Origin of the sequence: Erythrobacter sp. NE805, from assembly GCF_046452355.1 — a bacterium.
GTDB lineage: Bacteria > Pseudomonadota > Alphaproteobacteria > Sphingomonadales > Sphingomonadaceae > Erythrobacter.
In genome coordinates this window covers 1-52,938 of sequence record NZ_JBKFDI010000004.1, presented here as the reverse complement: position 1 = coordinate 52,938, position 52,938 = coordinate 1, and the positions used below count along the sequence as shown (strand labels likewise).

The 52,938-nt window shown below is 69.2% G+C and carries 60 protein-coding genes, 2 tRNA genes and 1 pseudogene (1 of these 63 only partly in view); 33 read left to right on the top strand and 30 right to left on the bottom strand.

Annotated elements, in window-relative coordinates; all coding sequences use genetic code 11:
• Positions 1–1,003, top strand: partial view of an alpha/beta hydrolase family protein gene (locus ACLBKU_RS14370; RefSeq protein WP_410180241.1) — the 3' portion only. 473 nt of this gene lie to the left of the window's left edge; the window shows 1,003 of its 1,476 coding nt (coding positions 474–1,476); its start codon lies off the left edge, out of view; its stop codon occupies positions 1,001–1,003.
• Positions 1,004–1,011: 8 nt separating this feature from the next.
• Here the strand turns inward: ACLBKU_RS14370 and ACLBKU_RS14365 are convergent, their stop codons facing one another.
• Genes ACLBKU_RS14365 through ACLBKU_RS14350 form a run of 4 tightly spaced genes read right to left on the bottom strand, consistent with a single transcriptional unit; the run spans position 1,012 to position 5,906 of the window.
• Complete coding sequence (locus ACLBKU_RS14365) at positions 1,012–1,524, bottom strand: hypothetical protein (protein WP_410180240.1); 513 nt, start codon at positions 1,522–1,524, stop codon at positions 1,012–1,014.
• Complete coding sequence (locus tag ACLBKU_RS14360) at positions 1,517–4,390, bottom strand: 2Fe-2S iron-sulfur cluster-binding protein (RefSeq protein ID WP_410180239.1); 2,874 nt, start codon at positions 4,388–4,390, stop codon at positions 1,517–1,519. The genes ACLBKU_RS14365 and ACLBKU_RS14360 overlap by 8 nt, the downstream gene beginning before the upstream one ends.
• The gene (locus ACLBKU_RS14355) at positions 4,387–4,662 is read right to left on the bottom strand and encodes a sarcosine oxidase subunit delta (protein ID WP_410180238.1); all 276 of its coding nucleotides are present in this window, start codon (positions 4,660–4,662) and stop codon (positions 4,387–4,389) included. The genes ACLBKU_RS14360 and ACLBKU_RS14355 overlap by 4 nt, the downstream gene beginning before the upstream one ends.
• Positions 4,662–5,906 carry a sarcosine oxidase subunit beta family protein gene (locus ACLBKU_RS14350; protein ID WP_410180557.1) on the bottom strand — a complete coding sequence of 415 codons (1,245 nt, stop codon included), beginning with the start codon at positions 5,904–5,906 and terminating at the stop codon, positions 4,662–4,664. Before ACLBKU_RS14350 ends, ACLBKU_RS14355 begins: the two co-directional genes overlap by 1 nt.
• Positions 5,907–6,030: 124 nt before the next feature.
• Here ACLBKU_RS14350 and ACLBKU_RS14345 point away from each other — a divergent pair, with 124 nt between their 5' ends.
• From ACLBKU_RS14345 to ACLBKU_RS14335, 3 genes are all read left to right on the top strand, one after another.
• Positions 6,031–6,627 (top strand): TetR/AcrR family transcriptional regulator, encoded by a 597-nt coding sequence (locus tag ACLBKU_RS14345; protein WP_410180237.1) that lies wholly within the window; start codon positions 6,031–6,033, stop codon positions 6,625–6,627.
• Positions 6,628–6,781: 154 nt separating this feature from the next.
• A complete protein-coding gene (locus ACLBKU_RS14340; protein WP_410180236.1) occupies positions 6,782–8,065 on the top strand; it encodes a spinster family MFS transporter in 1,284 nt (427 codons plus the stop codon).
• 64 nt (positions 8,066–8,129) lie between these two features.
• On the top strand, positions 8,130–9,371 hold the full coding sequence (locus tag ACLBKU_RS14335; protein WP_410180235.1) for an amidohydrolase family protein: 1,242 nt from the start codon (positions 8,130–8,132) through the stop codon (positions 9,369–9,371).
• Position 9,372: 1 nt separating this feature from the next.
• On the opposite strand, the gene ACLBKU_RS14330 is transcribed toward ACLBKU_RS14335, so the two are convergent.
• A tRNA-Ser gene (locus ACLBKU_RS14330) sits at positions 9,373–9,462 on the bottom strand.
• A gap of 178 nt (positions 9,463–9,640) precedes the next feature.
• On the opposite strand from ACLBKU_RS14330, the gene hspQ reads away from it, so the two are divergent.
• Together hspQ and ACLBKU_RS14320 are read left to right on the top strand one after the other, a co-directional pair.
• Entirely contained in the window at positions 9,641–10,021 is a 381-nt protein-coding gene (hspQ, locus tag ACLBKU_RS14325; RefSeq protein WP_410180234.1) for a heat shock protein HspQ, read from the top strand.
• 27 nt (positions 10,022–10,048) lie between these two features.
• A complete protein-coding gene (locus tag ACLBKU_RS14320) occupies positions 10,049–10,681 on the top strand; it encodes a hypothetical protein (protein ID WP_410180233.1) in 633 nt (210 codons plus the stop codon).
• On the opposite strand, the gene ACLBKU_RS14315 is transcribed toward ACLBKU_RS14320, so the two are convergent.
• The gene (locus ACLBKU_RS14315; RefSeq protein WP_410180556.1) at positions 10,671–11,546 is read right to left on the bottom strand and encodes an ABC transporter permease; all 876 of its coding nucleotides are present in this window, start codon (positions 11,544–11,546) and stop codon (positions 10,671–10,673) included. The genes ACLBKU_RS14320 and ACLBKU_RS14315 overlap by 11 nt on opposite strands.
• Before the next feature lie 111 nt (positions 11,547–11,657).
• Between ACLBKU_RS14315 and ACLBKU_RS14310 the strand changes: the two genes are divergently transcribed.
• Together ACLBKU_RS14310 and ACLBKU_RS14305 are read left to right on the top strand one after the other, a co-directional pair.
• Complete coding sequence (locus tag ACLBKU_RS14310) at positions 11,658–12,371, top strand: GcrA family cell cycle regulator (protein WP_410180232.1); 714 nt, start codon at positions 11,658–11,660, stop codon at positions 12,369–12,371.
• Positions 12,372–12,448: 77 nt separating this feature from the next.
• A complete protein-coding gene (locus ACLBKU_RS14305) occupies positions 12,449–13,411 on the top strand; it encodes a YdiY family protein (RefSeq protein WP_410180231.1) in 963 nt (320 codons plus the stop codon).
• A 115-nt stretch (positions 13,412–13,526) separates the two neighbouring features.
• Here ACLBKU_RS14305 and ACLBKU_RS14300 read toward each other — a convergent pair whose 3' ends face one another.
• The 6 genes from ACLBKU_RS14300 to ACLBKU_RS14275 form a co-directional block, all read right to left on the bottom strand.
• Positions 13,527–14,207, bottom strand: coding sequence for a spermidine synthase (locus ACLBKU_RS14300; RefSeq protein ID WP_410180230.1), 681 nt, complete (start codon positions 14,205–14,207; stop codon positions 13,527–13,529).
• Positions 14,208–14,277: 70 nt separating this feature from the next.
• Positions 14,278–16,575 (bottom strand): polyribonucleotide nucleotidyltransferase, encoded by a 2,298-nt coding sequence (gene pnp / locus ACLBKU_RS14295; RefSeq protein WP_410180229.1) that lies wholly within the window; start codon positions 16,573–16,575, stop codon positions 14,278–14,280.
• A gap of 178 nt (positions 16,576–16,753) precedes the next feature.
• Positions 16,754–17,023 (bottom strand): 30S ribosomal protein S15, encoded by a 270-nt coding sequence (gene rpsO / locus ACLBKU_RS14290; RefSeq protein WP_067403000.1) that lies wholly within the window; start codon positions 17,021–17,023, stop codon positions 16,754–16,756.
• Between the two features lie 12 nt (positions 17,024–17,035).
• Positions 17,036–17,980, bottom strand: coding sequence for a tRNA pseudouridine(55) synthase TruB (truB, locus tag ACLBKU_RS14285; RefSeq protein WP_410180555.1), 945 nt, complete (start codon positions 17,978–17,980; stop codon positions 17,036–17,038).
• A gap of 116 nt (positions 17,981–18,096) precedes the next feature.
• A complete protein-coding gene (locus ACLBKU_RS14280; protein WP_410180228.1) occupies positions 18,097–18,816 on the bottom strand; it encodes a site-2 protease family protein in 720 nt (239 codons plus the stop codon).
• Positions 18,817–18,848: 32 nt separating this feature from the next.
• Positions 18,849–19,433: a thymidine kinase gene (locus ACLBKU_RS14275; protein WP_410180227.1), complete on the bottom strand. Its 585-nt coding sequence runs from the start codon at positions 19,431–19,433 to the stop codon at positions 18,849–18,851.
• A gap of 81 nt (positions 19,434–19,514) precedes the next feature.
• Here ACLBKU_RS14275 and ACLBKU_RS14270 point away from each other — a divergent pair, with 81 nt between their 5' ends.
• Positions 19,515–20,099: a YceI family protein gene (locus ACLBKU_RS14270; protein ID WP_410180226.1), complete on the top strand. Its 585-nt coding sequence runs from the start codon at positions 19,515–19,517 to the stop codon at positions 20,097–20,099.
• On the opposite strand, the gene rbfA is transcribed toward ACLBKU_RS14270, so the two are convergent.
• From rbfA to pspF, 8 genes are all read right to left on the bottom strand, one after another.
• Positions 20,096–20,506: a 30S ribosome-binding factor RbfA gene (gene rbfA, locus ACLBKU_RS14265; protein WP_410180225.1), complete on the bottom strand. Its 411-nt coding sequence runs from the start codon at positions 20,504–20,506 to the stop codon at positions 20,096–20,098. The genes ACLBKU_RS14270 and rbfA overlap by 4 nt on opposite strands.
• A complete protein-coding gene (locus ACLBKU_RS14260; protein ID WP_410180224.1) occupies positions 20,506–20,949 on the bottom strand; it encodes a PaaI family thioesterase in 444 nt (147 codons plus the stop codon). Before ACLBKU_RS14260 ends, rbfA begins: the two co-directional genes overlap by 1 nt.
• Complete coding sequence (gene infB, locus ACLBKU_RS14255; RefSeq protein WP_410180223.1) at positions 20,946–23,486, bottom strand: translation initiation factor IF-2; 2,541 nt, start codon at positions 23,484–23,486, stop codon at positions 20,946–20,948. Before infB ends, ACLBKU_RS14260 begins: the two co-directional genes overlap by 4 nt.
• 9 nt (positions 23,487–23,495) lie before the next feature.
• The gene (locus ACLBKU_RS14250) at positions 23,496–24,275 is read right to left on the bottom strand and encodes a DUF448 domain-containing protein (RefSeq protein WP_410180222.1); all 780 of its coding nucleotides are present in this window, start codon (positions 24,273–24,275) and stop codon (positions 23,496–23,498) included.
• Positions 24,256–25,887, bottom strand: a complete 1,632-nt coding sequence (gene nusA / locus ACLBKU_RS14245) for a transcription termination factor NusA (RefSeq protein WP_410180554.1) — start codon at positions 25,885–25,887, stop codon at positions 24,256–24,258. Before nusA ends, ACLBKU_RS14250 begins: the two co-directional genes overlap by 20 nt.
• On the bottom strand, positions 25,884–26,447 hold the full coding sequence (gene rimP / locus ACLBKU_RS14240; protein ID WP_410180221.1) for a ribosome maturation protein RimP: 564 nt from the start codon (positions 26,445–26,447) through the stop codon (positions 25,884–25,886). Before rimP ends, nusA begins: the two co-directional genes overlap by 4 nt.
• 166 nt (positions 26,448–26,613) lie before the next feature.
• Positions 26,614–27,189, bottom strand: coding sequence for a hypothetical protein (locus ACLBKU_RS14235; RefSeq protein ID WP_410180220.1), 576 nt, complete (start codon positions 27,187–27,189; stop codon positions 26,614–26,616).
• 173 nt (positions 27,190–27,362) lie between these two features.
• Positions 27,363–28,403, bottom strand: a complete 1,041-nt coding sequence (pspF, locus tag ACLBKU_RS14230) for a phage shock protein operon transcriptional activator (RefSeq protein ID WP_410180219.1) — start codon at positions 28,401–28,403, stop codon at positions 27,363–27,365.
• 160 nt (positions 28,404–28,563) lie between these two features.
• Between pspF and ACLBKU_RS14225 the strand changes: the two genes are divergently transcribed.
• The 12 genes from ACLBKU_RS14225 to ACLBKU_RS14170 are packed head-to-tail and all read left to right on the top strand — an operon-like array spanning position 28,564 to position 32,852.
• On the top strand, positions 28,564–28,749 hold the full coding sequence (locus tag ACLBKU_RS14225; RefSeq protein ID WP_410180218.1) for a hypothetical protein: 186 nt from the start codon (positions 28,564–28,566) through the stop codon (positions 28,747–28,749).
• 1 nt (position 28,750) lies between these two features.
• Positions 28,751–29,716, top strand: coding sequence for a phage shock protein PspA (gene pspA, locus ACLBKU_RS14220; RefSeq protein WP_410180217.1), 966 nt, complete (start codon positions 28,751–28,753; stop codon positions 29,714–29,716).
• A gap of 4 nt (positions 29,717–29,720) precedes the next feature.
• Positions 29,721–30,026 (top strand): envelope stress response membrane protein PspB, encoded by a 306-nt coding sequence (gene pspB, locus ACLBKU_RS14215; RefSeq protein ID WP_410180216.1) that lies wholly within the window; start codon positions 29,721–29,723, stop codon positions 30,024–30,026.
• Complete coding sequence (gene pspC / locus ACLBKU_RS14210) at positions 30,023–30,403, top strand: envelope stress response membrane protein PspC (RefSeq protein ID WP_410180215.1); 381 nt, start codon at positions 30,023–30,025, stop codon at positions 30,401–30,403. Before pspB ends, pspC begins: the two co-directional genes overlap by 4 nt.
• Positions 30,404–30,436: 33 nt before the next feature.
• Positions 30,437–30,748, top strand: coding sequence for a hypothetical protein (locus ACLBKU_RS14205; protein WP_410180214.1), 312 nt, complete (start codon positions 30,437–30,439; stop codon positions 30,746–30,748).
• Positions 30,748–31,104, top strand: coding sequence for a hypothetical protein (locus tag ACLBKU_RS14200; RefSeq protein WP_410180213.1), 357 nt, complete (start codon positions 30,748–30,750; stop codon positions 31,102–31,104). The genes ACLBKU_RS14205 and ACLBKU_RS14200 overlap by 1 nt, the downstream gene beginning before the upstream one ends.
• Entirely contained in the window at positions 31,104–31,376 is a 273-nt protein-coding gene (locus tag ACLBKU_RS14195) for a hypothetical protein (protein WP_410180212.1), read from the top strand. Before ACLBKU_RS14200 ends, ACLBKU_RS14195 begins: the two co-directional genes overlap by 1 nt.
• Entirely contained in the window at positions 31,376–31,663 is a 288-nt protein-coding gene (locus tag ACLBKU_RS14190; protein ID WP_410180211.1) for a hypothetical protein, read from the top strand. Before ACLBKU_RS14195 ends, ACLBKU_RS14190 begins: the two co-directional genes overlap by 1 nt.
• A complete protein-coding gene (locus ACLBKU_RS14185) occupies positions 31,663–31,977 on the top strand; it encodes a hypothetical protein (protein ID WP_410180210.1) in 315 nt (104 codons plus the stop codon). Before ACLBKU_RS14190 ends, ACLBKU_RS14185 begins: the two co-directional genes overlap by 1 nt.
• Positions 31,974–32,225, top strand: a complete 252-nt coding sequence (locus tag ACLBKU_RS14180) for a hypothetical protein (protein WP_410180209.1) — start codon at positions 31,974–31,976, stop codon at positions 32,223–32,225. The genes ACLBKU_RS14185 and ACLBKU_RS14180 overlap by 4 nt, the downstream gene beginning before the upstream one ends.
• Entirely contained in the window at positions 32,222–32,398 is a 177-nt protein-coding gene (locus tag ACLBKU_RS14175) for a hypothetical protein (RefSeq protein ID WP_410180208.1), read from the top strand. The genes ACLBKU_RS14180 and ACLBKU_RS14175 overlap by 4 nt, the downstream gene beginning before the upstream one ends.
• 43 nt (positions 32,399–32,441) lie before the next feature.
• A complete protein-coding gene (locus tag ACLBKU_RS14170) occupies positions 32,442–32,852 on the top strand; it encodes a SufE family protein (RefSeq protein WP_410180207.1) in 411 nt (136 codons plus the stop codon).
• A gap of 40 nt (positions 32,853–32,892) precedes the next feature.
• Here ACLBKU_RS14170 and ACLBKU_RS14165 read toward each other — a convergent pair whose 3' ends face one another.
• Positions 32,893–33,429, bottom strand: coding sequence for a sterol desaturase family protein (locus ACLBKU_RS14165; protein ID WP_410180206.1), 537 nt, complete (start codon positions 33,427–33,429; stop codon positions 32,893–32,895).
• Positions 33,426–34,241, bottom strand: a complete 816-nt coding sequence (locus ACLBKU_RS14160) for a fatty acid desaturase (protein WP_410180205.1) — start codon at positions 34,239–34,241, stop codon at positions 33,426–33,428. Before ACLBKU_RS14160 ends, ACLBKU_RS14165 begins: the two co-directional genes overlap by 4 nt.
• Positions 34,242–34,456: 215 nt before the next feature.
• On the opposite strand from ACLBKU_RS14160, the gene ACLBKU_RS14155 reads away from it, so the two are divergent.
• Positions 34,457–35,458, top strand: a complete 1,002-nt coding sequence (locus tag ACLBKU_RS14155; protein ID WP_410180204.1) for an SDR family oxidoreductase — start codon at positions 34,457–34,459, stop codon at positions 35,456–35,458.
• A 52-nt stretch (positions 35,459–35,510) separates the two neighbouring features.
• Here the strand turns inward: ACLBKU_RS14155 and ACLBKU_RS14150 are convergent, their stop codons facing one another.
• A complete protein-coding gene (locus ACLBKU_RS14150; protein ID WP_410180203.1) occupies positions 35,511–37,886 on the bottom strand; it encodes a TonB-dependent receptor in 2,376 nt (791 codons plus the stop codon).
• 145 nt (positions 37,887–38,031) lie between these two features.
• Positions 38,032–38,448, bottom strand: coding sequence for an acyl-CoA thioesterase (locus tag ACLBKU_RS14145; RefSeq protein WP_410180202.1), 417 nt, complete (start codon positions 38,446–38,448; stop codon positions 38,032–38,034).
• 135 nt (positions 38,449–38,583) lie between these two features.
• On the opposite strand from ACLBKU_RS14145, the gene leuC reads away from it, so the two are divergent.
• The 10 genes and pseudogenes from leuC to ACLBKU_RS14095 all read left to right on the top strand — a co-directional run bounded on the left by leuC (position 38,584) and on the right by ACLBKU_RS14095 (position 45,426).
• Positions 38,584–40,014, top strand: coding sequence for a 3-isopropylmalate dehydratase large subunit (gene leuC / locus ACLBKU_RS14140; RefSeq protein WP_410180201.1), 1,431 nt, complete (start codon positions 38,584–38,586; stop codon positions 40,012–40,014).
• A gap of 45 nt (positions 40,015–40,059) precedes the next feature.
• The gene (locus ACLBKU_RS14135) at positions 40,060–40,239 is read left to right on the top strand and encodes an isopropylmalate isomerase (protein ID WP_410180200.1); all 180 of its coding nucleotides are present in this window, start codon (positions 40,060–40,062) and stop codon (positions 40,237–40,239) included.
• A gap of 13 nt (positions 40,240–40,252) precedes the next feature.
• Positions 40,253–40,855 carry a 3-isopropylmalate dehydratase small subunit gene (gene leuD, locus ACLBKU_RS14130; protein WP_410180199.1) on the top strand — a complete coding sequence of 201 codons (603 nt, stop codon included), beginning with the start codon at positions 40,253–40,255 and terminating at the stop codon, positions 40,853–40,855.
• 29 nt (positions 40,856–40,884) lie between these two features.
• A complete protein-coding gene (locus tag ACLBKU_RS14125; RefSeq protein ID WP_410180198.1) occupies positions 40,885–41,883 on the top strand; it encodes an NADPH:quinone oxidoreductase family protein in 999 nt (332 codons plus the stop codon).
• 88 nt (positions 41,884–41,971) lie between these two features.
• Positions 41,972–42,295: a DUF1476 domain-containing protein gene (locus ACLBKU_RS14120; protein ID WP_410180197.1), complete on the top strand. Its 324-nt coding sequence runs from the start codon at positions 41,972–41,974 to the stop codon at positions 42,293–42,295.
• A gap of 4 nt (positions 42,296–42,299) precedes the next feature.
• On the top strand, positions 42,300–42,533 hold the full coding sequence (locus tag ACLBKU_RS14115; protein ID WP_410180196.1) for a BolA/IbaG family iron-sulfur metabolism protein: 234 nt from the start codon (positions 42,300–42,302) through the stop codon (positions 42,531–42,533).
• 38 nt (positions 42,534–42,571) lie between these two features.
• Positions 42,572–42,898 carry a Grx4 family monothiol glutaredoxin gene (grxD, locus tag ACLBKU_RS14110; protein WP_410180195.1) on the top strand — a complete coding sequence of 109 codons (327 nt, stop codon included), beginning with the start codon at positions 42,572–42,574 and terminating at the stop codon, positions 42,896–42,898.
• Positions 42,899–43,555: 657 nt separating this feature from the next.
• Positions 43,556–44,353 (top strand): NUDIX hydrolase, encoded by a 798-nt coding sequence (locus ACLBKU_RS14105; protein ID WP_410180194.1) that lies wholly within the window; start codon positions 43,556–43,558, stop codon positions 44,351–44,353.
• 54 nt (positions 44,354–44,407) lie between these two features.
• A pseudogene (locus tag ACLBKU_RS14100) lies at positions 44,408–44,551 on the top strand (SDR family oxidoreductase); the annotation flags it as partial.
• Positions 44,548–45,426, top strand: coding sequence for an SMP-30/gluconolactonase/LRE family protein (locus ACLBKU_RS14095; RefSeq protein ID WP_410180193.1), 879 nt, complete (start codon positions 44,548–44,550; stop codon positions 45,424–45,426). The pseudogene ACLBKU_RS14100 and the gene ACLBKU_RS14095, both read left to right, overlap by 4 nt.
• A 535-nt stretch (positions 45,427–45,961) precedes the next feature.
• Here ACLBKU_RS14095 and ACLBKU_RS14090 read toward each other — a convergent pair.
• From ACLBKU_RS14090 to ACLBKU_RS14080, 3 genes are all read right to left on the bottom strand, one after another.
• Positions 45,962–46,729 carry a DUF1223 domain-containing protein gene (locus ACLBKU_RS14090; protein ID WP_410180192.1) on the bottom strand — a complete coding sequence of 256 codons (768 nt, stop codon included), beginning with the start codon at positions 46,727–46,729 and terminating at the stop codon, positions 45,962–45,964.
• A 61-nt stretch (positions 46,730–46,790) separates the two neighbouring features.
• Positions 46,791–47,603, bottom strand: coding sequence for a hypothetical protein (locus ACLBKU_RS14085; RefSeq protein WP_410180191.1), 813 nt, complete (start codon positions 47,601–47,603; stop codon positions 46,791–46,793).
• 23 nt (positions 47,604–47,626) lie between these two features.
• A tRNA-Arg gene (locus ACLBKU_RS14080) sits at positions 47,627–47,703 on the bottom strand.
• 74 nt (positions 47,704–47,777) lie between these two features.
• Here ACLBKU_RS14080 and ACLBKU_RS14075 point away from each other — a divergent pair.
• Positions 47,778–48,674, top strand: a complete 897-nt coding sequence (locus ACLBKU_RS14075) for a queuosine precursor transporter (RefSeq protein WP_410180190.1) — start codon at positions 47,778–47,780, stop codon at positions 48,672–48,674.
• A gap of 132 nt (positions 48,675–48,806) precedes the next feature.
• On the opposite strand, the gene ACLBKU_RS14070 is transcribed toward ACLBKU_RS14075, so the two are convergent.
• The 3 genes from ACLBKU_RS14070 to ACLBKU_RS14060 form a co-directional block, all read right to left on the bottom strand.
• Positions 48,807–50,336: a Ppx/GppA family phosphatase gene (locus ACLBKU_RS14070; protein ID WP_410180189.1), complete on the bottom strand. Its 1,530-nt coding sequence runs from the start codon at positions 50,334–50,336 to the stop codon at positions 48,807–48,809.
• Positions 50,333–52,534: an RNA degradosome polyphosphate kinase gene (locus tag ACLBKU_RS14065; protein ID WP_410180188.1), complete on the bottom strand. Its 2,202-nt coding sequence runs from the start codon at positions 52,532–52,534 to the stop codon at positions 50,333–50,335. Before ACLBKU_RS14065 ends, ACLBKU_RS14070 begins: the two co-directional genes overlap by 4 nt.
• Positions 52,535–52,667: 133 nt before the next feature.
• A partial coding sequence (locus ACLBKU_RS14060; RefSeq protein WP_410180187.1) for an ATPase, T2SS/T4P/T4SS family occupies positions 52,668–52,938 on the bottom strand: 271 nt, incomplete at its 5' end.

Sequence of the window (52,938 nt, the reverse complement as noted above, 5' to 3'; positions counted from 1 at the left end):
GCCCTATCAATCCGCGGCCTTCTCCCGCAACGTGATCTTCGGCCCGCTCAAGAGCTTCATGTTCGGGCACCTGCACCTCGTGGGCACGCAGGGGTATCGCGACGCGCCGGTGAACGGCACGAACCTGCCGGTCGTCGTCTTCGTGCACGGCTACAACGCCTTCATCTCGCAGAACACCGCGCTCGCGCAGGACCTTGCGAGCCACGGCTATGTCGTCCTGTCCGTCGGCATGCCCGGTGACGCGGTCGCGGTCGAGTTCCCCGACGGGCGGATCAAGGAGTTCAAGAACCCGCGCTTCCTCGCCAACACCGGCCCGCTCTACGAGGTCTATCCCGAGATGCACGCCAACCCGCCGCCGGAGCGCGTCCTGGAGCTCGTCCGGCAGGTTATGGCCAAGAGCCCGGTTGTCGACGAGGCGCTGCGGGTACAGGTCAAGGACGTGCGCCACCTGCTCGACCTGGTCGAGCGCGGCGGTCTGGGGAAGCTCGACGGGCACCTCGATGCGGGCCGGATCGCGCTTTCCGGGCAGTCCTTCGGCGGCTCGGTCAGCGGGCAGGCCTGCTTCGAGGACCCGCGCTGCAAGGCCGCCGTGAACCTCGACGGGATGCAGTTCGGCGACCTCGTGGCGACCGAGCTCGGCAAGCCTGTCCTGTTCATGGAGAACGGCGACCAGACGGGCCCGTGGCTCAACGACATGAGCTACCGCGCGCCGCGGCGACCGGCGAACGCGCCCGATGTGATCTACCTGCGGGTCCGGGGTGCCAAGCATGTCGACTACGCCGACTTCACGCTCGCCTCGCCATTCCTCAAGCGCCACGTGCCCAACCAGGTTCTCGGCACGATCGACGGCGGGCGGATGCTCGCGCTGACGAGCGACAGCGTGCTCGCCTTCCTCGACCAGCACCTGCGCGGCCAGCCCGCGAGGCTCGAGGGCGTGGTCGACAAGTGGCCCGAAGTGATCCGTCGCCGCCCCGAGGTGCCGGAGGGCTGGGATCCGAACTGACGCGCGGATCAGGCCGGGCCGATCGACCGCAGCAGGTCGCCGACATAGTCGGCGAGGCTGCGGTCCACGATCATCACGAGCGAGCCGCAGTCCTGCGCGAAGAAGGTCGCATCGGCATCGCCGAACAGGCTCGCGGCGGCGCGGCCCGGCGCGAGGTCGCGGGCGGGATCGAGCGGACAGAAGGCGGCGAGCGCCCGCGCGGCGAGGCCCGCCTCGAGCTCCAGCACCAGCCTGCCGTGGGTGCAATCGACACACAGGAAGCGCGCGGCGTTGCGGGCGGCGATCGCGGCGAGATCGGGGGTCGCCCCGAGCACGATCCAATCGCCCGGCGCGAGCGAGACCAGCGCAAGCCCGGCCGCCTGCGTGACGACGCCGCACGCGCCGGGGAGCGCGAGCGGAGCGACGTCGGGGGAGCAGGGTGCGCCCCGCGCGATCTGGCGCATGCTCAGCACGCCCTCGCCGCGCACCCGGGCTCCGGGGCAGTCGGGCAATTCCACCGCCTCGGCCGCAAGATCAGCCATGCATGCGCGCTCCTTCGGGATCATAGGCGCAAGGCGCGACGATCCGCGCCGGATAGCGCGTGCCCTCGTCCCAGACCGTGACCGCCTCGCCCATCCGCGCGGTGCCGGCCTCGATCATCGCGAGGGCATGCGGCCTGCCGAGCGTCGGCGAGGCAATCGACGAGGTCACCCAGCCCTGGCTCGCGGCGGGCGGCGCGGCGTCTGCCGCGACGATGTGCGCGCCGACCGGCAGCACCCGGCCATCGCAGCTTTCCAGCCCGACGAACTGGCGCCGGTCGGCGCGCTGGCCGTCAGGGCGCAGGCACGAGCGGCGACCGACGAAGTCGCTCGCCTTCGATTTCACCGGGCCGCCGAAGCCGATGTCCTGCGGCAGGGTCATGCCGTCGGTGTCGCTGCCGACGTGGAGGAAGCCTTTCTCGATGCGCAGGACCATCAGGCTCTCGACCCCGAAAGGCGCGAGGCCGAAAGGCGCGCCCGCGGCCATCAGCCGGTCGTGCAGCGCGCGTCCGAAGGAGGCGGGCACCGCGATCTCGAAGGACAGCTCGCCCGAGAAGCTGACCCGCTGGATCCGGCAGGGCACGCCCTCGATCCGGCCCTCGCGGCCGGCGAGATGCGGGAAGGCCTCAGCCGACAGGTCGATGTCGCAGGCGAGCCGCGCGAGAATGTCGCGCGCGGCAGGTCCGGCGATGTTCATCACCGCCCAGCAGGTCGTCACGTCCTCGACCGCGACGGCGAGATCGGTCCACTCGCATTGCAGCCATTCCCTGAGGCTGGCGGTGACCGCGGCGGCCTTGCCCGAGGTCGTGCCGACGAGAAAGCGATCCTCGGCGAGCCGGGCGACCACCCCGTCGTCGAAGACGATGCCGCCCTCGGTGAGCATCAGGCCATAGCGGCAGCGGCCGACCTTCAGGGTGGAGACGGTGCCCACATACATCCGGTCGAGCAGGGTCGCCGCGTCGGGCCCCGCGACCTCGATCTTGCCGAGCGGCGAGGCGTCGAACAGCCCCGCGGCCGAGCGCACCGCGCGGACCTCGCGGGCGACCGCCGCGCGCTCGTCCTCCCCGGCCTCGGGGTAGAAGGCGGGGCGCATCCAGCCGCCATATTCCTCGAAGGCCGCGCCCAGCGCCTGGTGCGCCTCGGCCGCGGGGAGGACGCGCCGCGGCGCGAGCGTCGCGCCGCGACGATGCCCGGCGAAGAGCCCCAGCGGGGTCGGGTCGAAGGGCGGGCGGAAGCGCGTGGTGCCGACGTCGGCGGGCGCCTTGCCGAGCAGTTCGCCCATGATCGCGAGCCCGTTGACGTTCGAGGTCTTGCCCTGGTCCGACGCCATGCCGAGCGTGGTGTAGCGCTTGAGGTGTTCGACCGAGCGGTAGGCCTCCCGCTCGGCGAGGGCGATGTCGGCGGCGGTGACGTCGTTCTGGAAGTCGACGAAGCTGCGGGGCGAAGCGCGTCCCGAAGGCGCGGTGACCTGCCACAGCGGCCGCACCGCTCCCGCGATCGTGCCCGCGGCGGCGCCGACGCTGCGGCAGTTCTGCGGCTGGGCGGCCGGAACGAAGCTCGCGAGGCGCTCGTCCCAGGCGAGGCTCCCGCCCGCCTGGCTGTGGAGGTGGACGACCGGGTTCCACCCGCCCGACACGAGCAGCGCGTCGCAGGCGATCGATTTGCCCCGGCCGGTGGCCCTCCCCCGCGCATCGAGCGATCGCGCGACGATCCCGCGCAGCCGCCTGCCCCCCTTGGCGTCCGCGACGGCGTGCCCGGCGAGCACCGCGATGCCGCAGGCCCCGGCCGCCTCGCGCAGCGCCGCCGGGATATCGGTCCGCGCGTCGAGGATCGCCGCGACCGCGACGCCGTCGCGCGCGAGGTCGAGCGCCGCCTGCCAGGCGCGGTCGTTGTTGGTCGCCAGCACCACCCGGCGGCCCGGCGCCACCGCGAAGCGTGCGTGGTAATGCGCCGCCGCGCCCGAGAGCATGACGCCCGGAAGGTCGTTGCCCGGAAAGACCAGCGGCCGCTCGAAGGCGCCCGTCGCGAGCACCACCTCCCCGGCGCGCACCTTCCACAGCCGCTGCCTCGGGCCCCGGCGGTCGGACAGAGGGAGGTGATCGCCCAGCCGCTCGGCGAGGGTCACGAAGTCGTGGTCCTGGTAGGCGATCGCCATCGTCCGCGAGAGCAGGGTGACATGCGGCATCGCCGCCAGTTCGGCGAGCGCGGCGGCGATCCAGTCCTGCGCCGGAAGGTCGCCGACCCGCTCGGAGACCCCCGCAAAGCCGCCGAACCACCCCTGCGCCTCGGCGAGCAGCACCGGGCGGCCGCTGCGCCCCGCTTCGAGCGCCGCCGCGAGCCCGGCGATCCCGCCCCCGACGACGAGCGTCGCGACATGGGCATGGCGGTGCTCGTAGCTGTCGGGATCGGTGCCCCCGGGTGCCTTGCCGAGCCCCGCAGTCCGCCGGATCAGCGGCTCGAACAGGTGCCAGTCGGGCCACATGAAGCTCTTGTAGTAGAACGCCGCCGGGATGAAGCGCTTGGCAAGGCCGAGCACCGCGAGGGCATCCACCTCGGCATTGGGCCAGGCGTTGACGGGCCGCGCCTCGAGCCCGTCGTGGACCTCGACCTCGGTCGCCTTGAGGTTGGGGATGGTGCGGTCGCCGGTGCCGACCTGAACGATCGCGTTGGGCTCGTCATAGCCGGCCGCGACCAGCCCGCGCGGGCGGTGATACTTGAAGCTGCGCCCGACGATGTCGATGCCGTTCGCGAGCAGCGCGGAGGCGAGCGTGTCGCCCGCGAAGGCCTCGAGCGGACGGCCGCACCAGCGCACCGCGACGGGACGCGACCGGTCGATCCGGCCCCCGGCACGAAGGCGCCACCCGCTCACTCGAGCCCCTCCGGCTTGGGATCGGTCATGGCGTAGGTCGCGAGGATCGCGTGGGTCACGGTCGAGCGGGCGAGGTTGAACCACCGCCCGCAGCCGTGCTGGTGCAGCCAGCGCTCGGTGTGGATGCCCTTGGGGTTGACGCGGTTGTAGAGGTAGTCCTGCCACGCCTCGTCCGAGCAGCCGAGCTCCGGGCGCTGGATGTGGCTCTGCCCGCCGCAGCGGAACTCGACCTCGGAGCGCTCGCCGCAATGGGGGCAGGTTATCCGCAGCATCAGTGCGCGATCCCGGCGCCCGCCGCCTCGTCGATCAGCGCGCCGCTGCGGAAGCGGTCGAAAGTGAAGCCGCGGGCGAGCGGATGCGCCTTGCCGGTGGCGATGTGGTGCGCGAGGCACAGGCCCCCGGCGGGGATCGCCTTGAAGCCGCCCGTTCCCCAACCGCAGCTGAAATGAAGGCCGTGGACCTCGCTCTCGTCGATGATCGGCGAGCTGTCCGCGACGACGTCGCAGATGCCGGCCCACTGGCGCAGGAAGCGCAGCCGCGCAAACTGCGGGAACAGCTCGACGACGCCCGCCGCCACCCGCTCCATCCACGGCAGACTGCCGCGCTGGGCGTAGGAGGGCCACAGGTCGAGCCCGCCGCCCATCACCAGCTCGCCCTTGTCGGACTGCGAGAGATAGGTGCCCGTCGCGCCCGAGAGCACCACCGTGTCGAGGCACGGCTTCACGGGTTCGGAGACGAAGGCCTGGAGTGCGTAGGAGGTGACCGGCAGGCGCAGCCCCGCCATCGCCGCGATGACGCTGCTGTGCCCTGCCACCGCCACGCCGATGCGCCCGGCGGCGATGTCGCCGCGCGAGGTCCTCACGCCCGTCGCCCGGCCGCCGGAGACGATGATCCCGGTCACCTCGGTGTTCTGGAGGATGTCCACTCCGGCGGCCGACGCGCTGCGGGCATAGGCCCAGGCGACCGCATCGTGCCGCGCCGTGCCGGCCTTGGGCTGGTTGAGCCCGCCGAGGATCGGGAAGCGCGAACCGGGATTGAGGCCGGGAATCGCGGCGCGCACGCCCGCCTCGTCGTGCAGTTCGACAGCGATCCCGTTCAGCCGCATCGCGTTCGCCGAGCGCCGCAGCATCTCCATCTGGTGCCGGTCATGCGCCAGCGACCACATGCCGCGCTGCGAAAACATGATGTTGTAGTTGAGCGCCTGCGACAGCCCCTCGTAAAGCCGCACCGACTCGTCGTAGAAGGCGGCGCTCTGGGGGAAGAAGTAGTTCGAGCGGATCACGGTGGTGTTCCGCCCGGTGTTGCCCCCGCCGATCCACCCGCGCTCGATCACCGCGACATTGGTGATGCCGTGCTCGGCGGCGAGGTAATGGGCCGTGGCGAGGCCGTGCCCGCCCCCGCCGATGATGACCACGTCATAGGCCTTGCGCGGCTCGGGCTCGCGCCACGCCGGCTGCCAGTGCGACTGCCCGTTGAGTCCCCCGCGCAGGAGTCCCATAGCGCTGTAGCGCGAGATTGCCGGCTTCGCCCCGAACATGAGAATAGACTACTCTATGGATTGCCGCCGTCAAGCCGTCCGCGCGCGCTTTGCGTGACCGGTTGACTGTGCCCGCCGCTTGCCCGACTGAACAGGCCAGATCATGCCCGCCAAGCCCGCCCCAGCCCGCCGCAAGCGCCAGCCACCCCCGCGCGAACCCCGCCTCGAGCGCGCCGCCTGGATCGCTGCGGCCCGCGCGGCGCTGATCGAGGGGGGGATCGAGCGGGTCCGGGTGCTGACCCTCGCCAAGGGTCTCGGCGTCACCACCGGGAGCTTCTACTGGCACTTCACCGACCGGCCGCAGCTGCTCTCGGCGCTGCTCACCGACTGGGAGGAGAGCAACACCCGGGCGTTCCGCGCCGCAGTCGCCTCGAGCGCCGATCCGCACGTCCAGTTCGACCGCATCGTCGACGTGTGGTTCCGCGAGCAGGAGTTCGACCCCGCCTATGACAGCGCGGTGCGCGACTGGGCGCGCGTCTCGCCCGCGGTCGAGGCGGCGGTCCAGCGGATCGACGATCAGCGCATCGAGCTGCTGCGCGGGGTGTTCTCCGCGATGGGCGAGGCCGAGCCCGAGGCGCTCGTGCGGGCGCGCATCGCCTATTACCACCAGGTCGGCTTCTACGCGATGCGGGTGCGGATCTCCCCGGCCGAGCGCGCCCGATTGCTGCCGGTCTACACGCGCCTCCTCAAGGGCCAGTAACCCGGACCTGCAGGCGCCCCGGAAGGGTTCCATGCACAGATCTATTGACATTTACCTGTCTATGGAAAAGTCTCCGCGCGGCGCATCGGGGCGCCCGGAGAGAAGCCTGCATGAGACCTGCGCGCGCCAGCATCCTCCGGCCCCCGGGTTGAGCATGGCCGCGACCTGCGACCTGCCCCCGGCCCACACGCTCTACACTCCGCGGCAGCGCTGGGGCTTCCTTGCGATCCTGTTCCTCGTCTCGACCTCGAGCTACATGGACCGGCAGATCATCACCATCGTGCTCGAGCCCATCAAGGACGAGTTCCGGGTGTCCGACGCCAGGCTGGGGCTGCTCACGGGGTTCAGCTTCGCGATCTTCTACGCGACGCTCGGCCTGCCGGTGGCGCGGCTCGCGGACCGGGCGAACCGGCGCGTCATCATCGGCGTCGCGCTCACCGTCTGGAGCACCTTCACGGTGCTCTGCGGCTTTGCGCAAGGGTTCTGGCAACTGGCCGCCGCGCGGATCGGCGTGGGCGCGGGCGAATCCGGCGCGATTCCGCCCTCGCAATCGCTGGTCGCCGATTACTTCCCGCCCGAACAGCGCGGGCGCGCGCTCGGCCTGCTCATGATGTCGGCGATGGCCGGCTATCTCGTCGCCTTCGTCGGCGGCTCGCAGGTGGCGGCCGCCTATGGCTGGCGTGCGGCGTTCATCTTCGTCGGCGTCCCCGGACTGGCGCTCGCGCTGCTCGTGTTCCTCGGCCTCAGCGAGCCGCGCACGCTGCCCGGCCGGGCTGTCCCGCGCCGCGGCGGCGAGAGCATCGCGGACAGCTGGCGCGCATTGAGGGCGAAGCCCGGTTTCACCAACCTCTCGGCGGCGATGATCCTCTATTTCTTCGTCTCCTACGGCGCGGTGATGTTCTTCCCCTCCTTCATGATGCGGGTCTACGGCGAGGAGCTGGCACGGGTCGGACTGGTGTTCGGGGCGATGTCGGCGGTCGCCTCGGTGGCCGGGTCGATCCTTGGCGGCTGGGCGGTCGACCGGCTGTGCGCACGTGACCGGCGCTGGATGTGCTGGCTGCCCGGGGCCTTGCTGCTCGCCACCGCCCCGCTCCAGATCATCGCCCTGCTGATGCCGAGCTTCCTCGCCTTCGTGCTCGTCTGCTTCCCGCCGAGCCTCGCGATCGCGGCCCTGACCCCGAGTCTCTTCACCCACCTCCACGCGATCTGCGGCTCGCCGCGCCGCGCGGCATCGGTGGCCTTCATGTTCTTTTTCGCGAACCTCATCGGCCTCGGCATCGGCCCGATCGTCGCCGGAGCCCTGAGCGACCATTTCACTGCGCTGCAGGGGCCTTCGGGCATCCGCTGGTCGCTGGTGATCGTGGTGCTGCTGTTCCTGCCCGCCGGCGGGCTGATGCTGCGCGCCGCGCGCAGTCTCGAGACCGATATCGAGCCATGAGGGCTCCGCACCAATCTATCCAGGCCGACAAGGTTCGGCGATAACCGTGCAGGGAGGGAGAGCCATGACGGCATTCATCAACGGCCGCATCTTCGACGGCGAGGGCAGCACGCTCATCGAGGGACGCAACGTCTTCACCGCAGGCGACCGGATCACCGAGGTCTCCGACCGGCCGCCCAGTCCCGACGACGGCGAGGTGGTCGACTGCGCGGGCCGCACCGTCATGCCCGGCCTCATCGATGCCCATGTCCACGCCTATGCGCTGAGCGTGCGGATCCACGATGTCGACCTTGCCCCGCCCAGCCTGCGAGCGGCCTGGGCGGCACGGATGCTCGGCAACATGCTTGCCCGCGGGTTCACCACCGTGCGCGATACCGGGGGCGCGGATTACGGCCTCTTCATGGCGCTCGAACGGGGCTACATCAAAGGGCCGAGGCTCTACTATTGCGGCCGCGCGATCAGCCCGACCGGCGGCCACGGCGACTTCCGCGACCCCTGCCACCATCACCCCAACGACGACCACATCCTGGTGTGCGGCTGCGGCTCGGTCCACGGTCTCGCGATCGTGGCGGACGGGGTGGACGCGGTCACCAAGGTGGTGCGCGAGAGCCTCTTCAGGGGCTCGAACTTCATCAAGTTCATGGGCTCGGGCGGGGTGAGCTCGAAGGGCGACAAGCTCGATTCCTTCCAGTTCTCCGAGGACGAGGTGCGCGCCATCGTCGGCGAGGTCGAGCGCCACGGCGCCTATTGCACCGCGCACATCCATCCCGACGCGGCCTTGCGCCGGGCGATCAGGCTGGGTGTCCACTGCATCGAGCACGGCACCCTGATCGAGCCCGAGACCGCGCGCATGGCGGCCGACGCGGGGACGATCATTGTCCCGACAATGGCGATCGTCGCCGCGCTCGCGGCGCGGGGGCGGGAGCTCGGCTACCCGGAGGAATCGCTCGAGAAGCTCGCGCTGATCAAGGACCAGGCGGTCGGACGGATGCAGCACATGAAGGATGCCGGCGTGCGGATCGGCTTCGGCACCGATCTCCTCGGCGATCTCGAGAACGATCAGCTGACCGAGTTCCACATCAGGAGCGCGGTGTTCTCGAACCACGAGATCCTCACGCAGGCGACCTCGGGCAATGCCGAGATCATCGGCGCGAAGGGTGAGCTCGGGGTAATCCGCGCCGGGGCGAAGGCGGACATCCTTGTCGTCGACGGCAATCCGCTCGAGGACCTTGCGGCAATCGCGACTCCCGGCGCCCCGCCTTGGCGCATCTATTCGCGCGGGGTCTGCCAGGCGGGAGCGGTGTAACTGGCGGAGAGGGTGGGATTCGAACCCACGTTACCGTTGCCGGTAAACCGCATTTCGAGTGCGGCGCATTCGACCACTCTGCCACCTCTCCGCGAGGCCCGTCGCGCCGGTCAGGCCGCTGGTCGAGGGCGGCAGGCGAAAGGGAGCGCGCCCGTTAGCCCAAGCCGTGCGGCTTGCCAAGAGGCGCTTAGGCACAAAAAGCGGGCATATCTCGCTCCGTCCCCGCGCTCCGGGTTGTTTTGCGGGCGCGACAGTCCATATTGCAAGCCATGGAAAGCGCAGAGTTCTTCTCGAGCCAGGCCGGACGCACCATCATCGCACCCCGCCAGACGCGCGCCCGCTTCGGCATCGGCGACGTCGTCCGTCACCGCCTGTTCGCCTTCCGCGGCGTGGTGTTCGACATCGATCCGGTCTTCGCCAACTCCGAGGAATGGTACGAATCGATCCCCGAGGACATCCGTCCGCCGCGCGACCAGCCCTTCTACCACCTGCTCGCCGAGAACGACGACAGCTCCTACGTCGCCTATGTGAGCCAGGGGAACCTCGTCGCCGATCCGCAGGGCGGGCCGGTCGACCACCCCACGGTGCGCCAGCTGTTCGAGGACTTCAAAGACGGCCGCTACCGCATGCGCCGCGCGCTTACGCATTGACAACCATGCCCTGCTAGACGGCAGGGCATGGACACGAGCGCGGCGCCCCGCCCCGACAACGCCAGCATGGCCCGCCTCAGGCAGGCGCTCGAGCGCGAGCTTGCGCCCGACGAGGCGGTGCAGTGGCACGGGTGGCAGCTCGGAAGGATCGATCCGCGCGCCTTCCTCCTCTACGTCTTCGCGGTGCCGTGGACCGCGTTCTCGCTGTTCTGGACGGTCATGGCCGCGGCCGGGATTGCCGCCTCGGGCCTCACCGGCCTCGGCCTTCTCGCCTGGGCCTTTCCGCTGTTCGGCCTGCCCTTCATCGCGGTCGGCGCGTGGATGCTCTCGCGCCCCTTCGTGCCGCTGTGGGAGCGTGGACGGGTGCTCTACGTGGTCACCGACAGGCGGGTGCTGAAGCTCGCCCTCGGGCGCGAGCTGGTGGTGAAGACCGTGCCGGCCGAGCGCATCGGCCTCGCCGAGCGGCGCGAGCGGGCGGGCGGCACGGGGACGCTCAGCCTGCCGGTCAGGATCGGCCGCGACAGCGACGGTGACCGGACCACCGAGACCTTCGACATCGGCCCCGTCGCCGACATCATGGGCGCGCAGGAGGCGATGAACCGGATCGCGGCAGGCGCCCGCCTCGCCCCCGGCGGCCCCGCCGGCGCGCTCAGCTCTTGAGCTTCCACCCGCTCCGCAGCAAGGCGTAGACCCCGGCGGCGAGCACGAGGTTGAGGGCCAGCAATCCCCCGGCCGAGGCAAGCACGTGGTGCGCCTCCCCGATGTCGCTCGATCCCAGGAACCCGTAGCGGAAGCCCGAGATCACGTAGAAGAAGGGGTTCCCGCGGCTGATCGCCTGGAACACGCCGTGGAGGTTGTCGATCACGTAGAAGGTGCCCGACAGCAGCGAGAGCGGCGCGATGATGAAGTTGGTGACGGCCGCGTTGTGATCGAACTTCTCGGCCCAGATCGAGGTCGCAAGGCCGACCGTCGACAGCATCAGCGATCCCATCAGGGCGAACCACAGGACCGCCCAGGGGTGCGCCACGGCGAGCGACACGCCCGGCCACAGCGCCATCGCGAGCGCAACCGCGAGGCCGACGAGGATCGCCCGCGTCACCGCCGCCGCGAGAATCCCCGCCATCACCTCGCCCGGCGAGAGGGGGGGCATCAGGTAATCGATGATCGTCCCTTGGATCTTGCCGCCGAGCAGCGAGAAGCTCGAATTGGCGAAGGCGTTCTGCATCATCGCCATCATGATGAGGCCGGGGGCCACGAAGGTCGCGAAAGGCACGCCGAGCACCATCCGCCCCTCGCGGCCCAATGCGACAGTGAAGATCGCCAGAAACAGCAGGGTGGTGAAGGCCGGGGCCCAGATCGTCTGCGTCTGGACCTTGAGAAACCGCCGCACCTCCTTCATATAGAGCGCGAGCAGCCCCACGCGATTGACCCCGGTAATCACCGGACGCCCGCGCGGGGCAAACCGGGTGCTCCCGCCGGTCTTGTCACGCAGCCTCGTTTCGGTCACGGGAGCGGCATCGATCATCGGGTGCACGGAAGGGTCTTCGGCCATGGCATGGGTGCCTAGGCTTCGGGCAGCCCGCTGACAAGCACTCGCCACCCGCAAGGGCGCCGGGCACAGGAACAGGTAGAACATATGAGCTGGACGGACGAGCGCATCGCGACGCTCAGGAAGATGTGGGAAGGCGGCGCGACTGCCAGCGAGATCGCCACCGAGCTGGGCGGCGTGAGCCGCAACGCGGTGATCGGCAAGGCGCACCGCCTCGGCCTCAAGGCGCGTCCCTCGCCGGTCAAGGCCAACGAGAAGAAGAAGCCCGCGGCTACCGTCGCCAAGAAGCCTGCCGCAGCGCCGCTGCGCCCGGCCGCCGCCGAGCCGCGCGCCGAGGCGCCCGAGCCGGTCGAGGCGCCCGAGCGCACCCCGGTCCGCGCCGCCGCGCCGGTGACCCCGCGCGCCGAGCCCGAGGTCGAAGGGGCGGCTTCCGCGAACGCCGCTCCTGCCCCTCAGGAGAATCTCCCGAAGATCGTCTCGGTCGGCCCCGGCGGCTTCCTCCGGCAGGGCCCGGGGGACCAGCAGGCGCCGATCCCGCCCGCCCCGCCGCGCCGCCTCGTGCCCGCCAAGCCGAGCCCCGAGATCGCCGGGAAGACCACCCTGCTCGACCTCTCGGACAAGGTGTGCCGCTGGCCGATGGGCCACCCGGGCGAGCCCGACTTCCACTTCTGCGGCGAGCAGGTGAACCCCGGCTTCCCCTATTGCGTCGAGCATTGCGGCCGCGCCTACCAGGCGCAGCTGCCGCGCGGCGTGCGCCGCCCGCCTCCGCCGCTGCCTTTCGGCGGTCCGCGGGTGCGGTAATCCCGCGCCAGGCGCGAGGCCTTGATCGGGCGCCGCGCTCGTCTTTATGCGGGGGCAGGCCTCAAGGGAGCGCTGACATGATCGCGATGTCCGGACTGCGGGTGGTGATGCTGGCCGTTCTGGCGGGATCGGCCCTGCCCGCCCCCGCCATCGCCGCCCTGCCCGAGCCGGTGCGCGCGATGGTCGATGCCGCGATCGCGACGGGCGACGAGGGCAAGGTGCGCACCGTCGTCGAGATCGCCCGGACCACCTATCCGGGCGACGCGGCGGAGCTCGACGGGATCCTCAAGAGCTTCGAGACGCGGCTCGCCGCCGCCAAAGCCGAGGAGGCGGCGAAGAAGGAAGCCGCGCTGCGCTCGGCGGGCATGTTCAGGAACTGGGACGGCCGCGGCGAATTCGGCGGCTTCCGCGCGACCGGCAACTCGGCGAACACCGGCATCACTGCGAGCGTCTCCGCCGAGCGCAAGGGGGTGGACTGGCGCCACAAGCTCTACGCGCGGGCGGACTACCAGCGCGCGAGCGGCGTCACCACGCGCGAGCAGTATCTCGGGCGCTACGAGCCCAACTTCAACGTCTCGCCCGACTTCTACGTCTACGCGCTCGCGCAGTTCGAGCGTGACCGCTTCCAGGGCTTCGACGCCCGCTATGCCGCTTCCGGAGGGATCGGCTACCAGGCGCTCAAAACCAAGGACATCCAGCTCTCGGTCAAGGCCGGCCCCGCCTACCGGGTGACCGAATTCACCGACGGGCGCAGCGAGAACCGGATCGCTGGACTGATCGGCCTCGACTTCGCGTGGAGCATCACCGACCGGCTGAAGCTTACCCAGGCGACCAATGCCGTCGCGGAGACCGGCGGGTCGGCGATCGCGATCGTGGATTCGCGCAACACCTCGATCGACCTGTTGACCGGCCTCAACGCCAAGATCAGCGACAAGCTCTCGGCGCGCTTCTCCTATTCGTGGGAGTACGACAGCAACCCGCCGGCGGGCGCGGTGGGCACCGACACCTTGACCCGGATGACGCTGACCTACGACTTTTGAACCGAGGTTCACTGGCGTGAACCGCAGACTCGCCCGGCCACCAGATCTACTACGTCTGTGGTGGCCGGGCGGGAGGCGGGGCGGGAGGTCTGCCCCAAGCTCAAGGAGCTTGGGCTCAGCTCTTGCGCGCGAACCAGATCGTGTGGTGCGCGCCCTTGTTGTTCGGGCGCGAGCGGATGGAGCGTTCCTCGACCTCGAGCCCGGCATCCTTGAGCCGCTTGCGGAACGCCGGATCGGGCGCGGCTGACCACACCGCGAGGATGCCACCGGACTTGAGCGCGTCTCTCGCCTTGGCAAGGCCGGTGCGCGAATAGAGACGGTTGTTGGCGTCGCGGACGAGGCCGTCGGGGCCGTTGTCGACATCGAGCAGGATCGCGTCGAACTTTTCGCAAGTGCCGTCGTTCGCGTCGTCAATGAGCGCGGCGACGTCGCAGATCCTGAGGTCGAGACGCGCGTCCGACAGGCTCTCGCCGGTGAGTTCGGCCATCGGGCCCCTCGCCCATTCGACGATCTTTTCCGAGATCTCGGCGACGACGATCTGCGCCTTGTCTGCCAGCCTTGCGGCAGCGACGCGGTAGGTGAAGCCCATGCCGTAGCCGCCGATCAGGATGCGCGGGGAAGGCTTGCCGAGCTTCGCCAGCGTGAGCTCGGCGAGCTGCTCCTCGGAGAAGCGCATCCGCGTGCTCATCAGCTCGTTGCGCCCGAGCACGATCATGAAATCGCGGCCGTGGCTGTACAGTTCGAGGAGCACGCCGTCCTCGATCTGGGTGGTGTCGATGAGTTGGCGCTGGAGCATTCGTGTCACCTCAACAACAAGGCCGCCCGGATCGCTCCGAGCGGCCACGTGTTCATGCCTCGGGAGGCGATCAGTCCTTCAGGAAGTCGGGCAGGCCCGCCGGACCGCTTTCGCGCTCGCGGCCGCCACGATCGCCGCCGCGGTCACGACCGCCCCGGTCGCCGCCGCGCCCGCCGCGATCGCCCTTGGGGCCGCGACGGTCGCCGCCGCGGTCACCGCGGCCACCCTCGCGGGGCTCGCGCGGTTCGCGGGGCGGACGGGTGTCCTCGAGCTCGGCGCCGGTTTCCTGGTCGACGACGCGCATCGACAGGCGAACCTTGCCGCGCTGGTCGATCTCGAGAACCTTGACCTTCACCTCCATGCCTTCGGAGACGACATCGGTGGGCTTTTCGACCCGCTCGTTCTTCATCTCGCTGACGTGAACGAGGCCGTCCTTGCCGCCCATGAAGTTCACGAAGGCGCCGAAATCGACGATGTTGACGACCTTGCCGGTGTAGATCTTGCCCACTTCCGGCTCCTCGACGATGCCGAGGATCCAGCGCTTGGCGGCTTCGATCTCGTCGAGGTTCGAGGACGAAATCTTGATCACGCCCTCGTCGTCGATGTCGACCTTGGCGCCCGTCTCGGCGACGATCTCGCGGATCACCTTGCCGCCGGTGCCGATGACGTCGCGGATCTTCGACTTGTCGATCTGGATCGTCTCGATGCGCGGTGCGTGCTTCGACACCTCGTTGCGCGCCGTGCCCAGCGCCTTGGCCATCTCGCCGAGGATGTGCTGACGGCCGGCCTTCGCCTGCTCGAGCGCCTTGGCCATGATCTCCTGCGTGATGCCGGCGACCTTGATGTCCATCTGCATCGTGGTGATGCCCTCGGCGGTCCCGGCGACCTTGAAGTCCATGTCGCCGAGGTGGTCCTCGTCACCGAGGATGTCCGAGAGGACGGCGAACTCGTCGCCTTCGAGGATCAGGCCCATCGCGATGCCCGAGACCGGCGCCTTGATCGGAACGCCCGCGTCCATCATCGAAAGGCACCCGCCGCACACCGTCGCCATGGAGGAGGAGCCGTTCGACTCGGTGATGTCCGAGAGAACGCGGATCGTGTAGGGGAAGTCTTCCTTGCTCGGCAGCACCGGGTTGAGCGCGCGCCAGGCGAGCTTGCCGTGACCGACTTCGCGGCGACCCGGCGCGCCGAAGCGGCCCACTTCACCGACCGAATAGGGCGGGAAGTTGTAGTGCAGCATGAAGCTCGAGTAGCTGAGGCCCTCGAGCCCGTCGATCATCTGCTCGGAGTCCTTGGTGCCGAGCGTGGTGGTGCAGATCGCCTGGGTCTCGCCGCGGGTGAACAGCGACGAGCCGTGGGTGCGCGGCAGGAAGCCGACGATCGCCTCGATCGGGCGGACCTGGTCGAGCTTGCGGCCGTCGATGCGGGCACCTTCCTTGAGGATGGCGGTGCGCACGATGTCCGCTTCCACCTTCTTCATGGTCTTGATCGCGACCATCTGGGTCTGCGGGGTCTCGTCCGCGAATGCCGCCTTGGCCTTGGCCCGCGCCTCGTTCAGCGCGTTCGAACGCGCCGACTTGTCGGTGAGCTTGTAGGCTGCGGCGATGTCGGCACCGACCAGTTCCTTCAGCTTCGCCTTGATGTCGGCGGTGTTGTCGCTGACGTCGATGTCCCAGGGATCCTTGGCCGCCTTCTCGGCAAGCTCGACGATCGCGCCGATCACCTTGCGGATCTCGTCATGCGCGAACATCACCGCGCCGAGCATTTCGGCCTCGGTCAGTTCCTTCGCTTCGGATTCGACCATCATCACGGCCTTGTCGGTCGCGGCGACCACGAGGTCGAGACGGCCTTCGGCGAGCGCCTTGTCCTGCTTGGGGTTGAGGACGTATTCGCCCTCGACGAAGCCGACGCGCGCGGCGCCGATCGGGCCCATGAAGGGGACGCCCGAGATGGTCAGCGCAGCCGAAGCCGCGATCATCGCGACGATATCCGCCTCGGTCTCGCCGTCGAACGACAGGACCTGCGCGATCACGTTGATCTCGTTGTAGAAGCCCTCGGGGAAGAGCGGACGGATCGGACGGTCGATCAACCGGCTGGTGAGCGTTTCCTTCTCGGTCGCGCCGCGTTCACGCTTGAAGAAGCCGCCCGGGATGCGCCCGGCAGCGGAGAACTTTTCCTGGTAGTGGACGGTGAGCGGGAAGAAGTCCTGCCCTTCCTTGACGCTCTTGGCGGCGGTCACGGCGCACAGCACCACGGTTTCGCCATAGGTCGCCAGCACGGCGCCATCGGCCTGACGGGCAATGCGCCCGGTTTCCAGAGTGAGGGTCTTTCCGCCCCACTCCAGCGATACGGTTTTCGTGTCGAACATTGGTTTTCCTTCTGACCCGCGCGGCCACATTGCCGGGCGGGGCCTCATGTGCCGGGGAAAGAACCGTCCCGGTCCGGTGCGGGGCACTGGTTCGGCCCCCGAGGCTGGACGGACCGGATGTCCGCTGCCCCCAAATGCAAGAAAGGCGGCCCCTTGAGCCGCCTTTCCCGCTAAACTCTTACTTCCGCAGACCCAGCTTCTGGATCAGGGCGTTGTAGCGCTCGACGTCCTTCTTCTTGAGGTAGGCGAGCAGCGTGCGGCGCTTGTTGACCATCATCAGAAGGCCGCGGCGCGAATGGTTGTCCTTGTGGTGATCCTTGAAGTGCTCGGTGAGGTTGCGGATGCGCTCGGTGAGGATCGCGACCTGAACTTCCGGGCTGCCGGTGTCCTTGGGATCACGGGCGTTCGAGGAGATGATTTCCTGCTTCTTTTCGGCGGTTACCGACATATTTTTTCTCTCTTACTCAGCGACATCGGGACAGTTGAAACCCCTGACGACCGTGGCCGTCCCATCCGTGATCTCCATCAGCGCGACCGGGACAGCGCCCAGTTTCGCAAGGTAGAGCCCGGATGATTGGGGCATGCCAGACAGCACCCGGCCCTGTCGGACCGCCTGCGCGCTTGTCTGATCGAGGTGGAGGGCCGGGATGTCGTCCAGCCCTGCCTCTAGCGGCAGGAGGAGGTGTTCAAGGCCCCGGCCCTTAGCGGTTTCCTCCAGCAAGTCCAGCGAAATCGCCTGTTGCTCGAGGAAGGGTCCGGCCTTGATGCGCCTCAGATAGGTCACGTGACCGCAGGTGCCAAGGGCCTGCGCGATGTCCCGCGCGAGGGAGCGGATGTAGGTGCCTTTGGAGACATGGGCTTCCAACGTCACCTCACTCAATAAGTCGTCACCCTGAACTTGCTTCAGGGTCCATTCCTCCTCCCGCGCAGCCGGTGCTTGCGGAGGGATGGATGGTGAAACAAGTTCAGCATGACGAAGGGCGAGAGAGTGGATCACCACCGCCCGCGACTTCAGCTCCACCGCCTGCCCGCTGCGCGCCAGGTCATAGGCGCGCTGGCCGTCGACCTTGAGCGCGGAATAGGCGGGCGGGACCTGCGCGATTTCGCCGGTGAAGCGCGGCAGCACCGCCTCCACTTCCGCCAGCGTCGGGCGCACATCGCTGGTGGCTACACCCGCCCCTTCCGTATCGAGCGTGTCGGTCTCCTCGCCGAAGATGAGGGTGAAGGCATAGATCTTGTCGCTATCGAGCATCCGCCCGGCGAGCTTGGTCGCCTCGCCGAGCGCGATCGGCAGAACGCCTTCCGCCAGCGGATCGAGCGTCCCGCCGTGGCCGACCTTCGTTTTCGCATAGCCGTTCTGCCGCAGCACGCGCTTGACCGCGCTCACGCCCTGCGTCGAGCCCATCCCCCGCGGCTTGTCGAGGATCAGCCAGCCGCTGAGCGGGCGGGTGTGCGAAGGGGTAGCAGTCTGGTTCACCCCGCCCCCTAAGCAGCGGCGCCGCCGCTCGGCAAGCGCCGCAGTCAGCGCAGCGCGGTCGCCACCGCGTCGGCGAGCGAAAGGTAGTGGCCCATCGCCCACATCACAGGCGGCATCAGGATGTCCCCGAGCCAGCTCGTCCCGAACACCCAGCTCGCCGCGATCAGCACCACGATCACCACCAAGCCCACCCCCTGGATCTGCTGCCAGACCGCGCGCAAAGGTCGCGGCAGCAGCCCGCCGACGATGTGCGAGCCGTCGAAGGGCGGGATCGGCAGGAGGTTGAAGAGGCCGAGGAAGAGATTGATGAGGATGAAGGTGAACAGCCCCGTGGCGAGCCACTGGGGCTGCCCCGCAGCGTCCACCAGCAGCGTTTCGCCCCCGCTCCCGCCGAAGCCAAGCCCCTGCGGCATGACCAGCCCGAGCAGCACCGCGCCGACCAGCGCGAGCACGAAGTTCGTCCCCGGTCCCGCTGCCGCCACGGCCATCATCCCGAAGCGCGGGTTGGCGAGCCGGGCGGCGTTGACCGGCACGGGCTTGGCCCAGCCGAACACCGGCCCTCCTACCAGCGCGAGGAAGCCCGGCACCAGCAGGGTGCCGACCGGATCGACATGGCGCAGCGGGTTGAGCGTCAGCCGCCCGCGCTCCGATGCAGTCGGGTCGCCGAGCGCCCGGGCGGCATAGCCATGGGCGACCTCGTGGAAGACGATGGCGATCACCAGGGCGGGGATCAGGATCAGGGCGAAGGCAAGGGTCTCGGTCATTGCCCTCAAGATAGGAAGCCGCGCGCGCTTGGCTAGGCGGGGGTCTCGCGCAGCGCCTGCGAGAAATGCTTTCGGCACAGCGCGACATAGCGGTCATTGCCGCCGATCTCGGTCTGCGCGCCCTGCCGCACGGCGCGCCCTTCGGCGTCGACGCGCAGGTTCATCGTCGCCTTGCGCCCGCAGTGGCATACCGCCTTCAGCTCGACGAGCGCGTCGGCGATCCCCAGCAGGACCGCCGAGCCGGGGAACAGCGCGCCCTGGAAATCGGTCCTGAGGCCGTAACACAGCACGGGGATTCCCGCCTCGTCCGCCAGCCGGGCGAGCTGCCAGACCTGCTCGGGGACAAGGAACTGCGCCTCGTCCACGAGCACGCAGTCGAGCCTGCCGGCGGCATGGGCGGCGGTAACCTCGGCCCACAGGTCGGTCTCCGGGGTGAAGCGGTGCGCCTCGCTCTCGAGCCCGATGCGGCTTCGCACCATCCCCGCCGAGCGGCTGTCGAGCGCGGCGGTCCACAGCATCGTCGCCATGCCCCGCTCGCGGTAGTTGAAGTCCGCCTGCAACAGATGCGAGGATTTGCCCGCGTTCATGCTGGCATAGTAGAAATAGAGCTTCGCCATCGCCGCTGCCTAACCCCTCGCCGCAACGGGTGCGAGCACGGACTTGAACCTTTTGCCCGTTTCATGCGTAACTGGAGAGCGATGACCCTGCCCCGCCCCCTCGTGCGCCTCGCGATGCTGCCGCTGCTCGCGATCCTGACGCTCGCCAACGCGGCGAGCGTGCCGCAGCGCTACACGCTCGACACTTCGGCGAGCAACGTCTCGGCCAAGGTGCCCTTCTTCGGCCTCGCCAGCAAGACCGCGCGCTTCCCCCGCATGGAAGGCGCCGTGACGATCGTGCCCGGCGCGCCGGAGAAGGCGGTGATCGACGTGACCTTCGATGCGACCGCGATCGAGGCGCCCGACAGCGTGACGCTCGCGCGGCTCAAGGGCGACAAGTTCTTCTGGGTCGAGAAATATCCGACGATCCGCTTTCTCGGCCGCTCGCTCAAGCTGTCGAGCCCTACCCGCGGCACGGTCGCGGGCGAGCTCACCGCGCGTGGGCTGACCAAGCCTACGAGTCTTGCGGTGACCTTCGATGCCGATCCGCTCGCGCAGGTCGGAAAGCCCGTCAGCTTCACCGGCACCACCACCATCGACCGGCGGCAATACGGCATGACCAGCTACCCGCTGATCGTCGGCAACAAGGTCGATATCACGCTGAAGGCGCGGATGGTGCCGCGCTAGGCGTCGGCGTCGTCCTCGTCATCGAGGTCGCGCAGCACCTTGGGATCGCGCAGCAGCGCCTCGATCCGGTCGGCCTCGGCGAAGCTCTCGTCCTTGCGGAAGCGGAGTTTGGGCGCGAACTTGAGCCCGAGCCGCTGGGCGACCTCGCGCTGGAGAAAGGCGGTGTTCTGCCGCAGCGCGTGGACGATGTCGTCGTCTCCCGCGCCGAGCAGCGGCTTCACATAGGCGGTCGCGTGGCGCAGGTCGGGGGTCATGCGCACCTCGGTTACGGAAATGTGCGCCGCGCTCACCACGTCGTCGTGCACCTCGCCGCGGGCGAGCAGTTCCGAGAGGATGTGCCGCACCCGCTCGCCGACCTTGAGGACGCGGACCGATTGCTGTTCGGCGGTGAAGGGTTGCCTCGCCACTACGTCATCCCCGTATCGTCAGGGGTCGGGCGCGGGGTCGGGATCGCGGTCGAGGTCGAGCGGGCGTAGAGCGTGCCGTCCTCGGCGGTGAGCTCGCCCTCGAGGAAGATCACCCGCTTGCCGCCCTTCACCACCCGGCCCTTGCCGATGATCGTCGCCCCTTCCGGAACGAGGCGGATGAGGCTCATCGCGATGTCGAGGTTGAGCGGCGCCATCGCGCCGCCGGTGGCCGCGACATAGGCATAGCCCATCACGTCATCGAGATAGCCCGCGACGAGCCCGCCTTGCACTCCGCCTCGCCAGGTGCAGACCTCGCGCTTCACCGTGAAGCGCATGGTCGCGGTCTGTGTTGCCGCGTCCCAGGAGACGAACTCGGAGCCGAGCAGCGCCGTATGCGGCGACTGCCCGGCATCGTCCGGATAATGCGGGTCGTTCAGACTCACAGCGTCCGCTCACGCTCCTCGACCGAGAAGACTTCGAGCATGTCGCCCGGCTTGATGTCGTTGGTGTCCTCGAGCACCACGCCGCATTCGAGACCGGTGCGGACCTCGTCGACGTCGTCCTTGAAGCGCCGCAGCGAGGCGATCTTGGTGGCCGAGACGATGACGTCCTGCCGGGTAAGACGCGCGAACAGGCCCTTGCGGATCGCGCCCTCGAGCACCAGCAGGCCCGCCGCCTTGTCCTTCTTGCCGGCCGGGAAGACCTGCTTGACCTCGGCGCGGCCGACGACGCTCTCGATGCGCTCCGGCCCGAGCTCGCCCGCCATCTCCTTCGCGACCGCGTCGGTGAGGTGGTAGATGACGTCGTAATACATCATCCGCACCCCGTCGCGCTTCACGAGATCGCGCGCCTTGGCGTTGGGACGCACGTTGAAGCCGATGATCGGCGCCTTCGATGCCGCCGCCAGCAGCACGTCGCTCTCGGTGATCGCGCCCACGCCCGCGTTGAGCACGCGGACCTTGATCTCGTCGTTCGAGAGGTTGTGGAGCGCGTTGACGATCGCTTCGACCGAGCCCTGCACGTCGGCCTTCACCACCACCGGATATTCGATGACGTTGGAAGCCAAGTTGTTGAACATCGTGTCGAAGTTGGTCGGCGCGAGCGCGGTGCGCTTCTCGGTCGCCTTCTCCTGGCGATACTTGGCGACCTCGCGGGCGCGCTGCTCGTTCTCGACCACGGTGAGGTGATCGCCCGCCGAGGGCACGCCGCCGAGGCCGAGGACCTCGACCGGCATCGAGGGGCCGGCTTCCTTCAGCTGCTGGCCCTTGTCGTCGACGATCGCACGGACCTTGCCGCTTTGTGTGCCGACCACGAAGGTGTCGCCGCGCTTCAGCGTCCCGCGGGTGACGAGCACTGTCGCGACCGGCCCGCGGCCCTTGTCGAGCTGGGCCTCGATCACGGTCGCCTCGGCATCGCGGTCGGGCCGCGCCTTCAGTTCGAGGAGTTCCGCCTGGAGCAGGATCGCCTCGATCAGCCTGTCGAGCCCCGCGCCGGTCTTGGCGGAGAGTTCGACGTCCTGCACCTCGCCCGACATCGCCTCGACGACGATCTCGTGCTCGAGCAGGCGCTCGCGGATCTTCTGCGGGTTGTATTCGGGCTTGTCCGACTTGGTGATCGCCACGATCATCGGGACGCCGGCCGCCTTGGTGTGATTGATCGCCTCGATGGTCTGCGGCATCAGCCCGTCGTCACCCGCGACCACCAGGATCACGATGTCGGTGACGTTCGCCCCGCGCATCCGCATCTCGGTGAAGGCCGCGTGGCCCGGGGTGTCCAGGAACGTGATCTTCTGCTTGTCCTTGGTGGTGATCTGGTAGGCGCCGATGTGCTGGGTGATGCCGCCGGCCTCGCCCTTCACCACGTCGGTGCCGCGCAGGGCATCGAGCAGGCTGGTCTTGCCGTGATCGACATGGCCCATGATCGTGACCACCGGCGGACGCGGACGCAGGGTCTCTTCGGGATCGGTGTCCTCGCTGGTGTCGATGTCGACATCGCTTTCCGAGACGCGCTGGATGTTGTGGCCGAACTCCTCGACCAGCAGCTCCGCGGTGTCCTGGTCGATGGTCTGGTTGACCGTGACCATCATGCCCATGTTGAACAGCGCCTTCACGAGGTCGGCGCCCTTCTCGGCCATGCGGTTGGCAAGCTCGCTGACGGTGATCGCCTCGGGGACGACGACGTCGCGCACCTGCTTTTCGCGCGGCTTGCTGGGGCCGCCCTGGCCGCGGCGCTCCTTCTCGCGGGCGCGCTTCAGCGCCGCGAGGCTGCGGGCGCGGCGGCCTTCGTCCTCGTTGAGCGCACGCGTGACGGTGAGCTTGCCCGAGCGGCGGTTGTCCTTGCCCTCGTCGGCGGGCGCGGCGCGCTTTTCTTCCTTCTTCTTGCCCTTGACCTCGACCGGGCGCTTGGGCTCGGGCCGCTCGACGGGAGTGAAGCGGCGCGCGGCGGGCGCGGCCGGCGCGGCGGCGGCGGGAGCTTCGCTGCGCGCGGCTTCGGCGGGCGCCTCGGGAGCGGGCGCGGGGGTGTCGGCGGCAGGCGCGGCGGCGCGCTGCCGCGCGGCCGTTTCCTCGGCGCGGGCGCGTTCCTCGGCGCGGCGACGCTCTTCCTCCTCGCGCTCGCGGGCCTCGGCCTCCTCGCGCTTGCGCGCTTCCTCGGCGAGGCGCAGCCGCTCTTCCTCGGCCTCGAGCTGGAGGCGCTTGACGCGCTCCTGCGGGGTTTCGCCCGCGGGCGCAGGGCGCGCCGGACGCGGGGCAGGGGTCGGAGTGGGTGCGGGCGCCGGTGCAGCCGCGACCGGCGGCGGGGGCGGCGGGGGCGGCGGCGGGGCCGCCTCGCCAGGCTTGCCGAGCACGCGGCGGCGCTTCACCTCGACCACCACCTTGTTGGTGCGGCCGTGGCTGAAGGTCTGCTTGACCTCGCCCGCATCCACCGAGCGCTTGAGGCCCAGGGGTTTGCGGATGCGCTGGTTGTCGTCGTTGTCGCTCATTATCGCTCGTCAGTCCTTCACGTATTCATCAATGGTCGCGGCCCCGCCTTGCGGCAGGTTCGCTTCGCCGGACGCATCCCGGCCCTCGTCTTTGGTCGCGTTCGTCCGATCGTCCCCGGCAAAATGCACCAGCCGGGACACCGCCTGGAGCACGCGATCGCCCGCGCGCGTGTCGCCGGGATGGCCGGCTACCCCGAGGTGGACCACGTTGTCGCGGCCCAATGCCACAGACAGCGCGGTGCGGTCTAGGGGCAAGACTTGCCCGCGCTGGCCCGAGCCTTCGGCATCACTGCCCACGCGCCAGGCCTGATCGAGCTTGCGGCGCCCGTCCTCGCTGGAATCGGAGGCGTGCAGCAGCACGGCAATCCGGCCGCTGCGCGCCTGTTCCTCGATCCGGGCCGAGCCCATCACGATGTTGCCCGAGCGCAATTCGAGCCCCAGCCGGTCGCCGAGATGACGCGCCAGCGCCGCCTCGACCCTTGCGGGCAGATCCTCGGGGATGGAGAGAGGCGCACCCTTGAAGGCGCGCATCAGCGCTTTCTTGAGATGGCCATCGGCGAGCGCCAGTTCAAGCTCTGTGCGGGTCACGCCGATCCACGCGCCCCGTCCCGGGGCCTTGGCCGCCGCGTCAGGCAGCACCAGTCCGTCGGGCGATATCGCCAGACGCACGAGGCTCTCCCGCGCCGAGGTTTCCCCGGAGAGGATGCAACGCCGCTCGCTCTCCGCCTTGGCGGAGGGCGACGGCCTAGCGATGTCGGACGTCAGGCGCTCATTGGGTGGAGTCCGCATGGGCGGCCTCCTCGGTGGGTTCGTCTTCGAACCAGTGCGCGCGCGCGGCCATGATGATCTCGTTGCCCTGCTCTTCCGAGAGGCCGTATTCGCCCAGCACGCCGCCCTTGTCGGTTTCGCGCTGCGGACGACGCTGCGGCGGGCCGGCGGCATCGTTGTTGCGGCGACGCGGCGCCTCGCGCTTCCTGGCGATCAGCTCGTCGGTGGCGAGGTCGGCGAGATTGTCGAGGGTCTTGATCCCGGCCTTGCCGAGCGTGACCAGCATCGCCTCGGTGAGGTGCGGGATCTCGGCCAGCGCATCCTCGACGCCGAGGGCGCGGCGCACTTCGCGGTGCGCGGCTTCCTGGCGCTCGAGCGCTTCCAGCGCGCGGCTCTGGAGTTCCTCGGCGAGTTCCTCGTCGAAGCCCTCGATGCTCGCGAGTTCGGCGAGGTCCACGTAGGCGACTTCCTCGAGCTCGGCGAAGCCCTCGGCGACCAGCAGCTGCGAGAGGGTTTCGTCGACGTCGAGCTCTTCTTCGAACATCTTGGAACGCTCGGCGAATTCCTTCGAGCGCTTCTCGGACGCCTCTTCCTCGGTCATGATGTCGATCTGGTGGCCGGTGAGCTGGCTCGCCAGACGCACGTTCTGGCCGCGGCGGCCGATCGCGAGGCTCAGCTGATCGTCGGGCACCACCACTTCGATGCGGCCATCATCCTCGTCGAGCACGACGCGGCTGACCGTGGCCGGCTGGAGCGCGTTCACGACGAAGGTCGCGGTGTCTTCCGACCAGGGGATGATGTCGATCTTCTCGCCCTGGAGTTCCTGCACCACCGCCTGCACGCGGCTGCCCTTCATGCCGACGCAGGCGCCGACCGGGTCGATCGAGCTGTCACGGCTGATCACGCCGATCTTGGCGCGGCTGCCGGGGTCGCGGGCGGCGGCCTTGATCTCGATGATGTTGTCGTAGATTTCGGGCACTTCCTGCGCGAACAGCTTCTTCATGAAGTCGGGGTGCGCGCGGGAAAGGAAGATCTGCGGGCCGCGGTTGTTGCGCTCGACCTTGGTGATGAGCGCGCGGACGCGCTCGCCCACGCGGGCGGCTTCGCGGGGGATCTGCTGGTCGCGGCGGATCACGCCCTCGGCCCGGCCGAGGTTGACGATCACGTGGCCAAATTCGACCGACTTGATCACCCCGGTGATGACCTCGCCCTGACGGTCCTTGAATTCCTCGTACTGGCGCTCGCGCTCGGCATCGCGGACCTTCTGGAAGATCACCTGCTTGGCCGACTGCGCATCGATGCGGCCGAGATCGACCGGGGGCAGCGGATCGACGATGAAGTCACCCACCTTGGCGCCCGGCTGGAGCTTCTCGGCCTGCTTGAGATCGACCTGCTTGAAGTAGTCCTCGACCTCCTCGACCACCTCGACCACGCGCCACAGCGTCAGATCGCCGGTCAGCGGATCGAGCTTGGCGCGGATGTCGTTCTCCGCGCCGTAGCGGTTGCGCGCCGACTTCTGGATCGCCTCCTCCATCGCCTCGATGACGATCGCCTTGTCGATCATCTTTTCCGAGGCGACCGCGTTGGCGATCGCGAGGAGTTCGGCCTTGTTGGCGGAAATGGCACTCATCAGTCGTCTGCCTCTTCTGTATCTTCGATGAGTTCGTCGGCCCCGCTGGTGTCGAGCGGGCGGGTGGCGGCGATCAGCGCGTCGGTGAGGACGAGCTTCGCGGTGTGGATCTGTGCGAGCGGCAGGCGAACCTCGCCCGCCTTCACTTCCGTGACGAGGACCATACCATCCTCGAGCCCGCCGAGCACGCCCTTGTTGACACGCTGGCCGGCGAAGGCCTTGTCCATGACGATCCGGACCTCGTGGCCAGCCCACTTCGCGAAGTCCTTCTCGCGGGTCAGCGGGCGGTCGATGCCGGGGGAGGAGACCTCGAGGTGATAGGCGCCCTCAACGAGCACCTCGCCCGCCTCCTCGGCGGCGTCGATCGCGTCGGAAATGCGGCGCGAGAGCGCGGCGCACTGGTCGAGCACGAGCTGGCCGGTCGCCGGGTCCTCGGCCATGATCTGGAGCGCCATGCCGCCGTCCCCGGCCTCGGAGGGGAGCATCGCCACGCGCACGAGCTCGAAGCCGAGCGCGCGGGCCTCGGGTTCGATCAGCTGGGTCAGGCGGGCGATATCGGCCATGGAGTCCTTGGGTGCGGCGGACATTGCGGAAACGCGGTTTGGGGCCGGCCCCCGGAGGCGCCAGCATCCAAACCTTGTCGCGACAATGTCGGGATTGGCGCTGCACCTAGTCGCTTGGGCCCCGCTTGGCAAGAGCCAACCGCACGGGGGCAGCGTGCAGCCTAGGTCAGACCGGACGGTCCTCGGTATCGCCGGTCGCCCACTTGCGCGCGGTCTCGAGCAGCGCGCGGCGCTCGCGCTCCTCGAAGTTCTCGTGGTAGCGGCGCGTCTCGAGCACGATCGCGTCGGTGAGCGGCTCGTCGAATTCGAGCGCGTTGAGGCCGAACTCGCTGCGGGTGACAAGTGCGAAATGGTCGATCATGCCGCAGCGCAGGATTGCGCCCTCGCCCTCGCGCATCGCATCGAGGATCGCGACCTGCGCGCCGGTGCGCGAGAGGTTGAGAAGGATGCAGGTGTGCGCCTTCTCGACCGCGATCAGCTGCGCGGGCAGGCTGAGCCGCAGGCGCGGCGCGGCGCGGCGCCCGGCCTGGAGCGACGGCACGTCGCCGCCGGTCGCGCGCGGTTCGGCGACGGGCGGGGGGACGACGGGAACCTCGATCGGCGACGGCGGGATGGCGGGCGCCGGCGAAAGGAAAGCGGCCGTTTCCGCCGCCCGGTAGGCCTGGGCGCGCGCGACCATGCTGCGCTGCGCCGGCGTGGTCGCGGGCAGGTGACGGTGGTTGGAGGGGAGATCGGGGCGCATCTCAGCGGGCTCCCCGGGCCGGGCGCGGCAGCCACGCCGATTCGCCCCCGGTCCGCCGCAGGTCACCGAAATTCATGAAGAAATTTTCGGAATGCGCTCGCATGGATTTATTGTTGTCCCAATTCGTAGGACCGCAATATTCGAAAAGGATTGCCATTCCGTTAGGCGGTCACTCAGTCCTCGCCTTCCATCAGCGCGTGCTTGCGGATGCAGTGGCGCAGCTGGTCGTAGGTGAGCCCGAGCGCGCGGGCGGTCTGGCGCTGGTTCCAGCGGTGACGCCCAAGCGCATGGGCGAGGATCGCGCGCTCGTGCGCGTCGACCGCGGCGCGCAGGTCCTCGATGGTGTCGAAGTTGATCGCGGCCGGCGCAGCTGCGGGCTCGCTCGCGGCCCGGCTCGGCATCGGCGCGCTGCTGCGGCGATGCTCCGGCGGACGCGGGCGCCACGGGCTGTCGAAGGGATCGAACTGGACGTGCGCGATCGGCATGTCGGGCGCGGCCCAGCGATAGACCGCGCGCTCGACGACATTGCGCAATTCTCGCACGTTGCCGGGCCAGGGATAATCCTCGAGCGCGTCCATCACGTGGGGCGCGAAGCCGGGCCAGCGATCCCAGTCGAGCTCAGCGGCCATGCGGCGGCCGAAATATTCGGCGAGCACCCCGATGTCGCCCTCGCGCACCCTGAGCGGCGGCAGGGTGATGACCTCGAAGCTCAACCGGTCGAGCAGGTCGGCCCGGAACTCGCCCGCCGCCGCGAGCGCGGGGAGGTCGTCGTTGGTGGCCGCGACGATCCGCACGTCGACGCGGATCGGGCGCGAGGCGCCGATGCGGGTGACCTCGCCATATTCGACCGCACGCAGCAGCCGCTCCTGCGCGCCCATGCTGAGGGTGCCGAGCTCGTCGAGAAACAGCGTGCCGCGGTCGGCCTCCTCGAAACGGCCCGCGCGCGACTTGGTGGCGCCGGTGAAGGCACCCGCCTCGTGGCCGAACAGCTCGGCCTCGATGAGCGTCTCGGGGAGCGCCGCGCAGTTCATCGTCACCAGCGGCTCGTCCCAGCGGGTCGAGAGGCGGTGGAGGCGCTCGGCGATCAGTTCCTTGCCGGTCCCGCGCTCGCCGATCACCAGCACCGGGCGGTTCATCGCGGCCGCCCGGCTGGCGCGTTCGACCGCGTCCAGGAACGCCCCCGACTGGCCAATGAACTGGCTCTCTAGCTTCATGTCCAAACTATAGTGAAAATCCCCAATGCTTGGCAATAGAGACCAAGCCTCTGCACCCGCGCGGCGCGGAAAAGCGCGGAAATCCGCCATTCCCGAGGTTTGGCACGGCTGATGCAAAACATCCGGCAACACCGCGACACACACCCTACGGGAGGCCACGATGATCGACACCGCAACCGCCAAAGCCAGCTTCTGGAGCTCCAAGGTCGGCCATGCCGCCCTCGCCAGCATCGCCGCGATGACGTTGATGGTGCTGCTCTCCTCGCAGATCCAGCCGGGCGCGGCGAGCGCCGCCCCGATGGCTCACCCGGTCGGCACGGCCGGCACCGTGATCGAGATCGCCTGACGTGGGCGATCCTTTCGACCCCCTCGGGCCGGAGCGTGACGTTCCCCCCGCCGATGCCGCCGACGGCGCGCCCCCCCCGCGCGCCCGTGACGGTGGCGAGGCTCCGGCCCAACCCTCCCGCCTGCTGTCCTCGGGGCGGCTGTCGCGGCTCGACGAGGAAATCGAGGCCTTGCGTCGCCGCCCCGACCCGGCCCAGACCCGCGGCAACCCCGCAGACGGACGGAGCGACCGAGTCGCGCCGCTGGACCGGGTCAATTCGTTTCTCGATGGAGTAGCCTTCATGGGCATTTTCAGCCGCACCCGCGACATCATCGCCGCCAACTTCAACGACATGCTCGACAAGGCGGATGACCCCTCGAAGATGATCCGCATGATCATCCTCGAGATGGAGGAAACCCTGGTCGAAGTCCGTGCCAGCGCGGCGCGCACCATCGCCGACCAGAAGGAGATGCACCGCCACTGCGTGAAGCTCGACCGGCTCCAGGCCGACTGGGCCGAGAAGGCGCAGCTCGCGCTCTCCAAGGACCGCGAGGACCTCGCCCGCGCCGCGCTCGTCGAGAAGAAGAAGGCGGCGGACATGGCCGACCAGCTCAAGAGCGAGATCGCGGTGCTCGACGACGCGCTGCGCGCCTACGAGGAGGACATCGCCAAGCTCCAGCACCGCCTGCGCGAGGCCCGCAGCCGCCAGACCGCGATCGCCGCGCGCCTCGAAAGCGCCGAGAACCGCGTCAAGCTGCGCACGCTGATGAGCACCGAGCGCACCGACGAGGCGCTCGCCCGCTTCGACCAGCTCGAGCGCCGCGTCGACTACGCCGAGGGCCGCGCCGACGCGCTGCGCATCGCCGAGGACGGCCCGCCGTCGCTCGCCGATGAAATCGCCGCGCTCGCCGGTTCGGACGCGATCGACGACGAATTGCAGGCCATGAAGAAGGCGCTCGGCAAGCCCGACGCGAACGAGGGGAAGTAAGACAATGGATTTCGACGTCGTTCTGGGTCTTGCAGTCATCTTCATCGGCCTGCCGTGGATGGTGCTGCACTATATGACCAAGTGGAAGACCGCGCCCACCATCACCGCCGATGACGAGGTGCTGCTCGAGGAGCTCTACAACCTCGCCAAGCGATTGGACGAGCGGATGGACACGGTCGAGCGACTGGTCGCCGCCGACGACCCGGGCTTCACCCCGGTCCGGCGCCTGATCGCCGATCAGGAAAAGGACAACCAGCAGCTGCGCGAACTCGAGCAGCTGATCGCCGAGAAGAAGGGAACCCGCGCATGAACACGCCGCGCACCACGCTTTACCGCGACAAGCACAATGCCAAGCTGACGGGTGTCTGCGCCGGTATCGCCGACTACACCGGGATCAACGTGCTGTGGGTGCGGATCGCGCTGCTGGTCTCGCTCGCCACGCCGCTGAGTTCGGTCACCTTCCCGGGCTACCTGATCGCCAGCTTCGTGCTCAACAAGAAGCCGCCGCACCTCTACCGCGACGAAAGCGAGCAGAAGTACTGGCAGGGCGTGCGCCAGAGCCCGCGCCGCACCGCGCGCGAGATCAAGGCAAACTTCCGCGACATCGACCGCCGCCTCGCCGCGGTGGAAGCGCACTACGTCAGCAGCAACCCGCGCCTGACCGCCGAAATCGAGCGGCTGCGCTAATCGCCAGAAACAATGCATGAGGGGACTTGAATCATGGAAGGCATAATGGCGCTCTCGATCCCGATCTTCGCGCTGATGATCCCGATCGTTGCCCTCTGGACCAAGCATCAGCAGAAGATGGCCGAAATGCAGGTCGGCGCTACCGCCGAGCAGACCGCCGAAAAGGCTGCGCAGTACGTCGGCCAGATCCAGCGGCTCGAGGACCGGGTGCAGGTGCTCGAACGCATCGTCACCGACCGCGGCTACGATATCGCCACCCAGATCGAGGCGCTGCGCGACACGCGCCGCGTCGACGAGGCGGATGCGGGCGTGCCGCTCGGGCTCGAGAAGAAGGAGCGGGTGTGATGGAGCCTGCCGATTTTCTTCCCTACCTCGGCTACATCATCGCGGGCGCCTTCGCGCTCGGAGCGATGGGGATCATCTCGCAGTTCCACATGACCCGCATGAAGATCAAGAACGGCTATCCGCTCGAAGGCATGTGGGGCCAGTCGTTGAAGCCCGGCTCCGACCGCGAGACTGCGCACCGCGTCACCCTGCTCACCCAGGAGAATGCCGAGCTGCGCGCCGAGCTGGGCTCGGTCAAGGACCGCCTCGCCAATGTCGAGCGGATCGTCACCGACGGCGGCTACCACCTCGGCGCCGAGATCGACGCGCTGCGCGACCGCGCCCTGACCAACCTCACCGACAAGGGGAAAGCGTGATGAGCGAGGTGGTGGTGGTCGCCGTGGCCGTCGTCGCGATCGTGCTGATCGCGGGGATGACGGTGAACGGCATTGTCGAAAAGGTCATGCAGGCCAAGCGGCTGCGCTATGAAGCGAAGGCGGGCACCGACGCACCGGCGCTGCACGAGATCGCCGAGCGCCAGCAGATGATCGAGGACCGGCTGCGCGTGCTCGAACGCATCGCTACCGACCGGGGTACCGTGCTTTCCGACGAAATCGAGGCCCTGCGTCTGGAAAAGGAGATCGGTTGATGGACGATGAGATCATGGCGCTTGCGCTGGTCCTGATGGTGGTTGTCATCCCGGTCGTACTGGGCGTGGGCGCCGACATCTTCAAGCGCTGGCTCGCCTACCGCGAAAAGCAGCTCGAACTGATGGCCGAGCGCTCCGCCGAAAGGGCCGCGCACTATGCCGAGAAGGTCGAGCGGCTCGATGCCCGCATGCAGGTGCTCGAACGCATCGCCACCGATCGCGGTCAGCAGCTCGCGATGGAGATCGAGGACCTGCGCCTCGCGTCCGAGAAGGAGCGGTTGCAGTAATGAGCAGCTGGGCCATCGTCGCCCTGGTGGGCATCCTGATCTGGGGCGTCGTGCAGGTCGCCCGGGCGCGCGCCGGGATCGTCGAGGACGAGGACGGCAACCAGAAGGTCGTGCCGCGCAGCGATGGACGCACCGCGGCCGAACTGGAGGCGGCCCGCCGCGAGCTCGTGGAACTCAAGGAGCGGGTCAAGGTGCTCGAACGGATCGCCACCGACGCCCATTCGGGCGATGCGCGCGAACAGGCGCGGATCGCCGCCGAGATCGAAGCCCTGCGGGACGCCGCGCCCGCGCTGAGGAAGGAACAGAGCGAATGATGACGTCCCTTCTCGACCCCACCGTGGTGCTCACCGCGGGCAGCCTGATCGGCCTCGCGCTGGTCTCCGCCGCGCTGCTGCGCGCCTGGACCGGCTGGCTCGACTTCAAGCGCCAGGAACTGGGCCACGTCCACCCCCGCGCCGCCGGCGACGAGGGCTCGGGCCTCGGCACCGCGCGCATCGAGCTCGCCGACCTCAAGGAGCGCATCCGCAAGCTCGAGGCGATCGCCAGCGGGGTGGAGCTGTGAGCGACCACCGCACCACCGCCGCGCAGGCCGGCATCGGCCTCGGCTCGGCGATCGCGGTGGCGATCAGCTGGAGCCTCCACAAGTCGATCATCTGGGCCGCGATCCACGGCTTCTTCGGGTGGTTCTACGTCGCCTATTACGCCTTCACCCGGCCCGGCGGGTTGTCGGGCTGAGAGCCCTTTGCGTTTCGGGCGGGCCTTGCTTAAGGGCGAGCCCATGCGCACCCTTTCCGACATTCTCGAAGAATACGAGTTCCTCGAAGGCGACGAGCGGTACGGCCTCCTGATCGAGCTCGGCCGCAGCCTCGAGCCGATGCCCGAGGCGCTCAAGACCGACGCGACGCTGGTGCGCGGGTGCTCGGCGGCGGTGTGGGTCTACCCGGCCGGGACCGACGCGGCGCGGCTCCACTTCCTCGCCGACAGCAACGCCGCGATCACCAAGGGGATCGTCGCGCTGGTGATCGCCGCGGTGCAGGACAAGCCCGCCGCCGAGGTCGCAGGCATGGACGTGATGGGCGCGCTCGCCCCCTTCGACCTCAGGAACCAGCTCTCGAGCAACCGCACGCAAGGGGTGCCCAACATGATCGCGCTGGTGAAGGAACACGCCGCAAGGCTGGCGGCAGCCTAGTCCCTCCCCGTTCCAACGGAATGGGGAGGGACTGTAGCTCCTAGATATTCCGCCCGACGACCTCGAAGCCGTCCGCGCCCGCGCCGACCGAGTCCCGCACCACCGCGAGGCCCGCGTCCTTCTGCGCCTTGAGCTCGGCCTTGAGCTTGGCCGGATCGCGAGCGAAGACGAAGCCGAAGCTCACCCCGCCCTCCTTGCCGATCGTCGCGTGGTGGAGCTTGTGCGCCTGCACCAGCCGCTTGGCGTAGCCCTTGCGCGGCACCCACTTCCAGTAGCGCTGGTGGACGAGCCCGTCATGCACCAGGGTGTAGATCACCCCGTAGAGCGTGACGCCGACCGCGGTCCACCACAGCCAGTCCCACCACAGCGAGCCGAAAATGTACATCGCGGCGTTGATGGTGCCGAACACCACCGCGAAGAGGTCGTTCTTCTCGAGCACGTTGTCGTGCGGCTCGTGGTGATCGCGGTGCCAGGCCCAGCCCCAGCCGTGCATGATGTACTTGTGTGCCACCCACGCGAAGACCTCCATGCCCGTAAGCGCGGCAAGGGTGATGGCGGCGGCCTCGAGCCAGCTCATGCTTCAACCTTCCTCCCGGTCAATTCCGTCGCGCCCCCGCCTGTGCCGACCCCCACTCCGACCCCGGCCCGGCGCGCGGCGGGCAGCGCCCACCACGGCACGTCGGGGCGGCGGTGGTGTTCGAGATGATAGCCGAAATGGAAGCAGGTGGCGAGGCTCGCGAGCGGGCCGAAGGCCTCGCTGCGGGTGTTGTGGCGGTCGGCGAAGTCGCCTGCGCGCGCCTCGCCCGGCAGGTGGCGGTGCGGGCGGAAGGTGCCGAAGTAGAACAGCTGGAGCGAGGACCCCAGCGCCGGCGCGCCGTAGAGGAGCACGATCTGCGCCATCGGGATCTCCAGCACCAGCCAGTAGATGCCGACCACGGTGTGCACGAAGAGGATCGAGCGCCAGCCGAAATAGCGCCGGAAGAAGGTTGCATACCAGCGCCAGAAATCGTCCGGATGGTGCTCGTCGAAATCGGGATCGCCCGCTCGCCCGGCGAGGCGGTGGTGATCGAAATGCGCGTCCCTCAGCTGGGCCCATGCGAACCCCGCATAAAGCGCCAGCAGCACCGCCCCGATCGCGCCGTTAAGCCGCGGATGCCCGGGGACGAGGCTGCCGTGCATCGCGTCGTGGCAGACGATGAACACCCCGACCGAGAGCCAGCACTGCACCACCGCCAGCCCCGCCGCGAGCGGCCAGTTCGACCACGTCAGCTCGAAGACGAACATCCCCCAGGCGTGGATCGCAAGCCAGCTCCCGGCGATCGCGAAGCCGAGCATGAGGCCGGCCACGCGCTGGAAGCGCCGGGGAGGAAGGGCGAAAGGCGCGCTCATCTCGCGGGATATACGCGGAAAGACGTCATGGGCACGCCTATAGGCCTCTCGCCGCGCGAGGCAATCGCCTTTGCCGCCCCGCGCCCGGCATGCGGCGGAGGGTGCCCCCGGCAGGGCCGCGCGCCCGCACCAGCGAGCGGGGCTGATCGAGGTTAGGGCCGCGCCGGGCCCCACGCGGATGATCGGCCCCCGGCACAAGGAAAGGTCCTCCTCCCATGAAGCTGAAGCCGCTCGACCAGCAGACCATCGTCATCACCGGAGGCTCCTCCGGGATCGGCCTCGCCACCGCGCGCCTCGCCGCCGAGCGCGGCGCGAAGGTCGTCATCATCGCCCGCGGCAGCGAAGGGCTCGAGGCCGCCGCCGAGGGCATCCGCTCATTGGGCGGACGCTGCGACACCATTGTCGCCGATGTCGGCAGCCGCGAGGAGGTCGCCGCCGCGGTCGAGGAGGTGGTCGCGCGCCACGGCGGCTTCGACACCTTCGTCAGCAATGCGGGGGTGGGCGCCTATGCGCTGCTCGAGGAGATCTCCGACGCCGACCACCGCCAGGTCTTCGAGACCAATTACTGGGGATGCGTCCACTGCGCGACCGAGGCGCTGCCGCACCTCAAGGAGCGCGGGGGCGCGCTGATCGTCACCGGCTCGATCGCCTCGGACATGCCCTCGCCGGTGCTCTCCTCCTACACCGCGAGCAAGCACGCGGTGAAGGGCTATGTCGATTCGCTGCGCCTCGAACTGATGCACGAGAAGGCGCCCGTCTCGGTGACGCTGATCCAGCCCTCGGGGATCAACACGCCCTTCGTCGAAAAGGCGCTCAATCAGATGGAGGCGCGGGCGATGATCCCGCCGCCGATCTATTCGCCCGACCTCGTCGCCGAGGCGATCTGCCACGCCGCCGCGCATCCAACCCGCGACATGATCGTCGGCGGCGGGGGCCGCGCGATGACGCTGTTCGCGCAGATGCTCCCGAACATCGCCGACCGGGTGCTCGAGAAGGCCTTCTTCAGCACCGCCATCGACAAGGACAAGCCGCCGCAGAACTCGGGCGCGAAGGGCTTCCATACGGGCGGCGGCGAGGGGAAGGTCTACGGGCCCCTGCCGATGCGGCAGACGAGCCTGTATACCTTCATCCGGACGAACCCCCTCGCCTCGCTCGGCGGAGCGATGCTCGCGGCGGGCGCAGCGGGCGTAATGAGCACGGCGCTCCGGCGGCGGTGAGGCGGCGGCAGGCCGGACGGGAGTTTCCTCCCCGCGCCCGGCCCGCACCTCCTCAGCGGAACGAGCCGCTCAGCATCACCCCGACGATGCGCGGATCGTTGTAGATCCCCGCCCGGTAGTTCGAGGTGTCGATCGCGCCCACGAGGTTGACCTCGTTGGTCGCGTTGCGGACGAAGGCGGCGATCTCGTAGTCGCCGAAAGCGACGCCGACCCGACCGCCGAGCTCGAAATTGTTCTCCGAGCGGTATTCGATCGAGCGGTAGAGCACGAGGTTGGTCGAGCCCTGCATCGCGAAGTCGCTCGACACGAACAGCCGCGTGTCGCCCCCGCCGAGCGGCAGGTCGTAGCGCGCGTTGACGTTGAGCGTGTAGTCGGGCGCGTTCGGGAAGGGGTTCCCGTCGATCGCGGCGAAGAAGCTGTTGCCGATCCGGATGGTCGGATCGAGCACGGTCTGCGAGACGACGCCGCCCGCCGCACCGACCTGCGCGAAGACGCCGGGAGCGTTGATCTCGGTGTGGAGGAGGCTGAGCCCGGCGTTGAGCTGCAAGCCGCGGAACGGCCGCGCCGAGACTTCCGCCTCGATCCCGTAGCCCTTGCCCTGCTTGCCGTTGAACAGCACCCCGTTGCCGTTGCTGTCGTTGCCGTTGAGCTGGATGTCGTCGACGGTGTAGTAGAAGGCGGCGAGGTTGAAGTTGAAGCGCTCGCCCAGCGGCGCGGACTTGAAGCCCACCTCGTAGCTCGTCGCTTTCTCCGAATCCGCGGTCGAGTAGGCCGAGCCGAACACCGCCGAGCGGCCCTGGATGGTCGGCCCGCGGAAGCCCCGCGCATAGCGCGCGAAGACGCTCGATTCGGGCGAGATGCGCCACAAGAGGCTCGCATCCCAGCTCGGCTCGGTGTCCGACAGGCGGCAGACCCGGGCAGCGCCGCAGGCGTAGGACGAGGTCGGAGCGGTGGTCGGCACGGTCAGATTGGCGAAATTCGGGCTGAGCAGCAGCCGGGTGTTGCGCACGTCCTTGGTGAGCCGCACGCCGCCGGTGAAGGTGAGGCTGTCGGTGAGCTCGTAGCTCGCCTGACCGAAGGCGGCCCAGCTGGTGTTGGCGTTGCGCAGCCGCACGAAGTTGTTGGGGTTGGGCGTGGTGCCGAGCACGTTGCTGGTCAGGAAGAACGAGCGCTGGGCGAACTCGGTGCGGTCGCGCGAATCGAAGTAGATCCCGCCGACCTGCCACTTGAAGCGCCCCTCGTCGGGGCTGGCGAGGCGCACTTCCTGGCTCCACTGGTCGAGCCCGACGAGGCGCCCGCGCGACTGGCCGCAGCCGGCTGCGCAGATGTTCGGGGCGACGCCGCCGAAATTCGCCGCCGCGCCGCCGTCGGTATCGCCACGGCTGAAGCCCGAGGCGTGCTCCCAGGCGGTGATCGAGGTGAGGGTGGCGAAGCCGAAATCGACATCGGCCTTCAGCGACACGCCGTGGGTGTTGTAGCCCTGCGGGTTGTTCTGCGCCTCGTCATAGGCGACCTGCCCGCGGCGGAAGGTGCTCGGCACTTCGTTGGTGCCGCGCTGGATCGAACCGCGGTAGAAGATCGAGGCGGTGCCGTCGTAGTCGCGGATATGGCCCGACAGACGCACGGACACCGCATCGCTCGGGCGGGCAAGGATCTGGAGGCGCGCGTCGCGCTCGGTGAAGCCGCCCATCACGTTCCTGCCCGGCACCGTGCCGTCGTCGGACGGGCCGGTGTAGGTGTTGTCGATCCAGTCGTCGCGGTGCTGGTAGAGCCCCGAGAGGCGGAAGCTCAGGCTGCCGTCGGCATTGAGCGGACCGCCGATCCCGACGTCGGCGTTGATGCTGTTGTAGCTGCCGTAGGAGACCGAGCCCTGCCCGCGCCAGGTGTCGCTCGGCTGGGCGGTGTCGAACTTGACGATGCCCGCGGTGGTGTTGCGCCCGAACAGCGAGCCCTGCGGGCCCTTCAGGACTTCGACCTGCGCGATGTCGAAGGCGGGGTTGGACTTGAGCACCACGTGCTCGCCGATCACGTCGTCCTGGATGATCGAGACGGGCTGCGAGGCGCCGAGGTAGAAGTCGATGTTGCCGAGGCCGCGGATGTAGAAGCGCGGGAAGATGCGCCCGGTGGTCGATTCGACGTAGAGGCCCGGCACGCGGCCCGAGAGCGAGAGCAGCGTGTCGGCACCGCCCGCCTGGAAGTCCCGCAGCGCCTCGGACTGGAGGACCGAGACGGTCACCGGCACGTCGAGCGTGTTTTCCGAGCGGCGCTGCGCGGTGACGACGATCGCGCTGCCCTCCTCGCTGTCGGCCCCGGCGGCGGCGGCTTCGCTGTCTGCGGAGCCGGCGTCCTGCGCGATCGCGGGGGTCGCCATGGCGGAGAGCGCCGCTCCCGCAAGGAGCAGCGCCAGCGTGCGGTTTTCCATCTTCATTTCCGTTACCCCTTGTATCCGGCGGCGACATGCCGGCCGGTCCCGATCCGACAGCGCCGCTGGCACGGCTCTGCGTCAGAATTGTGACCGTCGGGGAAGAAGATGTGCGTGCTTCAGCGGCGCGGCGCGGCGCGGCGCCGCGGCCTCACTCGCCCTTGGGGAAGAAGAACTCGCGCAGGTGTTCGCCGATGCGCGCCGGGCGCAGGGTCACGGCGTCGATGCAGCACCATGAGGACTGCACCTCGGCGAGCACCTCCTCGCCGCGCTTGATGAGCGTCGAGTAGAACGCGCGCGCGCCATTGAAGCGTTCGAGCACGGTCTGGGCAATCACGTCGTCCTCGAGGAAGGCGGGCTTGCGGTAGGTGATCTCGTGCTTCAAGGCGACCCAGGCCTTGCTCGCGATCTCCTCGGCCGGGGCGAGCTTGTGCCAGTGGGCGAGCACCGCGTCCTGCACCCAGTTCAGGTAGCGCGCGTTGTTGACGTGGCCCATGAAATCGATGTCGGCCGCCTCGACCGTGATCGGGTGCAGGAAGGGGGTCGCGGCGGATTCGGTTGCTGACATGTGTGTCAACTAGCGCAAGATTATGACAAATTCCACAACGCCCTGCGGGTATGTTGCCGCAAACTTGCCACGGCTCGGTAATCGTGACTATGGAGCGGCCGATTTCCCGCCCCCTTTCGCAGCACGGAACCGACCATGGCGAGCCGCCCCCGCACCCTCTACGAGAAGATCTGGGACGCGCATGTCGTCGAGACCCGCGACGACGGGACGGCGCTGATCTATATCGACCGCCACCTCGTCCACGAAGTGACGAGCCCGCAGGCGTTCGAGGCGCTGCGCCTCGCCGGGCGGCCGGTGCGGCGACCCGAGCTGACCCTCGCGGTGCCGGACCACAACCTGCCGACGACGGCGCGGCTCGACGCTGCGGGCAGGCCCATTCCCATCGCCGACCCCGAAAGCGCCGCGCAGCTCGCCGCGCTCGAGGTCAACGCCCCCGCCTTCGGCATCCGCTACATCCCCGCGACCGCGAAGGAGCAGGGGATCGTCCATGTCGTCGGCCCGGAGCAGGGCTTCTCGCTGCCGGGCACCACGATCGTCTGCGGGGATTCGCACACCGCCTGCCACGGCGGGCTCGGGGCCCTCGCCTTCGGCATCGGGACGAGCGAGGTCGAGCACGTGCTCGCGACCCAGACGCTGCTGCTCCAGCAGTCGAAGCCGATGGAGGTGCGCGTCGAGGGCGACCTTGGGCCGGGTGTTTCCGCCAAGGACCTGATCCTCCACATCATCGGCCGGATCGGCGCGGCGGGGGGCTCGGGCTACGTGATCGAATACCGCGGCCGCGTGTTCGAGCGCATGACCGTCGAGGAGCGCCTCACGGTCTGCAACATGAGCATCGAGGCGGGCGCGCGCGCCGGGCTGATCGCGCCCGACGACACCACCTTCGCCTACCTCAAGGGCCGCCCGATGGCTCCCAAGGGCGCGGAGTGGGACGCGGCGGTCGCCTGGTGGCGCTCGCTCCACACCGATCCGGGTGCGGTCTTCGCCAAGTCGGTCGTCATCGACGCGGCGCAAGTCGAGCCGAGCGTCACCTGGGGCACCTCGCCCGAGGACGTCGTCCCCATCAACGGCCGCGTGCCCGATCCGCAGGATTTCGCCGACGAGAGCAAGCGCATCGCGGCGCGCAAGTCGCTCGACTACATGGGTCTCACCCCCGGCACCCCGATGACCGAGGTCGCCATCGAGAACGTCTTCATCGGCTCGTGCACCAACAGCCGCATCGAGGACCTGCGCGCCGCCGCCGCCATCCTCAAGGGCCGCCGCAAGGCCGACAACGTCAGGTGGGCGATCGTCGTCCCCGGCTCAGGGCTGGTCAAGGCTCAGGCCGAGGAAGAGGGCCTCGACCGGATCTTCACCGCGGCCGGCTTCGAGTGGCGCGAGCCGGGCTGCTCGGCGTGCCTCGGCATGAACCCCGACAAGGTGCCGCCGGGCGAGCGCTGCGCCTCGACCTCCAACCGCAACTTCGTCGGCCGGCAGGGCCCGGGCGCGCGCACCCACCTCGTAAGCCCGGCGATGGCCGCCGCCGCCGCTGTCACCGGGCGGCTCGCCGACGTGCGCGCGCTCGCCTGACGCAGCGGACTTGCAAGCCCCGCACGCAAGGCGCATGGAAACGGCATGAGCGACAAGAAAAAGACCGGCGGCAACAAGGCCGCCCTCGGCGCGGCGGCGATCGGCTCGGCGGCGGTTGCGGCAGCCCTGCTCTACGCGGGCCGCAAGTTCACCGCCAAGAAGAAGCCCAACTCTCCCACCCAGCCCGGCCCGATCCCATCGGGCGAGCCGCCCCAGACAGACTAGAACCAGAGGCCCGATGGAACCGCTGACCCGCGTCGAAGGCCGCGCCATTCCGCTCGGCCTCAAGAATGTCGATACCGACATCATCATCCCCGCCAGGTGGCTCAAGACGGTCAGCCGCGAGGGCCTCGGCCAGGGCGCTTTCGAGAGCTTGCGCGCCGAACCGGGCAATGTCTTCGACGATCCCGCCTACAAGGGCGCGCCGATCCTCATCGCTGGCGACAATTACGGCTGCGGATCGAGCCGCGAGCATGCCGCCTGGGCGATGCTCGACCTCGGCATCCGCGTGGTGATCGCGCCCTCCTTCTCCGACATCCATTCGGGCAACGCGGTCAAGAACGGCATCCTCCCCGTGGTGCTCCCCCAAGCGGCGGTCGACCGGCTGCTCGAGGTCGCCCGCGAGGGGCTCGAGATCACCGTCGACCTCGAGGCGCAGACCGTCACCACCCCCTACCAGGACCGCTTCGCCTTCGAGATCGACCCGTTCCGCAAGCACTGCCTCTTGAACGGCCTCGACGAGGTGGGGCTGACCATGACGCGCGGGCAGGCGATCGCGGGCTTCGAGGCTGAGCGCAGCGCCGACCAGCCGTGGCTGATGCGCGGCACCGCCGCCGCCTGACCGACTAGGAAAGACAGGGAGAGGACATCATGAAAGCCATCCGCACCCACCAGACCGGCGGGCCCGAGACCCTGACGCTCGACGAGATCGACGCGCCCGTCCCCGGCCCGGGCGAGGTGCTCGTCGCGGTCAGGGCCTGCGCGATCAACTATCCCGACGGGCTCATCATCCGCGACATGTACCAGTTCAAGCCGCAGCGCCCCTTCTCCCCCGGCGGCGAGATCAGCGGCGTAATCGAGGCGCTCGGCGAAGGCGTCGAGGGCTTCAGCATCGGCGACAAGGTGCTCGCCGGGATCGGCAACGGCGGGCTGGCCGAGAAGGTGCTCGTCCCCGCGGGCCGGATGTTCAAGGTGCCCGACGGCGTCTCCTTCGAGAAGGCCGCCTCGCTCCTCATGACCTACGGCACCACGATCCACGGCCTCAAGGACCGCGGCCACATCAAGGCCGGCGACACCGTGCTGATCCTCGGCGCGGCGGGCGGCGTGGGGCTTTCGGCGATCGAGCTTTCCAAGGCGTTCGGCGCCCGCGTCGTCGCTGCCGTATCCTCCGAAGCCAAGGGCGAGGTCGCGAGGAAGGCAGGGGCCGACGAGGTGGTGATCTATCCGCGCGAGGCGATGGACAAGGACGCCTCCAAGGCGCTCGCCGATGCGTTCAAACAGGCCTGCGGGCCGGAGGGCGCGAACATCGTCTACGACATCGTCGGCGGGCAATATTCCGAGCCCGCGCTGCGCGCCATCGCCTGGGAGGGCCGCTTCCTGGTGGTCGGCTTCCCGGCGGGGATCGCCAAGATGCCGCTCAATCTTACCCTGCTGAAGTCCTGCGACATCTGCGGCGTCTTCTGGGGCGCCTTCACCGCGCGCGAGCCCGAAGCCTTCCGCGCCCAGGTCGACGAGCTCTTCGCGCTGATGCAAGCGGGCAAGATCGACCCGCTGGTCTCCGAGACCTTTCCCCTCGCCCGCGCCGGCGAGGCGATCGCCAAGCTCGAGGCGCGCGAGGCGGTCGGCAAGCTCGTGGTGACGATGGATTGAAGGCCGGGGCGCGCGCGGCTTCCCGCTTGAAGCCGCGCGCCGCGCGCACTATCGCTCAGGCCGGATCGTACCGGAGGGACACACACACATGACCGACTTCAGGGACCGCGAGCGCGCCGAGGAAGCCCACTTCGCGCTCGAGGAAGAGACCGCCTTCCGCATTCTCGCCCGCCGCAACCGGCTGCTCGGCGAGTGGGCCGCGGGGCTGATGAAGCTCACCCCCGAGGAGACCGACGCCTATCGCAAGGCGGTGGTGCAGGCCGAGTTCGAAGAATCGGGCGACGAGGACGTGGTGAGGAAGCTCCTCGGCGACCTCACCGCCGCGCAGATCGAGGTGACCGAGGCCGACATCCGCGCCAAGCTCGCCGAAATGGCGGTCGAGGCGCGGCGCCAGCTGCTCGGCGGGGTCTGACCCCATGCCGATGAGCGCGCGCGAGATCGAGGAGGCGATCGTCGCCGCCTTGCCCGGCGCCAAGGTCGAATTGCGCGACCTTGCCGGGGACGACGATCACTGGGCCGCGACCGTCACCGCGCCGCAATTCAGGGGGCTGAGCCGCGTCGCGCAGCACAAGCTCGTCTACAATGCGCTGGGCGGGCGGATGGGCGGCGTGCTGCACGCCTTGCAAGTCACCACCGTGGTCCCCACGTAACCCGCATCAATCGAACCCACCGAGGGACGCCAACCACCATGTCCGACGTCAATGCCCGCATCTCCGATCTCGTCACCAGCAACGACGTGGTGCTGTTCATGAAGGGCACGCCGCTCTTCCCGCAATGCGGCTTCTCGAGCCGCGCGGTGGCGATCCTCGACCATTGCGGCGTCGCCTACGAGAGCGTCGACGTGCTCCAGGACATGGAAATCCGCCAGGGGATCAAGAGCTTCTCCGACTGGCCGACGATCCCGCAGCTCTACGTCAAGGGCGAGTTCGTCGGCGGCAGCGACATCATGATGGAGATGTTCGAGGCGGGCGAGCTGCAACAGCTGCTCGACAGCGAGGGCGTCGCGAAGGTCTGACGCCGACCCGTCCCTCCCCGTCCCGCAGGGATGGGAGGTGGCAGACGCCGCAGGCGGCTGACGGAGGGCTAAGCGCGCAAACTATGCTCCCGGCGGCGCGTGTCTCGACTGCGCTCGACACGAGCGGTGGAGGGGTAGGCTCAAGACCGCAACGCACTCAGGCAACACGCGCCCCTATCCGTTCGCCTCGAGCGGTTGCGAAGCACTGCCGAAGACAGAACTCGAAAGGCATCGCTCCGCAGCCCCGCCGTAGCGCCCCTCCAGCCCGCTTCAAACCCCCGCCAGCCGCCTCCAGCCCCCCTTTAGACCCCCTCCAGACCCCCGCTAGCGGGGCTTTCCGGCGATGCTTCACGTGAAACACGCCGGGCAAACGAAAAAGCGCTCCGCAGGACCAGTGCGGAGCGCTCTTTCGCTTCGGGGAGGCACCACCCGGAGACCAGTAGGGTCGCGCCTCGTTTTGAAGACCATTAGGACCGCCGCACACTATGCACGGCGCGTGCCAAACCTGAAAAAGCACGAGATTCCGCCGTTTTCCTAGGCGCTGAGGCGCGCCGCGGGGTCGGGGTTGTAAAGCAGTCCGACACCCCCTCTCCAAAGCGGCAGGAGCGCGCCCTGCGGGCTTGGCAAGCGCCTGCCGGAAGGCCATCCTTTGCCGCAATGACCAGCGAATCCGCACAAGCTTCCGAAAAGGATGGGGGCATCCCCGCCGCCACGATCATCATCTTCCGCAACGCCCCCTCAGGCGGCCCCCCGGAAGTGCTCATGACAGTCCGCTCGCGCGCCATGTCCTTCGCCGGAGGAATGGCGGTTTTCCCGGGCGGACGGGTGGATCCCGCGGATTACGCCCTCGGGGAAAGCGTCGCCGCCCAACATGGCCTCGCCCCCGACGAGGCCGCGCACCAGATCGCCGCGGTGCGCGAGACGCTTGAGGAGACGGGCCTTGCCTTGGGCCTTTCCGGCGACATCACTGCCGAAACCGCCGCGAAGGCACGGAAAAAGCTCGAGGAAACGGGAGAACTCGCCCCCGTGCTCGAGGCCTTCGGCTGGCGCCTCGACCTCGCCCAGATCACGCCCTTCGCCCGCTGGTTCCCGAAGAACGAGGCGATTTCAAGGGTCTACGACACGCGCTTCTATCTCGCCGACCTCGGCACCGGGGCGGTCGAGGTGTCGATCGACCAGTCCGAGAACACCCACCTGTTCTGGACAACAGCGCAGGGCGCCCTCGACGCTGCCGAAAGGGGCGAAATCAAGCTGATCTTCCCCACCCGCCGCAACCTCGAACGCCTCGCGCTCTTCGCCAGCTACGCCGAAGCCCGCGCCCAGGCGGAGGCGATCCCGGTGAGGACGATCACCCCCCGCGTGGTCGAGGAGGACGGCAAGCCGTGGCTGACGATCCTTGCCGACGCCGGCTATCCGGTTACCGCCGAACTGCTCGAAACCGTCGCGCGCGGCTGAACGCGCATCACGGGCGAATTGCCGACGCGTCGGTCTCTGGTATCGCTTTCAATGGGCGAAGCAGAAATCGTTGCCGCACAATGCCTTGACGGGCGCATCCAGCCGGCCGACAGTGCCGCGATGGCGCTGTTCCTCGCCTCGCACGACGCCCGCTACTGCACCGGGCACAACACTTGGGTGAATGCCGGATGGAGATGAAGCTGCCTGTCGACGCGGTGCTCGCCGCCGACACACTGCTCGGCGAGGGCGTGCTGTGGGATGCCGCGCGCCGGATCGTCTGGTTCGTCGACATCAAGCGCCGGCGCCTGTGGCACTTCGACCCCGCCACCGGGAGCAACGGCGTCACCGAGGCGCCGCAGCCGATCGGCTGGGCGATCCCCGCCGAGGAGGGCTTGCTGCTCTGCGGCCTCAAGGACGGGCTCTACACCTTCGCGCCGGAAAGCACCGTCTTCACAAGGCTTTGCGCGATCCCGGGCGAGCCGCCGAGCAACCGCCTCAACGATGCCTGCACCGACCCCTGGGGGCGGGTGTGGTTCGGCTCGATGGACGATGCGGAGGGCTCGGCCTCGGGCCGGTTCTACGTCTTCGACCGCGGCGAGGTCCGCCCGGCTGGCCCTGCGGGCATCGCGATCACCAACGGCCCCGCGGTGAGCGCCTCGGGCGACCGCATCTATTTCACTGATACGGCAGGGAAAAAGACCTACGTCGCCGACCTCTCCCCGGCCGGGGTCGGCGAGGCGCGGCTGTTCGTCGACACGGGGGCGGTGCTCCCGCATGCCTTCCCCGACGGGCCGGTGGTCGATGCCGAGGACCATGTCTGGATGGGCATGTACCTCGGCTCCTGCGCGGCGCGCTTCTCGCCCGACGGCGTGCTCGTCGCGACCGTGCCGATCCCGGCGCGCGACATCACCAAGCTGGCGTTCGGGGGGGAGGACCTGAGGACCGCCTATGTCACCTCGGCGACCAAGGACATGTCCCAACACGACATGGCCGACGCCCCCGCGGCGGGGAGCCTGTTCGCCTTCGCCTCGCCTGTCGCCGGCTTCGCCCAGACCCGCGCGAATCTCGGATGATGGCGCGCCTTTTCAGGGATTTGCCGGCCGCTCTTGCGATCCTGAGCCCCGCGCCTGCGCTCTCCAACCCGGTGCTCGAGGGCGGTTATGGGGACAATATGGTGCTCCAACAGGGCGCCGAGCCAAGCCTGACCGGGCGCACGCTTCCGGGGGTCAAGGTCGAGGCTAGGCGGGGCAAGACGGGGGCTGGCGGGGTTTCGGACGGGTCTGGAAATTTCGTCCTCGGGATTTCCCCACAAGCCAACACGACCGAACCGCCAACGCTGACGATTAGCGCCCCATAGGGCATAACAACCTGTCGCAACGTGCTGATCGGCAACGTTGTCCTGTGCGGCGGGCCCTCCAACATGGAATAGCCGGCGGCCCGCACGCTCGATGCCGCCCTCGGCGCCGGGACGCGAGAGGTAGCGGGCGCGCAAGGCGGGGCCGATCGTCGAGGTCTCGAGGATCGCGACGTCGAAGAGGTTGCCCGAGGCACTGCACGACGCGCCCTCCGGCGGGACGCGGCGGATCGACGGGGCCTACTGCGTCCAGGTCAGGCGAGCCAGCGCGCGGCGAGCACCTTGCCGCCGCCGGGCTGGCGCAGCACCAGCGCGTAGCGGTCCGCGCCCGGCACCGCGAGCTCGGCGGGCGTGACCGCGATGTCCGCCGCACCGCCCCGCCAGTCGGCGAGCTTGCGCTCGGCGCGCAGCACGTTGGCATAGCCGACCTTGCGCCCGCCGTTCTCGCCGCTGCCGATCGCGACCTCGACATGGCGCGTCACCGCGAGGAGCACGAGCTCGGCCTTGCCCGCGCCGGTGCCGCTGAGCCGGGCGGCGTAGCCTCCCCCCTCCGCCGGGTTCACGCGGATCGCGGCGTCGCCTGCGGGGGCATGGCGCTTGATCCCCGCCGCCACCTCGCCCGCGCGCGAGCCGACCGTGCCGAAGGCGCCGCCGACCACCAGCTGCGGGGTATAGACGCCGTTGGTCCCTTCGAGCCCGGCGCGCGCGTAGTTCTGCTGCAACACCGTGTTGCCCTCGCGCGCGAGGGTGTCTTTCCAGCCGAGCCGGTCCCAGTAGGTGACCGCGCGGGAGATCACCACGAGGCCGGGTTCGCGCGCGAGCTTCTCGGCAAGCGCATCGGCCGGGGGGCAGGACGAGCAGCCCTGGCTGGTGAAGAGTTCGACCAGCACCGGCCGCTCGGGCGAGGCGGCGATCGCCGGGTCGGCGGCGGGCGCCTCGGCGCCGCGCGGGATCGCGAGCGCGGCGCCGCCGAGGACGGCGATGCCGCCGACGAGAGCGAGCAGGGTGCGGGTGCGGGTCATGAGCGCGTTCCTTTCTGGTGGTCGCTCCCGGTTTCGCGCCATCGGGCCGCGGGGTTACGCGTCAGGGCGCCGCGGCCTCGCGCGCCACCGCCTCGACGGTCCGCGCAAAGGGTGCCTGGTCGACCGTGATCGCGCCCGCGCGCGGCCGGTCGAGGTCGAGGATCACCCCGAAGGCGAGCGCCACCAGCAGGTAGAGCGTGCTCGAGGCGACCCGGTGGCGCGCCCGCGCCCCGGCCAGCGCATAGCCGAGCATCGCCGCCGAGATCACCGCATAGACCGCGAGCAGCCACAGCACGCGCGGCGGGATATGCGCCTGGGTCAGCGCCTGTCGCCGCACCGCGGTATCCTCGACGGTGTCGTAGGCCTTGGCGAGCGCCACCTCGAAGGGCCCGCCCCCGCCTTTGGCACCGGCCTCGCGCAGCACCGCGCGGACCTTGGCGGCCACCGGCTCGCGCAGCGCCGCGGCCTGCTCCGCGGCGGCGAGACGTTCGGGGCCGTCGGCCATCTCCGCCGCCGCGAGCCGCGCCGCGCCATAGGCGGCGATATCCGCCTTGAGCGGCCGCGCGCGCTCCTGCGGCAGGGCATCGGCGAGCATCGCGAGGTAGCCGACCGCGCTCGTCTCCTGGAGCATCAGGTCGCGCCGGTCCTCGAGCCGGTTCAGCGCCATCGAGAAGGAGAAGCCCATCAGCAGCGCGAGCAGGCCGAGCACGCCCGAGAGGATGAACCCCTCGTCGCTGCCGGCGCCCCCGTCCTCCGCGCCGGTGCCCCGCATCAGCCGCGCGTGCAACCCCATGCCGAGCTCGTGCGCGCCCGCCATCGCGGCGAGCAGCAGCGGCACCACCACGACGAGCGACCATGTCCAGAATGCGTCCAAGCTGCCCCCCCCGGAAGACGAAATGGCGCGCCCGGCAGGACTCGAACCTGCTGCCTCAAGATTAGAAGTCTCGCGCTCTATCCAGATGAGCTACGGGCGCGCGCCCCAACACGGGGAACGTCCCGCCATTAGCGCGCTTTTCGGGCCGAGGGAATCGCGCTAACCCTCCCGGCGATGGAAAACACCGCTCCGGCGCAAGCCGCCTCCGATCCCGCCGCCGCCTTCGACCGCGATCCCGCCGACGGCATCGTCGCCACCAGCCGCCCGCCGGTGACGTTCCGCTTCTACGACCTGGTGATGGCCGCCTTCGTCGCGATCCTGCTGCTGTCGAACATCATCGGCGCGGCCAAGCTCACCTATGTCGACGTGCCGTTCTGGCCCGAGGGGATGTGGCCCGCGCCCGACGGCACCTTCATCTACGGCGCGGGCATCCTGTTCTTCCCGCTGGGCTACGTGATCGGCGACGTGCTGACCGAGATCTACGGCTTCGCCAGGGCGCGCCGGGTGATCTGGGTGGGGACCGCGGCGATGCTGTTCCTCGCCTTCATGAGCTATGTCGTCACCGCACTCCCGCCCTTCGCCGGGTGGGAGTGCGCGGCGAGCGGCTTCGGCGGCCCGCGCCCGCTCACCTCGACCGCCGATGCGGCCGTCACCGGCGGGGCGATCTGCCAGAGCACCTACGAGAGCGTGTTCGGCTCGACCTGGCGGATCGTCGTCGCCTCGATCACCGCCTTCTGGGCGGGCGAGTTCGTCAACGCCTTCGTGCTCGCCAAGATGAAGGTCTGGACCAAGGGCCGCGCCCTGTGGACCCGCACCATCGGCTCGACGGTGTTCGGCCAGGCGGTCGACAGCCTGATCTTCTATCCGGTCGCCTTCTACGGCATCTGGACGACCGACGCGGTGCTGACGGTGATGGTCACGAACTGGGCCTTGAAGGTCACCTGGGAGGCGGTGCTGACCCCGGTCACCTATGTCGTGGTCAACAGGCTCAAGGCCGCCGAGGGGGTGGACCTCTACGACATCGACACCGACTTCTCGCCCTTCGGCAGCAGCGAGGGCGTGAAGGCGTGATTGCGGCCACCTGGCGGTGGCGCAGACCCCCCGCCCCGCCTCCCCACCCGGCCGCCATAGCCTGATGGTATCGTTGGTAGCCGGGTCGGGAGGCGGGGCGGGAGGTCTGCATCGCGCGATAGCGCGATCCGTTCAGAGCACGATCTCCGGCACCACGTCCACGCACCACGGCAGGCCCATTCGCCCGGCGAGGAGCTTCATGTCCTTCTCGGTCGGCGCGCCGAACAGCGCCTCGTGGCTCTCGGCGAGTTCGAGCACCAGCGCGCCGTCCCTGACCGTCAGCCGGCTCGCCTCCAAGGAGCGGCGCGACTGGGCGCCGAGGCGGCGGGCGAGCCGCAGCGCGAGGCCCCAGCGCACCGCCTCATCGATCGCCTCCTCGCCCGCGAGCGCGCGCACCTCGGGGGGCAGCATCAGTTGGTTGCCGTTGGCGGCGATCGCGGCGGCGAGCATCGCCCGGCCCTTGCCGTCGATCCCGATCCAGCGCTTGTGCAGCGCCCAGTTGATCGCCTGGGGCAGGCGGATGTTGGGCTCGATCTGCATTGCCGCGAGCGCGAGCATGGTCGCCGCGAGCCGCAGCCGCTCGCTGCCGTGCTCGCGCGCGGGGGCGGCGTCAATCGTCCAGGCGGCCATGCGCGCGGCGAGCTGCGGCTCGGTGCCCCGCCCCGCGGCGAACACCGCCACCCCGGCGAGCAGCGGATCCTGCGTGCGGGTGTGCTCGGGCAGGCGGTCATAGATCAGCCCCTCGCGCAGGCCCCACGAGGAGAACACCACCCGTTCGGGCGCCAGCCGCGCGAGCAGCGCCTGGAGCAGCACCGCGGCATCGGGGAGCTTCTCGGCGCGCATCGAGGAAATCCGCTCGCGGGTCTTGAGCACGCCGCTCTCGCTCGCGGACAGCGCGGCCGCGAGCTGCTGCGCGCCCGCGGCGTCGAGCGCGAAGCCGTGGGGATCGCTCAGCGGGTAGCCGCGCGCCGCCATCGCATAGACCGCCATCGCGCGCCACGTGCCGCCCACGAGGTAGAGCGCGCCGTTCTCCGCCGCCGGCCGCGCCGCGAGATCCCAGCCCGCCTTGCGGATCACCTTGTCGAGCGACTTCCTCATCTGCGCGCGGTTGCCCTTGCGGTGGTCGGGCAGGCGCAGCGTGCCGAGCGGGAGCGTGCTGGCGCTGTCGGTCGCGCCGCTCGCCACACGCACCAGCTCGAGGCTCCCGCCGCCGAGGTCGGCGACGATCCCGCGCGCGTCGGGGAAGGCGCCGATCACCCCGTGCGCGCTGAGCAGCGCCTCCTCCTCGCCCGAGATGACGCGGGGAGAGAGGCCGAGCGCGCGCAGCTGCGCGACGAATTCCGGACCGTTCGCGGCATCGCGCACCGCGGCGGTGGCGACGGTCTCGACGTCGCGCACGCCGAGGTCCGCGAGCAGCAGGGCAAAGCGCCTGAGGCCCCGCAGCGCGACCGCCATCGCCTCGTCCGCCAGCCGCCCGGTGGCGGCGATCTCGCGGCCGAGCTTGGCGGTGACCTTCTCGTTGAGCAGCACCGTCGGCGCGCGCATCGTGCCGCCATAGACCACAAGCCGCACCGTGTTCGAGCCGATGTCGATGATCGCCCGCTCGCCGGAGCCTCCCCCGGCCCCGCCCTCGCGGCTTTCGCGCCGCCTGCGCCAGATCATGCGACCGCCCCGCGCCTCAACGACAGCTTGGGCACCGCGCCGGCCTCCAGAGCTCCCCCGCGCCCGGACAGCGAGGGGTTGGTCATGAAGTAGCGGTGGCAGTTGAAGGGCTTCGCCCCCTCCTCCGCCGCGACCCGCTCATAGGTCCCGTCGGGGGCCAGCCACCAGCTCTGCTCGGTGTCGAGCATATTGGCGAGCAGCACCTGCTGGAGCACCTGATCGTGGACCGTGCGGTTGAGGATCGGGATCAGCGCCTCGACGCGGCGGTCGAGATTGCGGCTCATCATGTCGGCGGAGGCGATGAACACCGCGGCGTCCTTGCTCGGCATCGGATGGCCGTTGGCGAAGGCGTAGATGCGGCTGTGCTCGAGGAAGCGGCCGATCACGGACTTGACCCGGATGTTTTCGGAGAGGCCCGCAATTCCGGGGCGCAGGCAGCAGATGCCGCGCACCACGAGCTCGACCTGCACGCCGGCCTGGCTCGCGGCATAGAGCCGGTCGATCAGCCCCTCGTCGGTGATCTGGTTGCACTTGAACCAGACCGCTGCGGGCTTGCCGGCTTGCGCATGGGCGATCTCGGCGTCGATGCGCGCGTAGATCTCCTCGCGCAGGTCGATCGGCGCGATGTGGATGCGCTCGAGGGCGTGAGGCTCGACATAGCCGGTGACGAAGTTGAACATCTTGGCCGCATCGCGCCCGAGCTTGGGGTCGGCGGTGAAGAAGCTCAAATCGGTGTAGATGCGCGCGGTGACCGGGTGGTAGTTGCCGGTGCCGAAGTGGCAATAGGTGCGGAAGGTGTCGCCCTCGCGGCGCACCACCATCGCGACCTTGGCGTGGGTCTTCCAGTCGGTGAAGCCGTAGATCACCTGCACCCCGGCATGTTCGAGCTTGCTCGCCCACTTGAGGTTCTGCTCCTCGTCGAACCGGGCCTTCAGCTCGACCACCGCGGTGACCGACTTGCCCGCCTCCGCCGCCTCGATCAGCGCGCCGACCACCGCCGATTGCGAACCGGCGCGGTAGAGCGTCTGCTTGATCGCGACGACATCGGGGTCGGCGGCGGCCTGGCGGATGAAGTCGACCACCACCTCGAAGCTCTCGTAGGGGTGATGGACGATGATGTCCTTCTCGCGGATCGCCGAGAAGGCATCGCCGTCGTGCTCGCGGATGCGCTCGGGAAAGCGCGGGGAATAGCCCGGGAACTTGAGGTCGGGCCGGTCCTCGCGGACGATCTCGGCGAGGCCGTCGATACCGATGACCCCGTCGGTCTTGATGACCGCGGCCTCGTTGACGCCGAGCTGGTCGAGCAGCAGGCTTTCGGCGGCCGGGTCGAAATCCTCCTCGATCTCGAGCTGGATCACCTGCCCCCGGCGGCGGCGCTGGAGCGCGCTGCGGAAGGTCCGCACGAGGTCCTCGGCCTCTTCCTCGATCTCGATGTCGCTGTCGCGCAGCACCCGGAACATCCCGTCGCCTTGAATCGTGAAGCCCGGGAACAGCGCCTCGGCATAGCGCTGGATGAGCCGCCCGATCGAGATGTAGACCGCCCCGCTCTCCCCCGTGACCTCGTCCGGCACGCGCACGAAGCGCGGCAGGGCGCCGGGGATCAGCACCATCTCGATGAGCTGCTCGCGGGTCGCATCGCGGGTGAGGGTGAAGAGGATGCCGATGCCGCGGTTCTGGACGAAGGGGAAGGGGTGCGCGGGATCGAGCGCCTGGGGGGTGATGACCGGCAGGATCTCGTTGAGGAAGTAGGCCTTGAGCCACCTGTGCGCCGCAGGGCTCACGCGCTCCTCGTCGGCGACGTGGATCTCCGCCCCGGCAAGCCCGTCGCGCAAGCTGCGCCAGATCGCCTGCTGGCGCTGCGCGAGGTCGGCGAGCTTCTCGCGGATCGCAGCCAGCTGCTGCGAGGGGCTGCGCCCGTCGATCGAGGGCGTCTCGAGCCCGCGCTGCACCTGGCCGACGAGCCCGGCGACGCGGATCATCATGAACTCGTCGAGATTGCTGCCCGAGATCGACAGGAACCTGAGGCGCTCGAGCAGCGGATAGGCCTCGTTGCAGGCCTCGGCGAGGACGCGCTGGTTGAACTGGAGCCACGAGAGCTCGCGGTTGAAATAGGGCGAATCGTCCGGGCCGAGTTCGGCGAGGTGCAGCGGGCCGGCAATCGCGGGCGCGGGGTCATTGCCCTTCGGTGAGGTACTCATCGCCTATCCTGTTCCGCTCGTGCCGAACGTCGCCGCTCGGCCCGTTGGATGCGCATCTGTCCGCTCCGTCCAGCGGTGTAAATCAGGAAGACGCGCTTGTCACAACAATGTCGGTTGGCAGTCGATCCGCCGATCAAATCAGCTCACGGCTCTCGGCAATCGCGGTGATGCCGCGCTTGCCGTTCGCGTCGCGGCCCAGCTGGACGATCACGTCGATCACGCTCGCGGCATAGGCGATGGTGTCGGCCCGCGTCAGGCCGATGCCGGTCTGCATCACCATCAGCGACAATTGCTCGAGCGCGCCGCGCACCGAGTTGGCGTGGATCGTCGAGAAGCTGCCCGGGTGGCCGGTGTTGATCGCGCGCAGGAAGCTGACGCTCTCCGCGCCGCGCAGCTCGCCCAAG

What these genes read in the sequence shown, in the direction of transcription:
- ACLBKU_RS14365 (WP_410180240.1), bottom strand. Translation starts at nt 1,524, where the DNA reads ATGGCTGATCTTGCGGCCGAGGCGGTGGAATTGCCCGACTGCCCCGGA.
- ACLBKU_RS14355 (WP_410180238.1), bottom strand. Translation starts at nt 4,662, where the DNA reads ATGCTGCGGATAACCTGCCCCCATTGCGGCGAGCGCTCCGAGGTCGAG.
- ACLBKU_RS14345 (WP_410180237.1), top strand. Translation starts at nt 6,031, where the DNA reads ATGCCCGCCAAGCCCGCCCCAGCCCGCCGCAAGCGCCAGCCACCCCCG.
- ACLBKU_RS14340 (WP_410180236.1), top strand. Translation starts at nt 6,782, where the DNA reads ATGGCCGCGACCTGCGACCTGCCCCCGGCCCACACGCTCTACACTCCG.
- ACLBKU_RS14335 (WP_410180235.1), top strand. Translation starts at nt 8,130, where the DNA reads ATGACGGCATTCATCAACGGCCGCATCTTCGACGGCGAGGGCAGCACG.
- hspQ (WP_410180234.1), top strand. Translation starts at nt 9,641, where the DNA reads ATGGAAAGCGCAGAGTTCTTCTCGAGCCAGGCCGGACGCACCATCATC.
- ACLBKU_RS14320 (WP_410180233.1), top strand. Translation starts at nt 10,049, where the DNA reads ATGGACACGAGCGCGGCGCCCCGCCCCGACAACGCCAGCATGGCCCGC.
- ACLBKU_RS14315 (WP_410180556.1), bottom strand. Translation starts at nt 11,546, where the DNA reads ATGATCGATGCCGCTCCCGTGACCGAAACGAGGCTGCGTGACAAGACC.
- ACLBKU_RS14310 (WP_410180232.1), top strand. Translation starts at nt 11,658, where the DNA reads ATGAGCTGGACGGACGAGCGCATCGCGACGCTCAGGAAGATGTGGGAA.
- ACLBKU_RS14305 (WP_410180231.1), top strand. Translation starts at nt 12,449, where the DNA reads ATGATCGCGATGTCCGGACTGCGGGTGGTGATGCTGGCCGTTCTGGCG.
- ACLBKU_RS14300 (WP_410180230.1), bottom strand. Translation starts at nt 14,207, where the DNA reads ATGCTCCAGCGCCAACTCATCGACACCACCCAGATCGAGGACGGCGTG.
- pnp (WP_410180229.1), bottom strand. Translation starts at nt 16,575, where the DNA reads ATGTTCGACACGAAAACCGTATCGCTGGAGTGGGGCGGAAAGACCCTC.
- rpsO (WP_067403000.1), bottom strand. Translation starts at nt 17,023, where the DNA reads ATGTCGGTAACCGCCGAAAAGAAGCAGGAAATCATCTCCTCGAACGCC.
- truB (WP_410180555.1), bottom strand. Translation starts at nt 17,980, where the DNA reads ATGGGCTCGACGCAGGGCGTGAGCGCGGTCAAGCGCGTGCTGCGGCAG.
- ACLBKU_RS14280 (WP_410180228.1), bottom strand. Translation starts at nt 18,816, where the DNA reads ATGACCGAGACCCTTGCCTTCGCCCTGATCCTGATCCCCGCCCTGGTG.
- ACLBKU_RS14275 (WP_410180227.1), bottom strand. Translation starts at nt 19,433, where the DNA reads ATGGCGAAGCTCTATTTCTACTATGCCAGCATGAACGCGGGCAAATCC.
- ACLBKU_RS14270 (WP_410180226.1), top strand. Translation starts at nt 19,515, where the DNA reads ATGACCCTGCCCCGCCCCCTCGTGCGCCTCGCGATGCTGCCGCTGCTC.
- infB (WP_410180223.1), bottom strand. Translation starts at nt 23,486, where the DNA reads ATGAGCGACAACGACGACAACCAGCGCATCCGCAAACCCCTGGGCCTC.
- ACLBKU_RS14250 (WP_410180222.1), bottom strand. Translation starts at nt 24,275, where the DNA reads ATGCGGACTCCACCCAATGAGCGCCTGACGTCCGACATCGCTAGGCCG.
- rimP (WP_410180221.1), bottom strand. Translation starts at nt 26,447, where the DNA reads ATGGCCGATATCGCCCGCCTGACCCAGCTGATCGAACCCGAGGCCCGC.
- ACLBKU_RS14235 (WP_410180220.1), bottom strand. Translation starts at nt 27,189, where the DNA reads ATGCGCCCCGATCTCCCCTCCAACCACCGTCACCTGCCCGCGACCACG.
- pspF (WP_410180219.1), bottom strand. Translation starts at nt 28,403, where the DNA reads ATGAAGCTAGAGAGCCAGTTCATTGGCCAGTCGGGGGCGTTCCTGGAC.
- ACLBKU_RS14225 (WP_410180218.1), top strand. Translation starts at nt 28,564, where the DNA reads ATGATCGACACCGCAACCGCCAAAGCCAGCTTCTGGAGCTCCAAGGTC.
- pspB (WP_410180216.1), top strand. Translation starts at nt 29,721, where the DNA reads ATGGATTTCGACGTCGTTCTGGGTCTTGCAGTCATCTTCATCGGCCTG.
- pspC (WP_410180215.1), top strand. Translation starts at nt 30,023, where the DNA reads ATGAACACGCCGCGCACCACGCTTTACCGCGACAAGCACAATGCCAAG.
- ACLBKU_RS14205 (WP_410180214.1), top strand. Translation starts at nt 30,437, where the DNA reads ATGGAAGGCATAATGGCGCTCTCGATCCCGATCTTCGCGCTGATGATC.
- ACLBKU_RS14200 (WP_410180213.1), top strand. Translation starts at nt 30,748, where the DNA reads ATGGAGCCTGCCGATTTTCTTCCCTACCTCGGCTACATCATCGCGGGC.
- ACLBKU_RS14195 (WP_410180212.1), top strand. Translation starts at nt 31,104, where the DNA reads ATGAGCGAGGTGGTGGTGGTCGCCGTGGCCGTCGTCGCGATCGTGCTG.
- ACLBKU_RS14190 (WP_410180211.1), top strand. Translation starts at nt 31,376, where the DNA reads ATGGACGATGAGATCATGGCGCTTGCGCTGGTCCTGATGGTGGTTGTC.
- ACLBKU_RS14185 (WP_410180210.1), top strand. Translation starts at nt 31,663, where the DNA reads ATGAGCAGCTGGGCCATCGTCGCCCTGGTGGGCATCCTGATCTGGGGC.
- ACLBKU_RS14180 (WP_410180209.1), top strand. Translation starts at nt 31,974, where the DNA reads ATGATGACGTCCCTTCTCGACCCCACCGTGGTGCTCACCGCGGGCAGC.
- ACLBKU_RS14170 (WP_410180207.1), top strand. Translation starts at nt 32,442, where the DNA reads ATGCGCACCCTTTCCGACATTCTCGAAGAATACGAGTTCCTCGAAGGC.
- ACLBKU_RS14165 (WP_410180206.1), bottom strand. Translation starts at nt 33,429, where the DNA reads ATGAGCTGGCTCGAGGCCGCCGCCATCACCCTTGCCGCGCTTACGGGC.
- ACLBKU_RS14160 (WP_410180205.1), bottom strand. Translation starts at nt 34,241, where the DNA reads ATGAGCGCGCCTTTCGCCCTTCCTCCCCGGCGCTTCCAGCGCGTGGCC.
- ACLBKU_RS14155 (WP_410180204.1), top strand. Translation starts at nt 34,457, where the DNA reads ATGAAGCTGAAGCCGCTCGACCAGCAGACCATCGTCATCACCGGAGGC.
- ACLBKU_RS14150 (WP_410180203.1), bottom strand. Translation starts at nt 37,886, where the DNA reads ATGAAGATGGAAAACCGCACGCTGGCGCTGCTCCTTGCGGGAGCGGCG.
- ACLBKU_RS14145 (WP_410180202.1), bottom strand. Translation starts at nt 38,448, where the DNA reads ATGTCAGCAACCGAATCCGCCGCGACCCCCTTCCTGCACCCGATCACG.
- leuC (WP_410180201.1), top strand. Translation starts at nt 38,584, where the DNA reads ATGGCGAGCCGCCCCCGCACCCTCTACGAGAAGATCTGGGACGCGCAT.
- ACLBKU_RS14135 (WP_410180200.1), top strand. Translation starts at nt 40,060, where the DNA reads ATGAGCGACAAGAAAAAGACCGGCGGCAACAAGGCCGCCCTCGGCGCG.
- leuD (WP_410180199.1), top strand. Translation starts at nt 40,253, where the DNA reads ATGGAACCGCTGACCCGCGTCGAAGGCCGCGCCATTCCGCTCGGCCTC.
- ACLBKU_RS14125 (WP_410180198.1), top strand. Translation starts at nt 40,885, where the DNA reads ATGAAAGCCATCCGCACCCACCAGACCGGCGGGCCCGAGACCCTGACG.
- ACLBKU_RS14120 (WP_410180197.1), top strand. Translation starts at nt 41,972, where the DNA reads ATGACCGACTTCAGGGACCGCGAGCGCGCCGAGGAAGCCCACTTCGCG.
- ACLBKU_RS14115 (WP_410180196.1), top strand. Translation starts at nt 42,300, where the DNA reads ATGCCGATGAGCGCGCGCGAGATCGAGGAGGCGATCGTCGCCGCCTTG.
- grxD (WP_410180195.1), top strand. Translation starts at nt 42,572, where the DNA reads ATGTCCGACGTCAATGCCCGCATCTCCGATCTCGTCACCAGCAACGAC.
- ACLBKU_RS14105 (WP_410180194.1), top strand. Translation starts at nt 43,556, where the DNA reads ATGACCAGCGAATCCGCACAAGCTTCCGAAAAGGATGGGGGCATCCCC.
- ACLBKU_RS14095 (WP_410180193.1), top strand. Translation starts at nt 44,548, where the DNA reads ATGAAGCTGCCTGTCGACGCGGTGCTCGCCGCCGACACACTGCTCGGC.
- ACLBKU_RS14090 (WP_410180192.1), bottom strand. Translation starts at nt 46,729, where the DNA reads ATGACCCGCACCCGCACCCTGCTCGCTCTCGTCGGCGGCATCGCCGTC.
- ACLBKU_RS14075 (WP_410180190.1), top strand. Translation starts at nt 47,778, where the DNA reads ATGGAAAACACCGCTCCGGCGCAAGCCGCCTCCGATCCCGCCGCCGCC.
- ACLBKU_RS14070 (WP_410180189.1), bottom strand. Translation starts at nt 50,336, where the DNA reads ATGATCTGGCGCAGGCGGCGCGAAAGCCGCGAGGGCGGGGCCGGGGGA.
- ACLBKU_RS14065 (WP_410180188.1), bottom strand. Translation starts at nt 52,534, where the DNA reads ATGAGTACCTCACCGAAGGGCAATGACCCCGCGCCCGCGATTGCCGGC.